Raw genomic sequence first — 57,671 nt, forward strand, 5'->3', positions numbered from 1 at the left:
ATCAATGGGAAGAATGGGATAAAGCCATATTAGCTTGGCAAGAAATACATCCCCATCTATGGCTAGAAAAATGGGCAGAATTAACCCCCAACCAATGGCAAGAAAAAGCCAACTACCTTGCCCAAAAACATCAATATACCCTAGCAGGAATCTGCTACCAAAAATGTCAAGACATAGAAGGATATATCCGTTGTCTCCAAGAAAATAGACAATGGGAAACCATCGCCGACATTTATAAAGAAAAAAACCTTTTAGAAAAAGCCCAACAAAACTATCTCCTCGCCGAAAAACACTACCTGCAACAAAAAAACCTTGCCCCCGCAGGAAGAATGTGGGAAAAACTGGGTATGTGGAAAAAAGCAGCCCTCATCTGGGAAAAACTAGGCGCATGGGAAACCGCCGCCGAAAATTGGCTAAAAGAAAACAACCCAGAAAAAACAGCCCAATGTTATGAAAAAAGTAACCATTGGGATAAAGCAGAAATCCATTGGCGAGAATTAAACAACCAAAGCGCCATCGCTATTGCCTGTGAGAAACAAGAAAAATGGGCAACCGCTGCCCAAATTTGGAAAGAATTACAAGAATGGCAAAAAGCCGCCCACTGTTTTACCCAAGCCCAAGAAATAGAATCCGCTGCCCATTGTTATCAAAACGCCATGGAGTGGGCAAAAGCAGAAATCTGTTGGTGCCAACTAAACCAACTTCCCCAAATCGCCATCGCCTGTGAATGTCAAAACAAATGGCAAAACGCCGCCAAAATTTGGGAAGAATTAGGAGAATGGTTAAGGGCTGGATTTGCTTGGGAAATGGAAACAGAAACTTACAAAGCTGCCCTTGCTTATGAAAAGTGTCAACAGTGGCAAAAAGCCGAAGTTTGTTGGCGACAATTAAACCAAGGGGAAAAAGTTGCCCTTGCCTGTGAAAATCAAGATAAGTGGTTAGAAGCAGGAAAAATTTGGGCAAAAGTGGGAGAAAAAGAAAAAGCCGCCCTTGCCTATGAAAAAATAGAAGCATGGCAACAAGCCTTGGAATTGTGGCAACAACTTCACAATCCCCAAAAAGTAGCTTTCACCTGTTATCAATTAGGAAAATATGAAACAGCCGCTCAAATTTGGCAAACCCTAGGGCAATGGCAACTAGCAGGGGAAGCATGGGAAAAATTAAAGGAGATAGATAAAGCTATTTTTGCCTATGAAAAAGGAAATTACTGGCAGGAAATTGAAAGAATTTATCGTCATCTACAAAAATGGGCAAAAGTAGCCGTCGCCTGTGAAAAACAAGGAAAATGGCTAGATGCAGGAGATATTTGGCAAAAATTAGCACAAATTCCCAATGCTTCCCGTTGTTATGAGTTAGCTAGAGATTGGGCAAAAGCTGAAAAAGGATGGCGACAATTAAAACAATGGGCTTGTGTAGCAGTGTGTTGTGAAAGACAGAGTAAATGGTTGGAAGCTGCCAAGGCGTGGGAGGAGGTAAATCCTTTCATAAAATCTGCCCTTTGTTATGAGAAGGTGGAAGATTGGGAAAAAGCAGAAGCCCTTTGGAGAAAGGAATCTAATTGGGTTAAGGTTGCTAAGGCTTGTGAAGCCCAAGAAAAATGGGCAGAAGCTGCTCAAATTTGGCAAGATTTGGAAGTATGGGAAAGATCTGCAAAAGTTTGGGCTAAAATTAATCAGCTAGAATTGGCTGCCCCCTGTTATGAAAAAGCGCAGTTGTGGCAGGAGGCAGAATATTGTTGGCAAGAGGTGGGCAATATCGAAAACCTAGCCCGTATGGCAGAGTCTCAGCAAGATTGGCAAAAAGCGGCCGAAATTTGGCAACAGGAAAATAGTTGGTTTAATGCGGGAGTGGCTTGGGAAAAAGCTGGGGAAATAAAAAAAGCGGCTTTTTGTTATCAGGAGGATAGTAGTTGGCAAGAGGCGAGGAATTGTTGGCAAACATTAAAGGATTTTCGTCAGGTAGCAATTTGTTGTGAAAAACAAAAGGCTTGGCAAAATGCTGGGGAGGCTTGGTTAAAAGTGGGGGAAGTAGAAAAAGCGGCTTTATGTTTTCAGCAGGGGGAATTTTGGCAGGATGCCCAAGGTTGTTGGTTAAGGTTACAAAGTTATAATAATGTGGCAATTTGTTGTGAAAAACAAAAGGCTTGGCAAAATGCTGGGGAGGCTTGGTTAAAAGCTGAGGAAATAGAAAAGGCTGCTTTATGTTTTCAACGGGGAAACCATTGGCAAGATGCCCAAGATTGTTGGTTAAGGTTACAAAGTTATCGTAATGTGGCAATTTGTTGTGAGAAGCAAAAGGCTTGGCAAAATGCCGGGGAGGCTTGGTTAAAAGCTGAGGAAATAGAAAAGGCTGCTTTATGTTTTCAGCAAGGAAGAAGTTGGCAAGATGCCCAAGATTGTTGGCAAAAGTTGGGTAATTATCATAAGGTAGCTATCTGTCTACAAAAGTTGGATATGTGGGTGCAAGGGGCGCAAACTTGGGAGTCTTTGCAAAATTGGCAAAATGCGGCTAAGGCTTGGTTACAGGCAGGGGAGATGGAAAAGGCGGCTATTTGTTACGAAAATGGCGGTTTTTGGGAAAGGGCGGAAAGTCTCTGGGAAAAGTTGGAAAAATGGGACAAATTAGCATACACCTGTGAAAAGCAGCAAAAATGGCAAAAAGTAGGGTTTGCTTATCAACAAACCCAAGAATGGATGAAAGCAGGGCAAATCTATGAACAAATTTCAGCTTATGCAGAGGCCGAAAAATGCTGGCGGGAGTTGAAGGATTGGCAACGGGTTGCTTATACTTGTGAGCAACAGTCGCAATGGATAAGGGCTGGAGAGGCTTGGAGTCTGGCTAAAAATTGGCAGTCTTCTGCTCAGGCTTATGAGAGGGGAAGCCATTGGCTAAAGGCTTTTGAGGCTTGGAAAAATGCGGGAAATTGGGTAAAAGGTGCGATCGCCCTTGAACAAGGTCAAATGTACTATGAGGCTGCGGAAATATGGTTAAAAACTGACATCAAAGAAAAAGAGGAAAAAGCAGGGCTTAATTATGAGTTAGCCCAAAAATGGGAGTTGGCAGAAGAATGTTGGCGGAGAATACCCCGTTGGGATAAAATCGCTCTTTGTTGTGAAAAACAGGGTGATCAAAAAGTAGATTTAGCCATTGAGGCATGGTTGAATGCGGGGAATAAACTCAAGGCGGCTAATTTACTACGTCGCACTGGTAGATGGAAACAAGCCGCAGGAGTCTTGACAGGAATTAAAGATAAATAGGGTAAGAGGCAGGAGGTTGTCGCTTAGTATTTACAGCTTTTGAGTTAGAAATGTTGTAACCTAGTGCTTAATTAGGAAAATTGTGCGATCGCACATCATCAGCAAATTGAGTGACTGAGTCAGAAATAATGCTTTTTAAATCGGCATAAGCCTTGGCAAAGGGAGGAGATTTTGCCGATAAACCCAACAAATCTGCCGTCACCAATACCTGCCCATCACAACCCTTTCCAGCCCCAATGCCAATGGTAGGAATAGAAAGACTATCGGTAATTTTTTGGGCTAATTCCATGGTCATATGTTCCAATACAATAGCAAAAGCCCCTGCTTTTTCAAGGGCTATCGCCTGATTAAAAATAGTCTCCTGTGCGATCGTACTTTTCCCCTGCTGCTTATAGCCTAGAACCCTTACAGACTGGGGAGTTAAGCCCACATGACCCATTACAGGAATACCAATTTCCGTTAATCTACTAACCGTTTCTACCATGGCAGGATAACCCCCCTCCAGTTTCACCGCATCTGCATTAGTTTCCTTAATAATTTTACCCGCCGACTCAATGGCATGAGTCACACTGGTTTGATAAGTAAGAAAAGGTAAATCGCACACCACAAATGAACGTTTTACCCCCCGACACACCGCTTTGGTATGGTGTATCATCTCCTCAAGGGTAATGGGCAATGTATTGTTATGCCCTAGTGCCACCATGGCAAGGGAATCCCCCACCAAAATTAAGTCAATCTCCGCATCATCAAGCAAAGATGCAATGGCATAATCCCAAGCGGTAAGACATACAATGGGTTTTTTTTCCTGTTTCCACTGACACAATTTTTGAATAGTAACTTTCATTCGTGAAATAATTAATAATTTATCATTACATAAAATGCCCAAATTTTTCTTTCAATTTGACTTATTGCTTCATATACTATGAGTTACATTCATAAGAAATAAAATAATATTAGTTGAATAGTAAAAAGTCTAATCTGAGTAAAATAATTAAGTTTAAAGTAAAGCAAAGAAAAAGGCAATGAGTAAGTGAGTAGGCATAATTAAACTAATTTAACCAAGGAATAAAAAAGCACTTAAGCACTTTAGTTGATAATAGTCTTAGTAAAATAATATCTCTAACTAATTTTAAAAACTTACCTTTTGAAAAATAAGAATATTCTGCAAATAAAAATATAATCAAATCCACTTTACAAGGTCTAAATAAGTATATTTAAGCATCTAATAATAGTATTTTTCTTGATAGATATATATTTGAAGTTACAAAAATATTACAGATACAACCCTAAAATATTAAAAAAACCTTATTACTGATTTTAAAATTCTCAAATTTTTCCCATTAACTCACTTTTTGATTCCGACAAAATTAGTGTTTGATAGTTCCCTCTAACTTTTTATTCATAAAAACATAATTAATTTCTGGTTCAATAATCTCATAAATTCTTGGTATTCTCACGATAGTTTTATAAGGAGAAATAGAATTATCCTCTATGGATGTAGAACAATTGATTATGCCGTGAATATCTTGATTTTCAAGGGCGTAATTTAACTGTTTCTCAGTGTCGTAGGTTAACAATTCCAACCTCAAATAATGTTGGGAAATAATCCCTTTTAACTTATCACTAATTTCCGTTAGTTCCGTAGAAGTTTCATTTTCTGTCAAAACACCTATTTTTACTATCATGGATGAACGAATAGCAATCACATAAAGAGCTATGGTTAATAAAGTACCCACCAACGCTTCTGTAAGAGCAACATCTGCACCGCCCAAGATAACATAAACCAATACAGCAACTGCCCCCAAAATTCCCCTAATCACAAGGGCATAATAAGGATTTGGTTGTAATATTAACAACAATGCGGAAATAGGCATTAAGGCGGTAATAATATATATGTATAAATTTTCCATAGTAGATAATTAATTTATGACTAAAAATTAACAAAAAATAGCATAAGATAATAGACATCTCCAATAACTTTTAGACAAGAGAAAAAGTAATTCCTCAGAGCATATATTAATATTTTTTTGAAGATGTCTAATGATTACAAAAAATCAACTTTAATTATCCCAATAATGCTTGGGCCGTGTCAGGGGAAGCTGCCATTTCCTCTAACCTTTCTTGTTGATCTTGGGCAATACAAGCCTGAATCACATCAACAATTTTACCTTCTAAAACAGAATTAAGATCAAAATTACGATTTAAACGGTGATCCGTTGCCCGATTATCTTTATAATTATAGGTGCGAATTTTCTCAGATCTTGCCCCTGTACCCACTTGGGATTTACGCATAGAACTTACAGAATCCTGCTGCTCCTTGAGTTTTATTTCGTAGAGTTTTGCCCGTAAAATCTGCATCGCCCTTTCACGGTTTTTAAGTTGCGATCGCTCTTCGGTACAGAAAATACGAATTCCCGTGGGTTTGTGCATTAAATCCACCGCCGTTTCTACCTTGTTGACGTTTTGTCCCCCAGCACCTCCAGAACGAGCTGTACTCATCTCAATATCTTTAGGGTCAATTTGCACTTCCACATCATCAACTTCGGGCATAATGGCGACAGTAGCGGTGGATGTGTGAACTCTTCCCCCCGCCTCGGTCAAAGGTACTCTTTGTACCCGATGTACCCCCGCCTCAAACTTGAGTTGACTATACACATTATCCCCAGTAATTTCCAAGATAGCTTCCTTAAACCCTCCCATTTCCGCAGGAGATTCGCTCAACAACTTCACATTCCAGTTAACCAATTCCGCATAGCGGGAATACATCCGTACCAAATCTCCCGCCCAAATACTAGCCTCATCGCCCCCTGTACCAGCCCTAATTTCTAACATAATATTTTTATCGTCGTTAGGATCTCGGGGCAATAACAATACCTTTAGCTTTCCTTCTAACCGCTCAATTTGTTCTTGTAATTCCTCAATTTCCATCCCTGCCATTTCCTTCATTTCAGGATCTGCATTTGATTCTTTATAAATCTCTTTTGCTCCCTTCAATTCGTCCTGGGCTTGTTTCCATTCCGTGTAAGTAATTACCGTTTCTTCTAAGGAAGAACGCATTTTGGCAATCTTCTGTAGTTCACTGGGATTCGTTGCTATATCTGGATCTCCTAGTCGTCTGGTCAACTCGTGAAAGGTTGTTTCAACGGAATTTAATTTATCTATTAAATACGATTCTGCCATCTTTTCTCTATAATAATTTAACTAACTATAATCTCGAAACCTACTAACACCAAGCAATTTTCTTTAGGTTGTAGAAATTAAGAATAACTTTTATATATCTTTAGTTTATCAGTTCCGAAGATATTGGTTTAGGCTTTTTCTTGCCACTCCCCATTATAAAATAACCTACCAAGGAAGCTAGTTACCAATTTAGAACACTTTAACAGGCATATTAACGGAGAATTTAACTCGAAGAAAGAACTGTTAATTTTTGATAGGATAAAATGAATAGCAATGAATGACTTTTGTTGTTTACTAAATCTAAAAAGCATTTATTACATTAAGTTTTTCTGTTTCATTGATACTTTGTAAAAAAGACTTTTATGACAATGTTTTGCTTGATAATTTTTGTTTAACTGCCAAAACAAAATCCCTGTGATAGAATAAAGCCGTCTTTAAATTTACAAAACTTAAGACTTTGTCAACGGTAATAATTTTGATTATCTAACTAGCTCAGAAATCCCATGGTAGTAAATAGATTTGGTAAACTGTGTACGATCGCCCTTTGTTGTGCATTTTTAGGGGGTTGTATCGCAGAGGAAACCATCCAAGCCCAAGAGGAAAGGGGGGGACAAGAAAGACCATCAGCCCCTTCCGTAGATGCGGTAAGGGTCAATAGAGAGAACCTTGAAGAAGCCCAAGAATATATTGGCACCACCCAGCCCGTAAGGGAAGTTATCGTGCGATCGCAAGTAGAAGGACAATTACTGAGTTTAGCGGTAGATGTTGGAGATACCCTCAGCACAGGACAAACCATTGCCAGATTGGATGACACCATTTTAAGTTCAGCCCTCACCAGAGCGCAAGGAGAACTATCAAGCCTCCGTGCCGAGAGATTAAGAGCCGTAGCCGAAATCAATGACGCTCAATCTCAGGTAGAATCAGCCCGTATCAGACTACAACAAGCCCAAGCCGACGTTAACCGATTTGAAGAATTAAATAGAGAAGGTGCGATCGCCCGTAGAGAATTAGAAGTCGCCCAAACCGAAGAAAGAACAGCCCTCCAAGAAGTATCATCCGCCCAATCCCAAGTCAGAGTAAGAGAATCCGCCGTAAGTGCGATCGACGGCAGAATCCAGAGCCAACAGGCCATCATTGCCGAAGCCAGACAAAGACTAAACTACACCCAAATCAGTGCCAGTAATGCAGGACGAGTCCTCGAAAGACTTACCCAACCAGGCAACCTCGTGCAACCGGGGGGCGAAATATTGCGTATTGGCGACTTTAGCCAAGTAAAAGTACAAATCTCCGTCTCCGAATTAGACTTAAGCGACTTTTCCATTGGTAGCCCCGTCAATGTCCGCCTAGACGCATATCCCAATCAAACCTTTAGTGGCGTAGTTTCCACCATTTCCCCCGCTGCCGATGCCAACGTTAGACAAATTCCCCTCGAAATAACCCTCGACACCAACAACCAATCCATTAACGGTGGTTTACTAGCCCGAGTCACCCTTGCCGATAATAGAACCCCCCCCATTATCATTCCCCAAAACGCCCTCACCGTTGGTAATAACGACAACTCCAACAATCAAACCGTTTTTGTTCTCAACGAAAATAATGATGAACCCTCCGTGATAGCTCGTTCTATAGTTGTAGGTAGCAACCGTAATGGTAGAATCGAAGTCACTCAAGGTTTAACAGAATCCGATCGCCTAGTGGTAAGAAGTAGTCAACCCCTCCAAGATGGGCAAAATGTCAGCTTGAGCATAATTTCTGATGACTAATCACCCTATAACGCCATGAAAATATTAAACGTACAAGATTTAGAAGTAACATTTTTTGACGATAACCATAACCCCTCCACCGCCGTCAACGGAATAAACTTTGAACTAGACGCAGGAAAAACCCTTGGCATAGTAGGGGAGTCAGGCTCAGGAAAATCCGTTACCTCCCTGGCTATCATGGGCTTAATGGCAGGTAACGGTAAAACCCAAGGACAAATCTGGTATCAAGATAATATCGAATCATCCCCCATCGACTTACAAAGCCTCAACGAAGAAGCCAGAAGAGAATATCGAGGGGGTAAAATAGCCATGATTTTCCAAGAACCCATGAGTTCTCTAAATCCCTTATATAACATTGGTTTTCAGATTACCGAAGCCATACTACAACATCAGAAAATATCAGAAAGTGAAGCCCGAAGACAAGCCATCAGCGTTTTACAAGAAGTAAAATTATTGCCTAATGATGACATCCTTACCCAAGATTTTTATAAAGAAACAAAAAGCCCTAATCCCAATGAGAAAGAAGTAACTAAATACATCAACGAGCGAAAAAGAGAAATTCTCAAACGCTACCCCCACGAAATGAGCGGAGGACAACTGCAAAGGGTAATGATTGCCATGGCAATTTCCTGTAATCCTCGTCTCCTCATTGCCGATGAGCCTACCACAGCCCTTGATGTCACCGTACAGGCCACCATTTTAGAACTTTTGAAAGAATTAGCGCGAAGCCGTCAGATGTCAGTCATTTTCATCACCCATGACTTATCAGTGGTGGCAAACATAGCTGATTTTTTGGCGGTGATGTACCATGGTAAGGTTTTGGAATATGGCGAAACCCAAGAGGTGTTATTAAATCCCCAAAGCTCCTACACAAAAGGTTTACTGGCCTGTCGCCCTCGATTGGATGACCATAGGGAGTATTTACCCACGGTGGCTTCTTTGATGGTCAATGATGGTCATATTTCCGAAGTCGATTTACCTCCAAAAAAGGTGAAATTGGATCAACCTTTGATTGCGGTGGAAAATTTAATAGTTGGTTTTCGTAAACCTGGTATTTTTTCTTGGGGCATTAAACCTGCGGATTATTTTTGGGCGGTGGATGATGTGAGTTTTCAAGTTTTTGCAGGAGAAACATTGGGTTTAGTCGGGGAATCTGGTTGTGGGAAGTCCACCTTGGCAAGAACTTTGTTACGGTTAATTAATCCTATTTCGGGCAAAATTGACTTTTTGGGGCAGGATTTAGCCAAATACAAGAAAAATGATCCTCTTTTACGCAAGTTACGCCGAGAATTACAAATTGTCTTCCAAAATCCCTATAATTCCCTTAACCCTCGCATGAGTATTGGTAAAACCATTATTGAACCCATGGAAATCCATAAAATGGGGGGCAATAGTCGTAAACGCAAGGAAAGGGTTTCTTATTTACTCGAAAGGGTTGGTTTATCCCCTGATTGGTTTAATCGTTATCCCCATGAGTTGTCGGGGGGGCAAAGGCAAAGGGTATGTATTGCTAAGGCGTTGGCGCTTAATCCTCAGTTAATTATCTGTGATGAGTCGGTGTCGGCTTTGGATGTTTCTATTCAGGCACAGGTGTTAAATTTGCTTAAGGAGTTGCAACGGGATTTTGGTCTAACCTATATTTTTATTTCCCATGATTTGAGTGTGGTTAAGTTTATGAGCGATCGCATCATGGTCATGAATAGGGGTAAGATTGAGGAAATTGCCACCACAGAACAAATTATTAATCATCCTCAACGGGATTACACTAAAAAGTTGATTGCCTCTATCCCTAAGTTTCCTACCTTAGCTTAATTAATGATGTTAGTATTATTAATTGTAAATTGCCCATTGCCCATTGCCCATTGCCCATTAATATAATATCCCATGTCAAATTTGGAAGAACTAATCAACGCCATTCAGACAGAAGCCCAAAGTGCTGATTTTCCCTTGGATGTACCCGTATATGAATCCGCAAAAAAAGACCCCACAAAACCCATTCTCTATTACGGAAATCTTAAAAGTAATGTTTGCTTTTTTGGACGGGATTTAGGGCGTGATGAAGTCATGGCAGGACAACCATTAATCGGGGCTTCTGGTACATTAGTTCGCCAAGGCTTTTATCGAGCCATATACAAAGAAAATACCAGTGATAGGGATAAATTAATGGCTGTGTGCGATCGCCTCTTATTGACTAATACAGTACCCTACAAACCCCCTGAAAACAAAGCCTACGGAGTGAGAGTCAAAAAAAGATTTCGTCCCTTTGTAGAACAACTACTAACTATCCATTGGCAAGGAAATCATATTATCACCCTCGGCACAGAAGCATTTAAATGGTTTGAACCCTACACCGATAAAGAAACATTTAATCAATTTTGGGCAGACAAAGACAATCGTTATCACCAGAGCATCGAAGTTAATTTAACATCCATAGATAACCAAGGAAATACTGTTCATAAAAAAACTCTCATTTCCCCTCTGCCCCATCCCTCCCCTCTTAATCAACGTTACTATCGATTATTTCCCGGAATGTTACAAGCAAGATTAGCCAGCCTAGAATTTTAATAAAATTATTGTAAATGTTTATTAATTTCCTAGAGACCACATAAATATTGTCACAATGTGAAAATAATAGCTCATAATAGTAACTGTAACAGTATTTATAAAAATGATTTAGTTAATGAATCAGAATTTATGTGAAATGAAAATCTCACCTATAATTTCTGAAAATAGTCAAAGTCATAACACTGTGACCTAATTCATTAACAATAACATTCCCCATTCTTATTAATCATCACAGAATTAATAAGCAAATATATCTATAAAAAATTCCAAGAGCAGAACAAGAGGCAGATTAAATGACTCAGATTACCCCTAAACCAACTCATACCCCCACAGATGACAACGTCCCCAACAGTCTAAGCAACGGTAATAACTCCCCAGAGACGAACCCATCGAAAACAGTAATCACCAAATCAGAGAATGGTTTAGCAAACTGGTGGTACAAGCAAAATCTCAAAAATAAAGCCACCATTACCGCAATTTTGATGGGAGTAATACCATCCATCGTAGTAGGTGCAGTGGGATATGTTTCTACCAACACTCAATTTAGAAATGAAATTGACACCCAAATCCAACAAAGCGCCCAAAGTGTCAGCAGAGAGATTCAAACATACTTAACCAATCGCTACGACAACATCAGAAGTATCAGTGAATCAGATGTACTTACCGTCGAAGAATTAAGAGGTGTACCCGTCACCGAAGCAGACAAACAAGCATTTTTAAATCGTTATCTGGAAATCTATCCTGACTACAGTTTTGTAAATGTAGTGGAAGTAAACGGCACATCCAGTTTGGGTGGTGGACAAGTGAACCTGCCCAACCAGTTTACAGAATCCTATTTTGAGCAAATAATTACAACCCAACAAGGGAATATTAGTCGTGTCAAAGAAATTGACGGTCAGAATTACATCTTAATAGGTTCCCCAATTTTTGACCAAACCAATGAAATGGTAGGGGTGGTAGTAGGGGGTATTTCTGTTGAAAATATCAAAGAAAAATTTAGCTATATCGCCGAAAGTGGACAAGAATTTTTTATCGTTGACGAAGAAAATAATATCGTATTTTCTGAAGACTCCACCACCCTAGGGCAATCCATTGGGGATGTGATACCCCAAGCCCAAACCGTCCTTACACAAACAGAAAACCCTGAGAATATTCCCGTCACAGACGGTGTGAGAAACGGGGAAGAAGTTTTGGTAGGTTTTCAAACTTGGCAACAACAAGATCAGATCTGGAAAACCCTTGTCACCCTCGATAGTAGAACAGCTTTCGCCCATAAAAGTGCCTTACTAGGTTGGTTATTCGCAGGGGTAGTAATCACAGGGGCAGGGGTAAGTATAGCCGCCCTATACCTAGCTAAAAAAGCCACAAGCCCCATCAAAGAAATTTCCGATGCAGTGAAACAAATTGGGGAAGGAGACTTAAATCAAGAAATACCCATACGTAGTGAAGATGAAATTGGTTTGTTAGCAGGAAATTTCAACGTAATGACCTCCCAATTGAGAGAATTAGTTCAAGATCAACAAATTTTTGCCAATCAATCTAACCTCCTCAAAAACATTACCTTTGAAATGACCAAAGCCTTCGAGGTTAATGAAGTATTCTCCATTGCCGTTAGTGAAATTCGTAAAGCCCTCTCTGCCGACAGGGTAATTGTTTATAGTTTTGATGAAACTTGGGCGGGAACCATTGTATCAGAATCCGTTGATCCTCAATATCCCACCGCCTTTGGAGCAAGAATCCATGACCCTTGTTTTGAAGAAAAATATATCGATAAATATCTTAATGGCAGGGTTCAAGCCACCAATGATATTTATAAAGCAGGACTTACCGATTGTCACCTTAAACAGTTAGAACCCTTTTCGGTTAAAGCCAACCTTGTGGCTCCCATTGTGGTTCAAGGAAAACTATTAGGACTACTCATTGCCCACCAATGTTCTGCCCCCAGAAATTGGCGCTCCTACGAAATTGACTTCCTTACCCAAACAGCAACCCAAGTCGGTCCTGCCCTTGAGAGGGTAATGCTACTGGAAAATCAACAGTTAGATAGTTACCTTTCCATGCAGCTAAAAGATATTAGTTTCAAAATTGCTGAGTCTTTGACCAAAGATAAAGTATTTGATGTAGCTACCACTGAAACTCGTGCGGCGTTGAGGGCGGACCGAGTTATCATTTATACTTTTGACCAAGACTGGAAGGGTACTATTATCGCTGAATCCGTTAATGCTGAATTTCCCAAGGCTCTCGGGGCGATGATCAAAGACCCTTGTTTTGCGGATAAATACGTTGATAAATATAAACAGGGCAGGGTTCAAGCGACCCCCAATATTTATACCGCAGGGTTAACAAAATGTCACATCGAACAGTTAGAACCCTTTGAGGTGAAAGCCAATCTTGTTACTCCCATCGTTGTGGAAGGGGAATTGTTAGGACTATTAATTGCTCACCAATGTTCTGCCCCTAGAAATTGGACAGAGTCAGAATCTAGCTTTATTTCTCAGTTAGCTACTCAAATTGGTCCTGCCCTTGAAAGGGTACAACTTTTAGATCGTCAGAAATTGGCAGAAAGTACCCAAAGACAGCAAAAAGAAACTATCCAACAACGGGCTTTAGAATTGTTGATGCAGGTAGATCCCGTTTCTCAGGGGGATTTGACTATTCGAGCTACGGTGACAGAGGATGAAATTGGCACCATTGCCGACTCGTACAACGCCACCATCGAAAGTTTGAGAAAACTGGTAACTCAGGTACAAGGAGGCTCCCATGCGGTAACGGAAATTGTAACCGAACAAGAAGAATTTATTGGTAACCTCGCCACGGAAATTGTCCGTCAGTCTGATGATATTAATACGGCCCTTGAGCGTATTCAGTCTTTCTCCATGTCTGCCCGTCTGGTACTAGATAGTGCAGAACAAGCAGAACAAGCGGTGCAACAGTCTAACCGTAGTGTGGAAGAAGGGGAAATGGCAATGAATCGTACGGTAGATGGTATCCTCGCCATCCGAGAAACCGTGGCGGAAACCGCTAAGAAGGTAAAACGATTAGGGGAATCAACTCAGAAAATTTCTAAGGTTGTTAACTTAATTAGTAGTTTTGCGGATCAAACTAACCTACTGGCCCTTAATGCTTCCATTGAGGCAGCCCATGCGGGGGAAGAAGGACGAGGTTTTGCGGTGGTAGCCGAAGAGGTACGTTCTTTGGCCCGTCAGTCGGCAGAAGCAACGGCGGACATTGAGAAGGTGGTGGCTGAAATTCAACAGGAAACCAATGAGGTGGTAAAAGCCATGGAAACTGGTACAGAGCAGGTGGTAGAGGGTACAAGGTTGGTGGAGGAAACTCGTTCTTCTTTGACTCAGATTACGGCGGCTTCTGCCCAGATTAACCAGTTGGTAACGGCTATTTCAGCGGCAGCGGCGGAACAGTCTCAGACTTCGGAGGAAATTACAGAAACCATGGCGGATGTGGCTTCCATTGCTTCGGAAACCTCCATGGCGGTGGATGATGTATCCCGTAAGTTCCGTAAACTTCTTAAGGTATCCGAAAACTTACAGATGAGTGTCAGTAAGTTCAAAGTTGACTAATGGCTTCCTGGGGGAAAGTTTTTCTCTTTCCCTTCCCTAATTCTCTTTTATTGATTTATCCCCTACTTTCTTATTAACCATGACTCAAACACCCCAAAGACCACAAATCAACATTGATAATTTTGCACCGAACCATAAAACTCGTTTGGTAATGAATGTTCCTCCTGAACCCCGTCAAGAGGCAAAAACCGTTAAAAAAGAATCTTCCCCTTTGGTGCAGTGGTTTTATGATCTTCCTTTGCGTCGCAAACAATTATTAGTATTGTTGAGCGCCCAAACCGTGGCGATCGCCTCTTTGGTGGGGGTTAGTGTAACCCAAGTTATTACGGGGGGACGGGCGCAATTAGTTAACCAATCCATCTCGGAGCTAGAAGCATCGAAAATTAACTACAACATTAAAGTTAATCAAATGGGTTTTGGTTTTCGGGGACAATCGGATAATACGGCGGTTATTCAAGGGGCGATCGCAGGGAGCAATATTAGCCCAGAAAATAAAGCCATCGTTCGACAAATTCTTGCCAACGAAATTACCGCCCGTAACATTGAGTATGCAACCCTAGTAGGGGTAGATCGGCGTATCATCGTCAATGCTAATAGCGATCGCACAGGGGAAATATTCGATCCCAATGGATTGGTCAGTAGAGTTATCGAAAACCCAGAACAAATTAAAATCAGTGAATTAGTATCATGGGAAGACCTTGAAAGGGAAAATCCTCCCAACCTAGGACTATTCGAGCCTAACAGCCCTGCGCTGATTCGTTATACCTTCACCCCCGTATTTGCCCTCAACAGCGATCAAGTGGTTGGTGTACTGGTGTCAGGGGATGTTATCAATGGTAAATATACCGTGGTAGAAGACACTGTAAACTTATTCAGTGGCGGTTATGCCAGTATTTATAAACTCCTTGGGGAAGGGGAATTTCGTGTGGCCAGTTCTCTATTGGGTAGAGAAGACACTAGGGAACAAGACGTTTCCATGGAGGATAATGCCGTTCTCCAACAAGCCCTCAGAGATCCAGATCAAATCGCATCCGGTCGTACTTCCATTGATGGGGAAATTCATACGGTTACCGCCGAAGTTCTCCGTAACAGTTTAGGAGATTCCATCGCTATTATCGTTCGTGGTACCCCAGAAAGAGAGCTAAACTCCATTTTAAGGAACAGCGTTACTTTCCAAATTCAGGTGGCCATTGGGGTAATTTTATTTAGTCTCTTATTAATCATCATTCTCGGCAAGACCATTGCCCAGAGAGTAGAAGCATTACAAGGCACCACCGAAAAATTTATGGCGGGGGATTACAACATCCAAGCCCAAATATTAGGGGATGATGAAATTGGCAAACTAGCCAGAACCTTTAACGAACTAGCCACCAACATTGTCCAAAACGAAGGGATGCTACTACTCGACAACGAAAAAGGCGGACTACTCCAAGAAATTACGGGTTCTCGTACCCTTGACGAAGATGATGTAAACCAAGTATTTGATAAAGCCCTCAGAAGAGCAAAAAGAATTCTTCGGGTAGATCGCCTCGTTATCTATCGCTTTAAATCCGATTGGAGTGGTTATATTTCCAACGAAGCAGGAGATCCGAGATTTCCTAGCGCCCTAGAAGAAGATATTAATGATCCCTGTATTCCCCTGGAACTAAGACAAGCCTATATAAATGGTCGAATAGTTCCCACCACTGATGTTTATAATGCAGGGTTTGCTCCTGAACATGAAGCCCTCATGTACCGCCTACAAATTAAATCTAACTTAGTAGTGCCCATTATCAGTCAAGGAAAATTATTTGCCCTTTTTATTGCCCACCATTGTGAAAATCAACATACTTGGGGAGAAAAAGAAATTAGCTTTATGGGTCAAATTGCCCTCCGTTTTGGGGTAATTTTGGACAGGGTAGGTTTGCTCAAAACCCAGATGATTGCTGCCCGTAGTGCAGAACAACTTAAGGAAATTACCCTCGCCATTGCTTCAAAAACTAGCCGACAAGAACTTTTAAATCAAGTGGTTTCTGATGTTCGTTATGCCCTACAGTGCGATCGCACCATCGTCTATGAATTTGATGAAAACTGGCAGGGAACCATCATCGCCGAATCCGTGGGGGAAGAATATCCCAAAGCCATAGGAGCGGTCATTGCTGACCCTTGTTTTGCAGATCGCTATGTGGAAAAATATCAACAGGGTAGAGTTCAAGCCACCCCCAATATTTATAAAGCGGGTTTAACAGACTGTCATCTGCAACAACTAAAACCCTTTGGAGTCATTGCCAACCTCGTCTCCCCCATCATCGTAGATCAAAAATTATTAGGACTATTAATCTGTCACCAGTGTTCTGGCCCCCGTGACTGGGAAGCAGGGGAAATTGAACTATTTAGCCAACTTTCCACCCAAGTGGGCTTAGGTTTAGAAAGAGTAAACCTTTTACAAGCTCAACAAATATCGGAACAAGAGCAAAGAGAGGCAAAAGAGTTATTACAAAAACGAGCCTTAGACCTCTTGATGCAGGTAGATCCAGTATCCGAAGGAGACTTGACCATTCGAGCCACGGTGACAGAAGACGAAATTGGTACCATTGCTGACTCTTACAATGCCACCATCGAAAGTTTACGGAAAATTGTATCTCAGGTACAAACCGCAGCCACCTCCGTAACCAAAACCACCACCGTGAACGAAAATGATGTTAACGTTTTACAAGCGGAAATCAAAGAGCAGGTATTGAACATCACTCAGGCTTTGCAAACCGTTCAGGCCATGAGTAATTCTAGTACTCTTGTGGCTGAAAATGCGGAACAAGCAGAAGAAGTGCTACAAAGGGCGCAAGAAAGCGTGGAAATGGGAGAAGTCGCCATGAACCGTACTGTTAAATCTATTATGGAAATTCGGACTACAGTACAACAAGCCACAAAACAGATGAAAAAATTAGGGGATACCACCCAAAATATTTCTACAGTGGTCGGTCTGATCGGTCGTTTTGCTGCTCAAACTCACCTTTTGGCTCTCAAAGCATCCATCGAGGCCGCCCGTGCAGGGGAACAAGGAACAGGGTTTGCGGTAATTGCTGAGGAGGTCAGAACTTTAGCTAGTCAATCGGCTTCGGCAACGGCGGACATTGATAAACTGGTTACAGAGATTCTTTCGGAAACGAAGGTGGTAGTAACGGCTATGGAACAGGGTAACGAGCAGGTGGTAGAGGGAAGTAAACTGGTGGAGGAAACCCGTCAAAGTTTAAACCAAATTACCGCAGCTACTTCTCAGATTAATGAGCTGGTAGAGGCGATCGCCGAAGCCGCCTTTGAACAGTCGGAAAACTCTGAAGATGTAGGGATAAAAATGACTGATGTGGCAAGGGTTGCTCAGAAAACCACGGTATCTGTAACTAAGCTCTCTGACTCTTTCCGTCAATTGCTACAGGTTGCCCAAGAGTTGGAGTCTAACGTGGCTCAGTTTAAGGTAGGGTAGTTAATTGATAATGGAGAATTGATAGTTGATGATGGACATAAATTTTTTATGAGTTCTTAACAAGGGGTTTAAACCCCTTGCCCCTCTGATAGCTGACATCAGTTACCCTAAATCTTTGGGAACGCACCATGGTGCGCCCCTATCATCTATGCTTGGGGTTGAACTAAATTTTCAGCGCCCTCTATCACTTCAGCAGAAATAATCTTATCTTCTGGGGTAAGTTTTTCCAACACTTCGGCGCCATCGGTGACGTAAGCAAACACGGCAAATCTGCCGTCCATAAGGTTATAACCGGGGGGGGTGACTTCCGTGTCAAACTTGAAGAAGAAAAATTGAGATGAACCACCGTTGGGATCACTACTAGGACGGGCTAAAGCCACGGCACCGTAAGCATTAAACGGCAGTACGGGTTCCGCTAGGTACATTCCCACATCCTCGGTGGTGAAGCCGTAAATAGGCTCAGATTCGCCCTTAACCAAAATTTCTAAGGGAATAGAGCGATATTTGTTGGTTTTAGGATCGATAAAGCCCACTTCTTCTCCTTCAGGATCTCCTGTTTGTATGACGTAGAAGTCTTCGGCACGAATAAAGGGAAGGTTATCGTAAAATTTTCTTTGTACCAAATCCACAAAGTTACCCCCCGTAACGGGAGCGCTATAGCCATCTACTTCCACCATTAAGTCTCCTTGGGTGCTGGTGATTTTTACTTTCGCTCTACCTTTGAGTTGGGGCAGGTTGGCATATTCTTGGGGTACTTCAAAGGGATATGCTCTCACCATGGCTTCTTCTATTTCGGTGACGTTTTCAAGGATTTTTTCCCTTGTGGCGAGAATATCATCTCTTTTTTGTCCTGCCACTAATTCTTGTAGGGCTTCTACATCTTCGATGATACTATCTACTAATTCTCTGCTTCTTGCAGAAAACCCAGCAGGTACGTCCTTGGCAATGTCATCTCCATGGAGTCGGAGGGCAAAAGCAGCGTTTCTAACTTCTTTTTCTACTCTTTTCCAACGTTTTGATCTTAAATCTCTTTCTATTTTTTCGATGTTACTTTGAACTTCTCTGATTTCTTTGTTATCAATGGGTAGGGCATATCTTAAAATCGCCTCTGGATCTGTAATTGCATCCCCTTGGGCTAAAAATGCGTGGGCATTTTGCATCTTTGTGGGGGTAAAGGCGATCGCCATGGTAAATATTAATATCGTTGCAACGATTAGCTTACTTGTACGTTGCCACCAATTAAGTTTCATAATTACTAATTTTTTTTAAAACTGTTTAATGCCATTATTTCATAAACAGTGAAGCTCAAACATTAACAATTGAAAATGAATCAGTTAGGGAACAAACACTTAAAATAGTTTTCTTGGTGGCTCAATGACTTACCTTACGGTCTTTTTTAAAAAAGAATGTAACAAAATGTTGCCAAGTTTGAAAATGTATGTTAAATTAATTATCAAGTAGTTGACTAAGACTGCAATTATAGATATATAGGAGATACATCATGGAAGATAAAGGAAAATTAGGTTTCACCGCATTTGCTGAAAACTGGAATGGTCGTTTAGCAATGTTAGGTTTCGTAATCGGTATTTTAACCGAGTTATTGACTGGTCAAGGTATTCTCTCTCAGTTAGGCTTAATGTAGTTCTAACTTTCGTTTCATTAATCGTTTAAACAAATTGCCCATAAGATTAGAAGGAGAGTGTGTACTCTCCTTTTTTTTATCTTAACTTTTTTGACGTTGTATAGTGGGGAATCGGCAATGGTGGTTATATCTTGAAGATTAAATGTCTTTCATGGTTCAATAATACTTCATTGGATCATTAAGTAATGGTCTTATGGAAATACCATGGTAAGGAAAAATTAATTATCAATTATCAATTATCAATTCTCAATTGTTATTATGGTATGATCTGACAATTCATAATTGTGAATTGTTAAAGATTGTTTCATAATTATAAAAACACTTAATAATCAGGTTGATTCGATATACATGGGATACGTTAGATACTCTAGTTTCGTCAGTCTTCTTCAAGAGCGTGCAGTCTTGCACCCAAATCAAGTTATCTTCACCTTCTTAGGGGATGGTGAGAACGAGTCTGATTATCTAACCTATCATCAATTAGATCAACAAGCAAGGGCGATCGCCCATAAACTCCAAAGCAGAAAAGCAAAAGGAGAAAGAGCATTATTACTATATCAACCGGGGCTAGAATTCGTCACCGCCTTCCTCGGTTGTCTCTATGCAGGAGTCATCGCTACCCCCGCCTATCCTCCCCGTGCCAATCGTTCCTATACCCGCTTATCCGCTATTATCAAAGATGCTGGCGCATTATTTGCCCTGACAACTCAAGCACTCAAAGAAAAAATTGAGCAAAAATTAACCAAAAACGATGATATAACTTGTATTACCACCGATGACATCCCCCTAAGTGTAGCCCAAAACTGGCAACCACACCCCATCAAACCAGAAGAAACCGCTTTTTTGCAATATACCAGCGGCTCTACAGGCACACCCAAAGGAGTTATCGTAAGTCATGGTAACCTAGTCCACAACTCTCAGCTAATCAAAGATTATTTTCATAACGACGAACATTGTGTAGGCTCATTTTGGCTTCCCCCTTACCACGATATGGGCTTAATTGGAGGTATTTTACAACCAATTTACTCTCGTTTTCACTCCATCATGTTGCCCCCCGTTACCTTCCTACAGCGCCCCATTCGCTGGTTACGGGCTATTAGTAAGTATAAAGCAACCACCGCAGGAGGCCCAAATTTTGCTTATGAAATGTGTGTCAACTCCGTCACACCACAGCAGAAACAGGATTTAGATTTGAGCCATTGGAAACTGGCGTTTAGTGGTGCTGAGCCTGTGAGGGCAGAAACTATTGCCAAATTTAGCCAATATTTCGGTGATTGTGGCTTTCAAAAAGAAAGTTTCTACCCCTGTTATGGTATGGCAGAAACCACTCTCATTGTGTCGGGGGCAAATCCCTATGAGTCTCCCACTGTCAAAAATATCTCTGCTACTAAACTACAAGAAAATCAAATTGTTTTTAATCCTGAAGATGAAGGCGATATACAAAAAGTTGTCAGCAGTGGCACCATATCTCCCCAATTAGAGGTAAATATTGTCAATCCTGATACCCTCGTACAATGCCCTGATAATAACGTAGGGGAAATATGGGTAAAAGGGGAAAGTGTAACTCAGGGTTATTGGTTGAAAGAAGAATTAACCGAGAAAACCTTTAATGGCACTACTAAAAACGGAAAAAAAAAGGGTTTTCTACGCACTGGGGATTTAGGTTTTCTCAGTGATGGAGAGTTATTTGTTACAGGAAGATTAAAGGATTTAATTATTATTAGGGGTAGAAATCATTACCCCCAAGATATAGAAGAAAGTGTGGGGAATATTCACGAGGCAATTAACTCTGAAAGTGGTGCTGCTTTTGCCATTGAGAAGGATAATGATGAGCAACTGATCATAGTTTTTGAACTGAAAAGAACTTTTTTACAGAAGGTAAGGCAAAGTGAGAATTTAAAGCAAGAAATATTTGATGCAATTCGTAAAGTAGTTGCTGAAAATCACGAATTACAAGCTCATTCTATAGTTTTAATTCGCACCGGTAGTATTCCTAAAACCTCTAGTGGTAAGATTGCTCGTTATGCCTCTCGGAAAGAATTTTTAGAGGGAAATTTACCTATAGTCGCCCAGTGGGATTTACACTCTACTACATCTTTGAAAAGTAATGATATAACAACTATAAATAGATTAAAAAACAATAATATTTTTGATAATAAAAATATTAATAAAAAAAATTTAAAGATACGACAATGGCTAGCAAATAACGTTGCTAATCGCTTACAAGTAAATCCTAATTCCATCGATATAGAACAACCTTTTATCAATTATGGACTAGATTCCGTCCAAGCTGTGCAACTCACCGCCGATCTTGAAGATTATTTAGGTTGTAAATTGTCTCCCACTTTGGCTTATGATTATCCTAATATAAGAAGTTTATCTTTTTATTTGTCTGAATTAAAAAATGATAATATTCTAGGCTTAGAAGTTGAAGAAAAAAACGAGCAAAAAGTAGAACAAATTGCCATTGTCGCCATGGCTTGTCGTTTTCCAGAGGCGGATAGCCCTAAGCATTATTGGGAATTGTTATCGAATAACAAGAATAGCATTAGCAAAACTTATCTGCGGCCGAACATCGATAGTTTTGGGGGTTATATAAAAGATTATGACCAATTTGACCCACAATTTTTTGGAATTTCCACCCGTGAGGCGATAAATATTGACCCACAACAGCGTATTTTATTAGAGGTAACCTATGAAGCGCTGGAAAATGCCCATTTGACGACAGAAAAAATTTCGGGTAGTGCCACGGGAGTGTTTATGGGTATTAGTAGCCAAGATTATGCCCAGTTACAGATGAAACATGGGTGGGATGTTAATGTTTATTCTGGTACGGGAAATTCCAGTGCGATCGCCTCTAACCGTATATCCTATAATTTTAATTTAACTGGCCCTTCCTTGAGTGTGGATACCGCCTGTTCATCTTCTTTGGTTGCGGTACACTTAGCAGTAAATAGCCTTAAAAATGGTGAGTGTGACTGTGCCATTGTAGGGGGAGTAAACTTGATTCTTGCCCCCGAATTGACAGAAACTTTCCAAAAAGCAGGGATGATGGCAGAGGATGGCAAGTGTAAAACTTTCTCTGAAGATGCCGATGGTTATGGGCGCGGGGAAGGTTGCGGGGTAATTATCCTCAAACCTTTAACTAAAGCCTTAGCTGATCGTGACAAGGTGTTGGCGGTAATTCATGGTAGCGCCATTAATCAGGATGGGCGTAGTAACGGGTTAACGGCGCCTTCAGGTAAAGCGCAACAGAGGGTAATTCAATCGGCGTGGAAAAATGCGTCTATTACTCCTGATAAAATTAATTATATCGAAGCTCATGGAACTGGAACACCTTTAGGAGATCCTATCGAGGTTAATTCGTTGGCTGGTTTATTACCTTTGGTGGATGGGCAACGGACTGTTAATTCTTCTTCTGTTATGGATGACAATGAGGGAAAGACTTCCTTTGACAGTGTAGTTAATAGCAAAGAGGAAAAGACTTCCCCTCAGAGTGTAGCTAATGGAAAAGGAAAAGAGTCTTCTGTTACTGTCGATGATTCCTCTGCACAGAAGATAAAAGAAACAAGAGAAAAAGACTACCCTATTTGTTGGTTAGGTAGTGCGAAAACAAACATCGGGCATTTAGAAGCTGCCGCAGGTATTGCAGGGTTAATAAAAACTGTGTTGATGTTAAATCATGAAGAGATACCCTCCATCGTTAACTTTACAAAATTAAATCCCTATATCAATTTAGAAAAAAGTCGCTTACAAATTGCCACTAAATCAGTGGAGTGGAAAAAATCTAATCAACCTCGTTTTGCCGGGGTAAGTTCCTTTGGTTTTGGAGGAACAAATGCCCATGTTATAGTGGGAGATATGATTGATTCTCCTGTAACTATAGAAGAAAAAGAAGTTAAGACAGAAAAAGTCAAACGTCCTTATCATCTTTTAACCCTTAGTGCGACAACAGAAAAAGCCCTTCAAGAGTTAGTTAATCGTTATCAAGGTTATCTTACCAAGACACAGGGAGATGATATTAGTCATATTTGTTATAGCACAAACCAAGGGCGATCGCACTTTAACCATCGTTTAGCCATTAGTGCAAAAAACAAGACAGAATTAACAGAAAAACTGTCTTCGGTGACAATTTTCCCAGAAAACCAGATTAACAATAATCAAATAGCCTTCTTATTTACAGGGCAAGGCTCACAGTATAATAATATGGGCAAAGAGTTATATCAAACTGCCCCCCTTTTCAAAGACACCATTGATTACTGTGGTGAGATTCTTCGTCAATATTTAGAGAAACCCCTTACCGAGATAATCTTTAACCCCGAAGAAAAAGAAACCCTTAACCAAACCATCTATACCCAACCCGCCATCTTCGTAGTAGAATATGCCCTTGCGCAACTGTGGCTATCATGGGGAGTAAAACCATCTATGATGATGGGGCATAGTGTGGGCGAATACGTTGCCGCTACCCTTGCAGGAGTTTTTAGTTTAGAAGATGCCCTCAAATTAGTCGCCCACCGTGGTAAACTCATGCAACAACTTCCCCTCGATGGGGGCATGGTGTGTCTATTTACCAACCTTGACACCGTCAAAAAGTTAATTACAAAAACAGGATTACCCCTCGACATTGCCGCCATCAACGGTAATAGTAATATTGTTGTCTCAGGGAAAAAAGAAGACTTACTGCAATTACAAACTACCGCCAAAGAAAGTAAAGTAAAATGTCGTCCACTAAGAGTTTCCCACGGCTTTCATTCCCGATTGATGCAACCTATCTTAGTAGATTTTGAAAAAATTGCCCAAGAAATTACCTATAATTCACCTCAAGGGGAAATAGTCTCTAATCTCACAGGAAAAACCATCGGCGAAGAAATTGCCTCCCCAGACTATTGGGTAAAACATATTATCAATCCCGTTAACTTTGCCCAAAGTGTGGAGTATTTACAACAACAAAACTATCAAATTTTTTTGGAAATTGGCAGTAAACCAACCCTCCTTGGCATGGCAAGGATGATAGTAGAAAACAAAACTAATCCCGATGATTGTCTTTGGTTGCCTAGTTTACGCAAAGAAGAATCCGACTGGCAAAATTTACTTTCTAGTCTAGGTATTCTTTACCAGCAAGGATTAAAAATTGACTGGTATGGTTTTAATCAAGATTATCCCTATTTAGAAAGGGTTTCTTTACCTAACTATCCTTGGCAACATCAAAGATACTGGCATGGAGATAGTGTAAGTAATAGCGTTGATGATAGTCAACAGTGGTTATATGAAGTGGTATGGGAAAAAGACTCTTCTATTTCTGTGGTAAATCTTGCCTCTAATGTTATGGAGGAAAAAACTACGACAGTTATTACCTCCAATGAGTTAGTTATTGAAGGGGTATCGGTAAAAAATCATCCCTTAACTAAGGTATCTACAGAAAATAATCCCCATGGTATCTCTATCCATATCGAGAGTGAGGAAGACTCTTTTCCTACAAATCTCCCTAGTAGTTATTTAATCTTTGTGGATGATGAAAAATTAGGGGAGACATGGGCAGAGGAATTAACCTCCCAAGGTAGTCGAGTTTATTTAGTCTATCAAGGAGAAAGTTATCGTCAGGAAGAAAACACCTATTATATTAATCCTCAACAGAAAAAAGACTACCAATTATTGTTAGATAGTCTTGGTGATAAGGTAGAAAAAATTATCTATGGTTGGGCAATCACTCAAGATGATGATTTAGAGAATATTAATCAATTGACTGCTAATAATTATTTAGACTGTTTACCCGTTATCTATCTAATTCAAAATTTAGTTAACAGTAAGCATCAAGTAAAAATATGGTTAATTAGCCAAAACAGTCAATCTATTACCCAACAAGAAAAAATTAATCCCTACGGTGGCAGTATCTGGGGATTAGGAAAAGTGATTGCCCTCGAACATAGTGAATACTGGGGGGGTATGATTGATATAGATAATAGTAACCTTGCCCTTCCTCTTCTTGGTTACCTCGTTAACCATAAGCCAGAAGAAACTATGACGGCAATCAGGGATAATGCTGTTTTCTATTGTCGTTTACAAAATAAAACTCTTGATACCCCCAAGGAAGCCAAAAAAGTTAGTGTCAAATCCTCTGGTAGTTATCTCATTACAGGGGGATTAGGGGCATTAGGTTTAGAAACTGCTAATTATTTAATTAGTCAGGGGGCAAAAAATCTTATTCTTGTTTCCCGTAGTCAACCTTCTTCTTCGGCTTCTCAAAAAATTAGTCAATGGCAAGAAGAGGGTATTAATGTAGTTGTCAAACAAGGGGATGTAACTAAAAAAGAATCCTTGAGAAAAATTATTGATGATATTAATAAGTCTTTTCCTCCCCTCAAAGGGATTATTCATACCGCAGGGGTATTGGATGATGCTATCTTGGCAACTCTTTCCCCTGAAAAATTGGCTAAGGTAATGGAAGCTAAGGTGGTGGGAGTAAATAATTTACATCTACTCACCCTCGATAACAGTCTTGACTTTTTTATCTTGTATTCTTCTGTGGCTTCTATGTTAGGCTCTATAGGACAGGGTAATTATGCCATGGCGAATAGTTACCTCGATACTTTTGCGGCTTATCGTCAATCCCTTAGTTTACCCTGTTTGAGTATTAACTGGGGTGCTTTTTCTGTGGGTATGGCGAAGGCAACCCAAGAGGGTTTAAAGGCGGTGGGTATTGAAACCATCTCTCCTGATAAGGGTATCTCCATGGTAGGGGATTTGATGAATTATCCTAACTCTGGGCTAGGGGTAATCAAGTTTAACTGGGATAATGTTGCCCGTAAGTTTCCTCAATTGTCTCAATCTCCTTATCTACAAAATATAATTTCTTCTTCTGACAAGGAAGAGAATAAAAAAGATGATAGTCAAACTCAATTATTTAACCAATTACTAAAAGCCGATGATACTGCCAGAATAAAGCTATTAATAGATTATCTCATAAGTGCGATCGCCCTTATCCTTCATATAGACAAGGAAAAAATTACCCCCGAAGATAGCCTCATAGATTTAGGTATGGATTCATTAATGGTGATGGAAGCCATTAATCACCTGAAAAACGACCTACAATTAATGTTATACCCTAGGGAAATTTATGAGCGCCCCCAAATTTCCACCCTAGCGCAGTATTTAGCCCAAGAATTTACCACCAGCCATGATAGTAATAGTAGTAAAATCACCTCCTCCAGCCAAAAAGGGATGATAGTTTCTCCATCCCCCGAAGAAGAGGAAGAAAAGCCCACCTTTAATCCCACCAATCACCAACCTATTGCCTTTATCTTATCAAGTCCGCGCTCAGGTTCAACCCTCCTGCGGGTAATGTTGGCTGGGCATCCCGCCTTGGTTTCTCCCCCCGAATTGCACCTATTACCCTTTGCCACCATGGAGGAAAGACAACGGGAATTGGAATCTTCTCACCTTGGGGAAGGGTTGATTCGCACCGTCATGGATTTAAAACAAATTAGTGCCGAAGAAAGTGAAGCATTAATTAATCAATGGGTTGAGGAAAACTTAACCATCGCCCAAGTGTATGAAATCTTGCAGTCTTTCGGCAAAAATCGTCTTTTAATCGACAAATCGCCCACTTATGCAAGTAGTAAACAAACTCTCTATAATGCAGAAAATATCTTTTCTCAAGCAAAATATATTCATTTAGTTCGTCACCCTTATTCTGTCATAGAATCATTTGCACGGATGAGAATGGATAAATTATTAGATATAAAAGAGGCAAACCCTTATGAAATTGGGGAAAACATCTGGTATCAAAGTAATCAAAATGTTATTAATTTTAGTAAGCAAATAGATAGTAATAAAATTTTAACTATTTATTATGAAAATTTAGTGACATCTCCACAAAAAGAGATGGAAAAAATAAGTAATTTTCTAGGAATTGAGTTTAGTAAATCTCTACTAAATCCCTATGAAGGGGAAAGAATGACCGCAGGGTTATATAAACAATCCATGTCCGTAGGAGATCCAAATTTTAATAGTCGTAAAAAAATCGATCCAAATTTAGCAAATCACTGGAAAAAAGTTCAATTACCAATACTATTAAACCCTATCACTAGACAATTATCTGAAACATTTAACTATGAATTACCCCATGAATCAAACACCGTAGAAACCAAAGAAAAATATCTTGATATTAGAGGTTTAAATATATGTGTTTCTACTTGGGGAGATGAAAACAATCCTCCTCTATTTATTGTCCATGGAATATTAGATCAAGGTTTTGCCTGGGAAAAAGTAGCTCAAAACTTAGTTCAAAAAGGATACTATGTGATTGCCCCTGATATGAGAGGACATGGTAAATCTGACCATAACAGCCTAGGGTGTGCTTATAATTTACTTGATTTTGTAGCAGATTTAGACTGTTTAATTGATGAGTTAAATAATGGGCAAACAATCACTTTAGTTGGTCATTCTTTTGGCTCTATGATTACAGGAATATATGCTGGTATGCGTCCTGAAAAAGTAGAAAAATTATATTTGATTGAACCTATTTTACCAGCAGAAAATAAAGGTAATAAGAATGTAGAAAATATTAGTAGTCAATTGAATAACCTGCTGAATGTGCCTCCTCTCCCTGTATTTGATACGGTGGAAATAGTTGCCCAACGACTACAAAAAACAGCCCCTCAATTAGAGGATGGCTTTGCCCTCACACTTGCTAAAAGGATGACAAAACCTGTAGAAGGTGGGGTAACTTTCACTTATTCTCCTTTATTAGCCACTAGGATTGGGGTAGGTTTTAACAGTATTCCCCGTAATCAATACCTAAAGCTATTATCTGGCATTGAAGCGTCCATTACTCTAGTATATGGTGATAATAGTTCTTTTAATCGTCCTCAAGATTTGGAGGCACAAAAAACAGCCATGGCAAATACTCGAATTTTTACCATGGTTGGGGGGCATAATTTACACTTAGAAAACCCTTTGAGTTTAGCTGATGTTATTATTTAGGATGTATTTTATGTGCTTAAAATCTTGGTCATGTAAAGCTCTTAAAGATTTATCACCCTGAAATAAAACCTGTATGGACGTAGGATGATACGTCCTGTTTTTTCCTTTTTATCCAAACTGGGTTAAGGAGATTCAAAATCTGTTCCCATCATAGCAGGATCGATCAAAGTAATGTCAAAAGGATCATCGGGGGGAAGGGGGGGAAATACATCCCGACTAGATTGGTGATAAATGGCGAAAACTTGGGGCCCAAATACTACTTTATCTCCAGTTTTTAGCTGGGTATTGTTTATTTTTTTACCATTGATGATAATGCCATTAGCGCTCAATTCTTCTCCATTACCATCAACGATGTGGTAGTGAGCAAACCCTTCCTCATCAAAAATACGCATGATAGTGGCATGATGACGGGATACAAAGGGGGATTGGATGACAATATCGCAGTTTCTTCCTCTACCGATGGAGTATTTATTTTTTTTGAGCAATATTTCTCTTCTACCTTTATCGTCTTCTACAACTAATATATGTGCTGTATGGGGTTGGGCTGTCATTTCTAATTTTTTAGTGATTATTGTGCTAATGATATTCAATCATTGATTTGAGTGTGATTTAACGCCAATGGGCATACAATAAAATGCTTTGTGGGAAGGATAAACATTAACCTATTGAGAAAAAGTGTTGTGTAATTCATGACCACTTATATTATCCTTTATTTGCTATCAACTGTCCATTTTTTGAGCTGTAGGGAGTTGGTGACGACAATAATGGAACTTAAGGCCATAAATGCCCCTGCGGTGGCTGGATTGAGTAATACTTTATAGGTTGGTAAAAGTACCCCCGCGGCAATGGGTATGGTAATTAAATTATAACTTAATGCCCAAAAAAGATTTTGTTTGATTTTACTGAGGGTTTTTTTACTCAGTTTGATGGCGGTGATAATATCGGTGAGTTTGTTTCTGGTTAAGACTACGGAGGCTGTTTTGATGGCTATTTCTGAGCCTTGGGGCATGGCGATCGCAAAATCGGCTTCTGTCATGGCGGGGGCATCGTTAACCCCATCTCCTACCATGGCGATGGTTTTGTGGGGATATTTTTCTTTTAATTCCCTAATTAATTGTCCTTTTTCTTGGGGACGTACTCCACCATAATAAGTATTTATGCTTAGGCTAGAGGCGATCGCCCTGACCACATTTTTTTGGTCGCCACTGAGTAAAATTACATCTAAACCCATGGCTTGAATTTGAGCGATGGTTTGTTGGGCGAGGGGGCGTAGGGCATCCGCAAGGGCAAAAAGGGCAAGGGGGGCGTTTTCCTGTGCCAAGTAAATGACGGTTTTACCCTCATCTTGTAGTTGGATAGACTGCTGTTTGACGGTGTCATCTAAATAAATACCTTCCTCCTCTAACCATGATTCACTGCCACAATAAAATTCTTTTTGTCCATCAACCCTTCCCCGAATGCCCCGACTGGGATAATTATGAATGTTGTTAGTGGTCAAAAATTCTAAATCTTGTTTTTTTGCTTCCCGTAAAAGTGCTTGGGCGAGGGGGTGATTGGAGGCAATTTCTAAACTAGAAGCCATTTGTAACAGTTGGGATTCAGAAAATTTTCCTTCACTAAAATTGATGATGTCCGTAAGCTGTAGATGCCCTTCAGTGAGGGTGCCTGTTTTGTCAAAGACAATCATATCAAGGTTTTGGGCTTGTTCTAGCACATCTCCTCCCTTAATCAATAACCCCTGCTGGGCCCCTACCCCAGTACCCACCAAAATCGCCGTGGGGGTGGCTAAACCAAGGGCGCAAGGACAGGCTATCACCAGCACATCAATGGCTAATTTGAGGCTGAGAATGAGGGCGGAGGTGTCTAAATCTTCTAGGAGATAAGACCAATTTTTTGTACCCCAGCCATACCAAAAACTAAAAGTTATAAGGGCGATCGCCATGATACCATAGGCAAAGTACCCTGACACCGTATCCGCCAATTTTTGTACAGGGGCTTTTCTGGTTTGGGCTTCCTCCACCATAGAAATAATTTGGCTAAGAATGGTTTTCGAGCCTGATTGGGTAGTTTCCACCACCACCATACCCCCCAAATTAATTGTCCCTGCACAGATACCATCTCCCTGAGACTTATACACAGGCATGGATTCTCCCGTTAACATAGACTCATCCACGGTGGTTTCACCCCTTACCATGTAACCATCCACAGGAAATTGTTCCCCTTCCAATACCCTTACCCACTCTTGGCGCTTCACCTGACTCGAGGGAATCTTTAACCCCTCATCTTGACTATCCTTTGTTTTACCGATAATCCTTGCCCATAGAGGACGTAAACTGAGTAATCCCGAAAGGGCTTCCGAGGCTTTATTTCTGGCCCTACTTTCCAACACCCGCCCCAAGAATATAAAACCGAGTAACATCACAGGCTCATCAAAAAAGCACTCCCAGCCTAGATTGGGAAAAACCAAAGCCACACAACTAGCCAAATAAGCCGACACCGTGCCGATACCGATTAAACTATTCATGTTGGGTTGACGATGCCACAACCCTTGCCAACCGTTTAAAATAATTTCCCTGCCTGGAATCATTAATGCGAGGGTGGCTAAACCCCAGTGAAACCAAATATTAGTCAGGGGGTGTAGATAACTGATACCAAAATGGTGTAAATGTCCGATGGTAGAAAAAATTAACAGAATTACCGCACTAGCCAACTGAAATATCTGTAATCTTTCTTCTGTTTGCTGTTGTTTTTCCTTTATCTGTTGCCAATCTTGCTCATCAATGGATGTCCTCACCTCACTGGGAAAACCCCCTAAAGTAAGTTTTTGGGCCAGATTATTTGGCTCAATTTGCCCTTGGTTATACTCCACGAGGGCAACGGCAGTAATTAAATTTACCGTGGCAGAAATTACTCCTGGATATTGGTTAATTTGTCTTTCCACTGCCTTGACACAACCAGCGCACTTCATACCTTGTACATCAAGGGTAAGGGTATCCCTAGGGGTTTTATATTCTTCGGTGGTTTGGGGAGAGGCAACGGTTATCATTAATTATGATTCGTAATTGGGTGCTTGGGATTGTAATAATTTTGTAACTTGCTCAAATACATTATTAGATTGAGAGCCTTTGTTGAGGGCTTGTCTTTCGGGATGGAAGTTGGGCCGCTCTAGGTATAATGAGATTGCTTGTTCTACTTGATTATTGATAATAGCTGTTAGTTCTGTTTTTGCTCTGTCCCGTTGAAAACTGGCGCCCTCTTCGGTGGTGGCATAAAGGGGAGGAAGACGGTTGAGGGCATAGGCGGCAATGTCTCCCACATCTAGGAGGCGGTTACTGGTGGTTTCTATTTCGGCTACCCTCGAAATTACCTCACTTACTACCAACTCTTCCATGACGTTAATAAATTGTTTTCTAGGCATTGCTACTACTTCCCCTGTCAATAATGCCCCCATGAGTTTATCTAGGGCTAAATATTCATCGTTGGATAATTCCGCAGAGGTTTCGCACAATCTTCCGACTTCTGCTTCCATGGTGGGGGTTAGATAGCCGCTTTCGAGGGCTTGTTCAACAATTTTATTAATATTCATCGAGATTTTAATTTTATGAAAGCAAATATTTTAACAATTCCCTTGGCACCGATGCTAAGGATTTTTTTTCACGGAGGGAAAACTTTTCCAAAGTAAACTTTTTACTAGGTTTAATTTCTCTGTGACACTGTGGAGGAAATACCCTACCACCTAACACCATAGACTTATCTTTGAATTTGGCTTAGTTTTCGCCATTTTTTGCCTAGGGTTACATTGCTTAAGAGCTATACTAAAATTTTAACTTAAACTCGTCTTCATGGGGCAAAATATTTGATTGTCACGGGTTATCTTCTTTTCCTTTATGGCTCTTTAGTTGGTATTGCTTTGGGGTAACGAATTGATAATTTTTTGTGATAGGAAATTGTTGCTTATTGAGGACACCATGTAGAATAGAGAGTATAACAAAGAGCTAAGGGATCAAGAGTTTATGGCAACATCAACTATTTCTAATCAAGGTATCCAATTGAGCCACAAGGCTCTCGAACACGTCTTAAAACTGAAACAGCAACAGGGTAATGAGGATTTATGTTTGAGGGTAGGAGTTAGACAGGGTGGCTGTTCTGGGATGTCCTACATGATGGATTTTGAAAATATTAATAATGTTACTGAACATGATGATATGTTTGATTATGAAGGTTTTAAAATAGTGTGCGATCGCAAAAGTCTTTTATACCTTTATGGAATGATGTTAGATTATAGCGATGCGATGATTGGAGGCGGTTTCCAATTTACCAACCCCAATGCTAACCAAACTTGTGGTTGTGGTAAGTCTTTTTCTACCTAATTTCTGTTATTGCTAAGGGATAAATAAATTAAATAATCAGTTAAATTTCCCTTGGCATACTCAAAAGATTTGATCTGTTTTATAAGTTGAGTTCTTATACTGAATCATAATCTAAAAATCCCCTGCTCTCTATGCTGAGCAAGGGATCTTTTTTTGTGACATTTTTCTATTTTTACTAATAAATTTTATTGGCCTAATAGGGGTTGTAAAAAAGCTCTAACAAAGCATTGCTTAATTACGGATTTAAAGTCTTTTGCGGTGTTGTCAATTTCTTCTGCTAAGTCTTCTGCAAAATGATCAATTTTATCTTCTTTGAGGGATATATTCTCTAAATCTTCTTCCCATTTTTCCATAATTTGGGGGTGAATTTTTTCTATTTTTTCTTCTTCTTTGAGGGGGCTATAGATACTTCCATCGTTATTAATGGTTACTTCTCCTCTAATTACTTTGGTTAATAACTCTCCTACGGACATTCCATTTTCTAGGGCTTTACCTTCAATTTCTTCTAATATTGATAATGGTAATTTTAAAGTTCCTTTTTCAGGATTATTATCTCCATAAATTATTTTTTTGATTTTGTTTGCAGTAATATTATGGAATGGGTAAGTGTCTAAAACTTCCTGCCATTTTTCGTATAATTCTTCCTCTGTTAATTTTACTAAAGGACGTGCTTGGGCTTCATTTTGTGGTATGATTCTGAATCCATATTTAATTAGCTGAATGGCAACTTTGGAGGCTTTGATAATTTTATTAGCTCTCCACACAGGATAATGAATTTCTTGCTCACAGTATTGTTTGAAGGATTGATAGGCTTCTTTATATAGGTGATAATATTTGACCTGATATAGTTGAACTCCTAATTTAATATAGTTTAATTTGTCATATTTAATATTGTTAGTAATTTGATTCAATTTTGTGAATTTTCTATCTTCTGCTACCAAGTAACAATCTTCTAAAATTGATCGATAAGGCTCTGATATATTTTCCCAAAATAATTCATTTTTATCTTCTTCTCCACAACTATAAAGCAGGGCGATCGCAGATTCTTGTATATAATTTAGATTGTTTTTTTTGCATAAGTAATTTGGACGACTTCCTTTAGGTTTGCTCACTATGGCAGAACCTATCGGGATCGCCTTTTGGTCGGTGATCTGATTCATTGGTGAATTGATTAGTGAATTTGTATTAACGGTAAGCCCCTAATACATTTTAGAGCTGGGCATTACATTATACATCTTTTTTAATCCTTGACAATCTAGTACAAAAATATCTAATTTAATTTTTTATAGGCTAATTTATATTAGTAAATAGCTATTTTATTTTAGTTATTTAATTGCAAAATATCTAGCCAAAAATACATCATGTATATATATTTTGTATTTTCTATCTTACAATTTAGGATTACATATTACAGTAAGATTGATTAACGAATCATTAATGGTAACATAAAATTTTTTAAGGTTTATTTTTGAAAAAGAGATCTTTTTCCATAGTCTGTAATTGATAAAACAAGGTGAAAAAATAGCAAGTTTAGAGAGTAACAGGGGAATCGACATAAATGGTAGGCTCTTGCATGGCGAAATTTATACCATGGGTAGTAAGTTGTTGAGAGATATTATCGTTGGCTAATTCTAATAATCTTTTTCTGAGTTTAATGGAACTTTCATTGGAACCGAGAATAAAAAATGTTACCCTAGCTCTAGTTTGTTGTTGATTTTCTGGAATAAATAACGATACTCTGGTACTATCAGGATCGATTCCAAATAAAGCATTAGTACATTTTTTGACCACATCTTGTACTAGGGCTTCTTCACTATCTTCGAGGGTTTTTACAAAGTCGAGATAGAGTAACACCATTACTTTTTTACCCCTTGTGACATTTTCAATTTCAATATTCGCCATCATAGAATTGGGTAGTATCATTAGGGTACCTTTACCCGGTAGCCTAATTTTTGTTGACCTTAAACCAATGGATTCTACTCTGCCATATAATCCACTATTAAGCCTGATATACTCTCCGACGATAAAGGGACGGTCTAAATATATTACACAAGTACCCAAAAGTTGTTCAAGGGTTTTTTGGGCGGCAAATGCGATCGCAACACCCCCCAAACCCACACTGGCTAACAAACCCACAAGATTAATGTCCAATCTTCGGGCAAAGGCAAGGGCGGCGATAAAACCGATTAAGACGTTAACAATGGTTTCCATTACTAACAATAACTCATCAACTTCTTTACCCAATTTTTGAATTAGGTTGATGCCATAGATAATGATTATTTGCCGAAATAAACGGGATGCTAACCAAGCGATAATTATAATTAAACTTAAATCAATGATAAATTCTAGTAAATTATATAATCCTTCGTAATTACGAATAAAATTGAGAGATAATGACCATAAAATTAATGTTCCTGCTAAGCGAAAAATATTTTGCAGAGGATCGATGATACCCTGATAAAATTCGTTTAATGGTTTTTGAGAAAATTTAGAAATAATTAGCTTTACATAAAATGGGGTGTATCTACCCACAAAAAAGGATATTAATAAGAAAAAAAGAAAAAAACCAAATTCGTAAATAAAGTTTGCAAAAATTTGATAACCTTCTTGTTGTTGTAAAAATTCGATAGTGTTAATAATATTTTCCATTCTTAAAATTATGACTAAATAGTAATGGGAGAATCTACATTGATGGTTTCGTCTTCGATGGTAAAGTCAATACCATAATTTTTTAGTTGTATGGTAATATTTTCTTTGGCAATATCTAATAATTGACTGCGTAAATCCATAGAAACTCTTTCTGAGCCAAGCAGGAAAAAACTCACCTGGGCTTGGGTCAAAAATTTATTTTTGCTTTGATTTACTTCTTCAAATTTAACTCCTGTATTTCTAGGATCGATGCCGAAAACATCCTTTGTACTCTCAATAATTATCTGTCTAATTAATGCCCTTTCATCTTCGTCTAAAGATGTATTAAATGTGAAATAAACTAGAGAAATAATTTTCTTTGCCCCTGTATAATTTTCTATATTTGCTTGGGTTAATGAACTATTGGGAATAATCATTAATGTTCCTTTTCCTGATAGTCTTATTTTAGTAGATCTTAGTCCTATGGACTCTACTTTACCAAATACCCCGTCAGGTAATCCGATATAATCGTCGATGCTAAATGGTCTATCTAAGTAGATTACGATGCCTCCTAATACTTGCTCTAGGGTTTTTTGTGCCGCAAAGGCGATCGCCAATCCCCCAATACCTAAACTAGCTAAAAGACCAAATAAATTAATACTATGAACTTGAGAAAAAATAAAAATAATTAGTAAAATAATGACAGCATTAGCAACAAATTTACCAACTATTAAAAATTCACTATTAATTTTTTTGTCACTTTTAAGGGCAGCAGTAAGGAGATATTTATCAAATAAAATTCTAAACCATCTAGTGATTAAGCCAATGGTTAAAAAAGATATTGCTAAACTAAGGAAAATTTCACTAACTTCAATTATTTTAGGATCTTCATTTACCAATATATATATATCTAATAATCCTAAAAACCATAGCAGTATAACTAAATTTAAATCTGGTTTAATGACATCTGCGTAAAAACTATGACCATCAGAACTAATAAATTTGCTACTAATGAAGTTGCCTAATTTTTGTAAATAAATAGTAATAGCAAATATTGCTACGATAACTGTAACTATTACTCCTATTTGTAGGGCTGGATCTGCTTTTAAAAAAGTTTCTACCATGTTATTTTAAGTTGTCCTTCAATCAAAGGTAAGATTAATATTAACTATTATCACAATTCACAATAACAGTCTATCTAGGATATGAGTAGATTGAAAAATAACTAACATATATTTGACAATAAATAAATTAAGAAAAGATTAACAAAAAAATGTATTGCGTTTGAAGTAAAAAAGACAGTTAGTCAAAGGAAAATAATGATTAGAATGAAAAGGAATTTAATTCCTCCTTATTTTTTATCATGGATTTTCTTTCAGACACCCTAGTTTTATCAAGAATGCAATTTGCATTTACGGCAATATTTCATATGTTATGGCCTGTATTAACCACGGGCATGGCTATTTATCTGGTAATTGTAGAAGGATTATGGCTCAAAACCAAAAATCCCGACTACTACTATCACGCTCGTTTTTGGGCAAAGTTATATGTGCTAAACTTCGGTATTGGCGTAGCTTCTGGCTCACCCATGGCTTTTCAATTTGGCACTAACTGGGCGCCTTTTTCGGAGTCGGTGGGAGATTTTTTTGGCAGTATTCTCGGTTTTGAAGCCACCATGGCATTTATGTTGGAGGCTGGTTTCTTGGGCATTATGTTATTCGGCTGGGAAAGGGTAAATCCTGTTATCCACTATATGGCTACTATTTTGGTGGCTTTTGGGGCAAACCTTTCTACCTTTTGGATTTTGATTGCCAATTCTTGGATGCAAACCCCCGCAGGAGGGGAATTTGTGGAGGGGAAATTTGTGGTAAGCAATTATTTTGAGGGGATGTTGAATCCTTTTATGGTAAAAAGTGTCTCCCATATGTTTTTGGCTACTCTCGAAACTTCTTTGTTTGTCATTGGCGGTATTAGTGCTTGGTATTTACTCAAAAAACGTCATCAGGCTTTTTTTACTCGCTCCCTTAAAATTGTGCTAATAATGGCGATCGCCATTACCCCTTTACAAGTCTATGTAGGACATCTAAGCGCCGAGCAAGTGTATCACTACCAACCCACCAAATTAGCCGCCATGGAGGCGTTGTGGGATACCGTACCCGCAGGGGAAAAAGCGGATTGGAGTCTATTGGCTTCCCCAAATAATAAAATGGAGAGCAATAACTGGGAAATCAAAGTGCCTAACGCCCTGAGTTATATCCTTGAATTTAAACCCCGTCTCAGTGAGCCTGTATTGGGCTTAAAAGAATGGAAACCAGAAGATCGTCCCTCCATGATAGGTTTAGTATATTATGCCTTTCGTCTCATGAGCGGTATTGCCTTTGTGTTTGTGGGCATCATGGGAATATCCGTTATTCAATGGCTGAGGGGCAAATTTACCCCCGAAAATTTGGCAAACCAAAAACTACTCCTGTGGGCATGGATATTCAGCGCCCCTACGGGTTATCTGGCGGTAGAGTCAGGGTGGATAGTGCGCTGTGTGGGTAGGCAACCTTGGGTTGTTTATGGACAAATTCGCACGGCGGATGCGGTTTCTAATATACCATCGAGTAATGTTTTAACTTCCCTAAGCATTTTCCTCGTTATCTATACCTTACTTTTCTTTTCTGCCCTCTATTTCGGCAGTCGCATCATTAGAAAAGGACCTAATTTTGATTTACCATTACCCGGGAAAAAAGAAGAAAAAACTCCTTTGGAAGTTAATCCTGCTACCCATATTCCCAACAGTCGCCCCATTAACTAAGTGGTAGAGAGGTACTATATTACGTCCGTAAAGGTTTTAGGTGTTAGGTAATTAATTATTCATTGTCAATTGATTAAGAGGAAGTTTTGTAATGGAATCATTAGATTATTTATTGCCCCTAGTGTGGTTTGCTATTTTGGCGTTATTTCTATTCATGTATGTGATGTTAGATGGCTTTGATTTAGGGGTGGGTATCCTTTCCCTGACTTCTTCTACGGAGGAAAGGAGGGGTATATTAATGACGAGTTTAAGTAACGTATGGGATGCTAATGCCACTTGGTTGATTTTGATGGGGGGTAGTTTATTTGGAGCTTTTCCCCTTGCCTATGCGACAATTTTAAGCTCTCTTTATATCCCGATTATGATTATGGTAATCGGGTTAGTTTTTCGCACGGTGGCGTTTGAATTTAGGGAAAATTCAGAGCAAAAGTTATTCTGGAATTTAGCTTTTGGTATTGGTAGTTTGATGGCGACAGTGGGCCAAGGTTTTGCCCTTGCAGGGGTAATTGAAGGGATTCATGTGGACGAAACGGGGCATTTTATTGGCTCAACTTGGGATTGGTTTAATTGGCGTAGTATTATAATTGCCTTAACTTTGATTCAGGGTTATGTTTTAATTGGCTCTTGTTATCTTATTATGAAAACTTCTGATACTCTACAAGAAACCCATTATAAAACCGCTAAACTTGCTTCTATTACTACGTTACTCGGTGCGATCGCCATTACCACAGTCACTCCCATTTTCTCTATTTTTGCACGAAATAGACTATTTGAAGAACCATTTATTTACATCTTTAGTGCTATCCCTATTATCGGATTAGGTTTAGTAATTCTCTTGTTTATCAGCCTGAATAAAAAACAGGAAAGAACACCTTTTATTCTCACTATTTTAATCTTTTTATTAACTTTTGTAGGTTTAGCATTAGTAGTGTTTCCCTATATTATCCCTCCAAGTATTACCATATATCAAGCAGCGGCTTCCCCTAGCTCATTGGTATTTATGCTAATATTTATCGGCTTTTTAATACCAATTATGTTGTTTTATAATGTTTATAATTACTTTGTTTTCCGTGGCAAAGTTACCGCAGAATAAATATTTGAGGTATTAGGTGTTAGGTAGGTAACTGGCTGTGGAAGATAATCGAGTTGGTTACAAAACCCAACAATAACCACAACTATTGCCTATTCACCATTTTCGATTCCCCGCCCTAACCAGAAAATTGAATAATGAATCAACTCTGCCATTGACAGAGGGTAAACAATCGATATATTGTACTACGATACAGTTGGTTAATGTTTTTGTGTGCAAAACTATAATTAACCGTTGTTATTTATCTTGTCTCATATAACCAGAGGTTTTTTAACCCATGGATTATCAAAAATTTTCGCCAAAAAAAGATTAATAATTTTAATTAACTAACTGAATTAAAGTATAAAAGTATAGGAGAAAAAGTGCGTAGAATTATTATTGCTGGTAACTGGAAAATGCACAAAACTCAGAGAGAATCTTTAGAGTTTTTACAAGGTTTTTTACCTCACTTAGAAGATACCCCCGAAAAAAGAGAGGTAGTTTTATGTGTACCTTTCACCAGTTTAAATTTTATGTCAAAAAATTTACATGGTAGCCGAGTTAAACTAGGGGCGCAAAATATCCACTGGGCAGAAGAAGGGGCTTTCACAGGGGAAATTTCCGGAGCTATGTTAACAGAAATTGGTCTAAATTACGTTATTGTAGGTCATAGTGAGCGTCGCCAATATTTTGGAGAAACTGATGACACTGTCAATAAAAGATTGTTGGCGGCACAAAGTCACGGTTTAACTCCCATTTTGTGTGTGGGTGAAAGTAAAGCCCAGAGAGATGCGGGGGAAACTGAGCAAGTAATTTTTGACCAACTTAAAAAAGGTTTGGTAGATGTTGATCAGGATAACTTAGTTATAGCATATGAACCCATATGGGCGATTGGTACTGGAGATACTTGCGAGGCAACGGAAGCCAATCGGGTTATCAGTTTGATTCGTGGGCAGTTAACCAATAAGGATGTCACTATTCAGTATGGTGGCTCCGTAAATCCTGGAAATGTTGATGAAATTATGGCACAATCTGACATTGATGGGGCTTTAGTAGGTGGCGCTAGTCTTCAGGCGGATAGTTTTGCAAGATTGGTAAATTATCAATAAGTCGTTGCTGATTTTAGGTATGATTTGTCATTAGGGTGGGCAATAGGCAGTGGTTTAATTTGATTAACGATCATTTTAAACAATTGTCCATTGTCTATATCTATTTTTTACTAATCATCCTTGGGGTGTTTAGCGATGCCTAGTTTGACAAGGTTTTTTTCTAAAATTTGAATAAAGTTAGCGTCTTTGAGGTATATTTGGCGATCGCCACTAGGATATAATAAATAAGGGTTAGTGCTATCTTTATCAATAAAAGTAAAAGCCTTTTTAAACTCAAGAGAATTAGACTTTATGGGCGCGTCAAAGTGCGCTGGAATAATCTGCTCAAAATTCCATAAAGATACCAAATTTGCCCAATTTAAAACCTTTTTCGAGGCTTGGGGTAAGATTAAACTTTCAAGGATAGGGGCAACAAGGAGACGATTCCGAATGGCAAGGAAAGAAATTTGCCACCCCGATAACCAACGGAAAGGAAATATACCAAAATAATTGCGACGACTACGATTAGGCGCATTTATAGCATTGATAATTAACTCCTTTAAACCCACCGTATCAATCATGCTAGGGCGAAAATAAAGGGCAAATAAACATACCCTTTGCCACCCCTTAAGACGGTTAAATTCATTGTCAGGCAAATCATCAAGGGCTGTTTCACGGGCATGAAAAAGTAAAGGGAAGGGGTTTAATTGGACAATTTCGGGAGGTTTTTCGGGAATAGATATAACCGTATCCGTCACCAATAAAGTGCGGGATGATTTATGATACATGGCAACCTCAGAAAAAGAGCCTTGGGTTAAATCAATATCGAGGATATGATATTCAAACTCCTTTGCAAAGGGAGATTCTCGCCAATCAAGGGGTAAAAATTTGGTTCTATTGATAGGGAAACCCACCCAAGATAATGGTAAACGAAAAGGGAAAGTCCATTGACTTGGCACACAATAAATATCGGCGTAGAGGAAGCGACGGGCAAAGGGTGGTACAAATACTTTATGCTCTAATCCTGAACTCGTAGAGTGGATAATATATTTAATATTGCCATGGATAGATTCTAATTCTTTGATCAATTTTACACATTCTTGGGTAGGGGCGATGGGGCAATATACTAATAATCCTCCCTCCTCCAACTTAACTACTGTCATGCGAATAGGCACCACCGCATACAATAACCCATGGGGTTGCTCAAATATCCAAATTTTATCCTTTAATACTTCCTTTCTGATGGTTGCCCTGCGATTATAAGGATAGAGAGGCAAAAGAAACCACCAGCCCCATTTTTGCTCTTTATTACTATTAATACTCACGTTAATGGACAATTAAATATTTATTTTTTATTTGTCTATGGTATTCGTACTTTCGAGACAAGGGGTTTAAACCCCTTGTTAAATAAATAAGTATAGTTACTTAATTAATTCCTAATAATTCCACATCAAAAATAAGAGTAGCATTAGGGGGAATGACACCACCAGCGCCCCTAGCACCATAACCTAAATCTGGGGGAATAATGAGAGTAGTTTTGTCACCAATTTTCATATTAGCAACTCCTTCATCCCATCCTTTAATTACTTGCCCTACTCCTATGGTAAAGGTAAAAGGTTGGTTTCTATCTTTTGAGCTATCAAATTTTTTGCCTCTTGTGTATCCTTCCTCTGATAGATAACCAGTGTAATGGACGGTTACTTTTTGCCCCCTAGTGGGAGATTCTCCTTCCCCTGCCTCGGTTTGTACGGAGATTAAACCCGTAGAAGAAGTTTGTGCGTTAGATAAATCGATTTCCATATTTCCTGTTTTCATAAGTTTACTTGCATCGGCCACCAAAGTGGGTGACTCTGCCTGAATTTCTTGGGTGGTAGTTGATGCCACTGCACTGGGGTTATTGTTAAAAATCACGGAGAAAATTAACATTCCAGCACATACGAAAATAATGCCTAAGCTAATGACAATCGGTTTCATTTTTTATTAAATGTCTTTGAAGTCATTTTCAATTGTCTATGATTAACGAGCAAATGTCTATGGAATAACTTTAATTGCGGCGATAAAAGTGCAATCGTCCGATGCCCAAACTTAACCCTATGGCATCATTACCCACAGGGAAGGCATGGGTTCTAAATTGGAATATTCCCGTAAAACTAGGATTTCGGTAGGGTTTTAGGGCGATAGTTACTTGATTGTTTGCTCTTATGGGAGATTCAAACTGAATTTCGATTAAATTGGAATTTTCTTCTTTGAACACTTTAACGGGTACAAACTCTTGGCGATCGCCCCTACTACCTAAGAATACCTCAGTTTTTGCTAAATCAAAATTAATATTTTCCACTCCCTGCTGTTGCTCGATGGTTACTTTACCCAAAGGAGGGGAAGACTGCTCAGGAATATCCAAAGTGACATAGTAGGTGGGACTAGGATGGCGGATAGTGTTATGGGGGGTACTAAAATCTATTAAACTAGGGGGAGATTGTGTAAAACGATTACTTGTCGCCCTTAAAGTCTGAATCTGAGTAGAAAAATCATTTTCTGGGGGTAAACTTCCATCTCGACTTTGGCTATTTTGACTTTCTACCCGATTATTGACTGTCGAAAGGTTATTGGTTGTTGCCACAGTAGAAACATTACCATTATTATCATTCAAGTAAAAATCACCCACCACAGAGGAAGTAGTCCAAGGTATTTGACGGCTATTTGTTTCTTGAGAAACTTCCAATCTTACCTGACTAAACATGGTGTCTAAATTTTGATTCTCATTATCCAAGTTATTGAGAACTGCGGCGGTAAAAGTGCCATTACGCCCAACGCCATCCTCCGCTACATTTCCAGGGCCTGTGGCAAAAGCAATAAAAAGTCCAGCGGGGCTGATTTGGATGGGTGCCAAACCACGGGGAATAATAGAGCGAAAATTACGGGCAAAAGGGTTATCACGACAAGCATCTAAAATTACTATATTTACATCACTACCCGCCTCTTGCATCGTTCCTAAAACCCTTCCTAGGGCAAGGGTTTCATAGTCAATTTCACTGGTTCTAGTCAGCTGGGCATTTACAGGAATGAGGTAATTTTCCCCATTATATTGGATGCCATGACCTGCAAAATAAAATAATGCTGTGGCGCCTTCACTTAGCTGATTATAAAACCTTTCCAGAGCTTCATTCATAGCCCTAAGACTACTATCAGTTACTAAAATCACCTCAAAACCTAAATCTTCCAACTTCTGTGCCATGTCATGGGCATCATTAAGAGGGTTACGCAATACTGCAGCGTGTTCATATTGCGCATTGCCAATGATTAAGGCTACTTTTTTTTGTCTCTCTTGTCTTTGAGCTATTAAATTATCGTTAGATTTTCCTACTTCTAAATATTCCTGACTAACTACTTGAGCTTCATGTTCTACATTTGCTTTTACAGGAAAAAAAGGGAGTAAAAAGGCGATCGTTAATAATGTTCTTATGGGATGGGGGTGATACTTAGATTTAACCATAACTTTTATCCCACTTCATTTGTGGCGATAAGTTTATATAAACTAGCTCACTTTTCATAATAATAGCTAATAAATAAAAATAACAATTTATTTCTTAATTATGTAGTATAAATTAACATTCCAAAAAATAGAAAATATCTCTATACTTCTAAATTCTCTGACACAAAGGACTTAAATGAGTTTAAGTAGGAGCAAATTGATTCAGAAATAACATCAGGAGCAAAATCTCCTGAATAAATCCAAACCTCTCTATAACTAAACAATTACAGACAAAGACGTCAAATTAATAATTTTTTATTACTCAACAAGGGGTTTCCACCCCTTGCCTCTAAAATTTTAGAAGTTAAAAATGGGATGTTCCTACAAAATGATAAAGAAAATATCAATTCAAATTTTATTATCACTCTTCCATTACTTAATGTTATTTAGCGCCAAGATTTATTTTCTAAATCTCGAATTTGACGCTCAAGACGATCAATTCTTCCCCTTAACTCATCCATTTCAGACTGTCTAGGTACTCCTAAATCTTGTAACATATTACGCAATTGACGCTCCATTTGAGCTTGAAAATTACCAGATTCGGACTGCATTTGTTGCATCATATCATCCACAATGCCCTTAGCCTGATCTGGGTTTATCTTACCATCCTTGACCCATTGATCGCTTACTTCCTTAATTTTTTCTGCAGCCAGAGAAGTGGTGCCGACACCAATCATTAATAATTGTTTTAGCCAATCGTTATTATCCATAATTTATTTACAGTAAAATTTAATTTTGTTATCCTTCAATTATTACATTTAGCCACAGGAGAATTAAAACTTTAATTAATTCATCTAAATTTCTCCATGGAAAATCGAAAATAATCTCTAAAAATAGCAGTTTGTCATTTGCGGTGGAAATTTTATTTTCCCTTGCTCATTCACCAAACTTTAAATAGATTATTTGTTAACACTACAAAATGCGTTATCTTTTTCTCTGATTACTTTTGCGAGGTTAGGGCGCCCAGATAACTGCAAACGATATTTTGCCCAAATGCCGTAAATTTGATCAGCTAACCAACCGATAACTGGTATTTTGGTAATGGCGTATATCCACCCCATGCCCAATATTTCATAAACTCTGCGAAATACTTCTACATTGGTGATAATGGTGCCATCGGCTAGGATGGCGTGAATTTTGCCCATGGCGGTAGCGTAGTCAATATTTTGATTTGCTTCGGGGGAATAGTCAGGGGAGGAAATATCGACAAAAGCAACTTTTCCTCTACCGTTATCTTTTTTCTTGAGAAAGTTTACTTCTTTGACGCAAAAAGGGCATTCTCCATCGTAGAGGAGTTTGATTTCGTAGGAAGGATTATTATTTGACATGGCTAGATAATCTTATTAAGATTTGTAAATTGGTAGTAAAATCATGGTAACTAAAAAAAATTCAGATTATCAATGCAAACATTCGGTACTCGTCAAACTATTCAATTTAAACCCCAACCTCTAAAAGTCATTGCCATTGGTGATAGTTTGATTTATGGTTATGGTGATAGGGAAGGGGGAGGATGGGTTGAGCGTTTAAAGCGTCGTTGGATGTATGGTGAAAAGGAACACGTATTGTATAATTTAGGTATTAGGGGCGATCGCACTTCCCAAGTAAAAGAAAGATTAGCCCTAGAATATAAATATCGTGGAGAATTAAGAAACCGTTATCCCGATAGAATAATCATCTCCGTAGGTGTCAACGACTCACCAAGACTAGGACGCAAAGCAGGAAGAAACCTCACCGATTACGATAAATTCTGCCAAGACATCGAAGAATTGTTAAACCAAGCCCAACAACTTTGCCCAGTTTTTTTCATTGGCATGATACCCGTTAACGAAGAAAAAATGCCCTTCCTAGACTGCTTTTATTATAATCGTCGAGATCAATATCGCTACAAAGAAGCCACCAAACAAGCCTGTGAAGCCCTTAATATTCCATATCTCGATACCTTTGATTTATGGACAAGTAGAGGAGAAAACTGGATAAAAAATCATCTTTGTGAAGACGGATTACATCCCAATGTACAAGGCTATCAATCAATATATCAAGACATCATCCAATGGCAACCCTTACAATTAATGATAGAAAAATACCCGAGTTAAAAGCCTACACTTTAGCCTTCATCAAAAAAATATTCCGAAAAACAAAGGTAACTGTGATAGTATCTGAGGTAAATTTAAAAAGAAATAAAGTAAAAAAATCTGGTGTTGAGGAGTAACAAAATGAAATATCAAAGACTAGAAAATATTCCTAGCCCTCGCCAACATAACAATCCCTTAAGAATTGGCGTAATTGGGGTAGGTAATATGGGGCAACATCATACCCGTGTCTTAAGTCTCCTCAAAGATGTAGAATTAGTCGGCATTGCTGATGTCAACGTAGAAAGAGGTTTAGATATTGCCAGTAAATATCGAGCCCGTTTTTTTGACAACTACCTCGAAATGTTACCCCATGTAGATGCAGTATGTATCGCTGCCCCCACCAGATTACATCACCAAGTAGGTTTAGACTGCTTTAGGGCAGGAGTTCATGTATTGATGGAAAAACCCATCGCTGCTAGTATCGAAGAAGCAGAATCCCTTGTTAATGCCGCCGCTGAAGCTAACTGTATCCTCCAAGTAGGACACATTGAACGTTTTAATCCCGCTTTTCAGGAATTGAGTAAAATTCTTAAAACAGAAAATCTCCTCGCCCTCGAAGCCCACCGCATGAGTCCTTATTCCGATAGGGCAAATGATGTTTCTGTAGTACTTGACTTGATGATTCATGACTTAGATTTATTTCTCGAATTAGCAGGGGCGCCAGTCACCAAATTAAGCGCCACAGGTAGCCGCGCCGCCGAATCCCAATATTTAGACTATGTCACCGCTACCCTAAACTTTGCTAATGGCATTGTTGCCACCGTCACCGCTAGTAAAGTAACCCACCGTAAAATTCGCCGTATCACCGCCCACTGTCGTAAAAGTTTAACGGAGGCTGATTTTCTTAATAATGAAATTTTGATTCATCGTCAAACCACCGCCAACTACACCACCGATTATGGACAAATTCTTTATCGCCAAGATGGTTTAATCGAAAAAGTTTATACTAGCAATATTGAGCCTCTCCATGCCGAATTAGAACATTTTGCCAGTTGTGTTAGGGGGGGTAATCAACCCTCTGTCGGAGGGGAACAAGCCCTAAAGGCGTTGCGTTTAGCTAGTTATATTGAGCAGTTAGCCCTCGATGGCAAAGTTTGGCAAGATTTCTCTGTTAACTTAGAAGATATTAATGGGGGAGTTGTAGTTAGCCCCCACTAATTATGGTGCGCTTTTATTATCTAACGGCTTCTAACAGACGAGAATAATAAAAACTGGTGCTAGTCATTTCTTGGCGTTTGATGTTAAAACCATTATCATTAAGAATTTTAATAATATCTTCCTCTTTATGTTGATAAGCCCTAGTGGTTTTACTTGGCCCCGGAAAAAACTCACCAATTTTCTTTAAAATAGTTAAAAAGGGAGTTTTGGGTGCAAAACTTAAAATCAATCGAGACTTTGCCAAGGAAGCAAGATGGCTAATCATTGCGGCGGCATCTTCGGTGGGATAGTGAATAAGTACATCTAAACAAATAACGGTGTCATACTCTCCCCGAATAGACTCTAAGTCTTGCACCGCTAACCTAACGTTACGGGGATTTGTCATTACCTGTTTAATTTTTTCGGCGGCTTCTCCTACCATTTTGGCAGATATATCACTGGCGAAAACCGTTGCCTCATCTTGGGCGAGGGGAATGGTTAAACTACCAACTCCACAACCTGCATCGCAGATAGATAGTTGGGAAAGATTACCGTCATCTTGTAACCACTTTACTACTTTATCGATGGTTTGTTGATGTCCTTGCCTAATATCTAGCTGTACTTTGTTTACTGTACCATTGCCATAAATATTACGCCAACGTTCAAACCCTGTGGCATTAAAATATTCTTTGACGACTTTTTTATCATCAACTTTGTTTTTTAGTGTAGTTGTCATGGTAATTTTTGCGGTTTTTAATTATTTCTCTGGGGATGTGATAATTGCGGATACAATCCTTTAATTTACCAGAATTTCTCTGGGATTGTCACGGGTTGTGATACTTCTATTATTTCAGTATATTCAAACTGGTTATCACTTTTTTTGACGAGGGGATATTGCTTTCCATACAAAGTGATATAGTCTTCTTGACAGTCTTGTTTTGGTGAGCGATAAACTAAGACATATTGACGATGAATATAGTTATCCATTTCTTTTTCTACTTCCATCCTCCATTGGGTTTTGGTAACTAACACTACCAGTTGATTAGCTAATTGAGGAATGGCTTTGGCTACTTGGGTGCGGTAAATTTCGTCGAGACTGCCGAAGGGGGAATCCATGATGATGGGGAATTGATGGGCGGAGGGTTTGACAATACTATCTTCTGTTGACCATTGTTTTACCATGTCGATGATAGCACCGATAAAGGAAAGGCTAAGAATTTGATTTTCTCCTGTGGAGGCGGCAACGTCGAGGGGGATTCCAGAGGTGTTTTCAATGAGGTTTAATTCATAGTTTTCGTTGAGTTGTGGTTGATAGGGGGTGAAGGAAATTGTGCTAAATATTTCTTGTAGTCTTTTTTCGAGGGCGAGACGAAATTGGTTTTCTAGTCTTATTTTTACTTCTTGGAGACATTTTATTGATTCTTCGGTGGCGTTTATTCTTTTTTGGGTTAGTTGATATTTTTCGGCTTTTATTTCTTGTTTTTTGATGGTTTTTTCAAGGGTTTTTATATTTTCAGTAATGGTTTCTATTTGTAGGTTTGTTTCTCCTTGATTGAGGGTTAATTTGCGGATATGTTGTTCAATATTATCTAATTCTTTTTGAGCAGATTGAATATTTTTGTCGGGATATACTCTAAGTTGATCATTTATTTTATCGATTTCATTTTCTATTTGGCTTAGTTTTTCTCGATATTCACCAATTTGGTATTGATATTGGTCAATTTCTTGATATATATTTTCAGGATAGGATTCAATAGTTTTTACTTGCACATCCAAACGTATAGCTTCTTCTTCCATTTTGGCAACCCCTGCTTTATTCATCCACTGTTTTACTTCTTCGTAGGGTTGATTTCCTTCTCTTAATTCTGTACCACAAATACAGCGATTTTGTTCTAGTAAATGGTTAACAAATTCTTTTTTTATACCGCTGGGAAGTTGTCCTTTTTCTCTCAGTTTATCTACTATAATATGGAACTGGGCGATCGCCCCTACAAGATAAATTAAATAACCTTGACGGGAGACTATTTGCTTAATTTTTTGACGATGATTACCTAATTGAATCCGATAATGTTTAGCATCTTGTAATAACTTATTTCGTAAAGTTTCTAAATTTTTAACTCCACTCATTTCTAATAGTTGACTGGAAATGTTTTGTTTATCTTCTGCCAATTTATGTAACCGAGAAATAATTAATTTGTTTTGCTCTTCTTTCTCTTCTTTTTCTTGCTCTAAATCTCTTTTTTGTCTAATAGTTTGTTTAACCTCTATATCGCCTAATACTGACAACTCATCTTGTAACGTTTTTTTAGCATTTTTTAGATGAATTACAGCTCTTTCAATAAATTTCACTCCTATTAACTCTTTAGTATCTTCCGCTATTTTTTTCCTTTCTCCAGAACGAAAAATCTGCTCAATTTGTTCTCCATCAAAAAAGAAGTATTGGTGTAAACTACTAGGTAAAATTCTCTCAATAATGTCCTCTGGTTTTTCATGGGGATATTTGGTAGTGCCATCATCGGCCGTCACCATCATAGTTAAAGTAGATTGACTATTTTCTAGTTTATTCTGAGCATTTCGACTGACAAAAAACCTTCTTTTTACCTGATAACGAAAGTAATTATGATCAAATACTACCATTACTGAACATTCAATATTTACCCCTATTTCAGCTTCATTAATCGCCTTTTTATTGATTAACAAATGGGGAGACGAAAAAGCAGGAGTAAACTTTTCATACAATACCCAAGTAAAAGCATTTAATAAAGTAGTTTTTCCCGCACCATTATTACCATGAATAATAGTAGTGTGTTTTTCCCCTCCACTAAAAGAAATAACAGGAGTCTCCCCATAAAACTGCCTAAAATTATTAGCTTGTAAAGAGATTAGTTTCATTGAATATTTTGTTTAATTATTTTTAAGACATCATCATTAATATGACGAAGGTTATTATTGTATAGTCGTTCTTTTTCTAATGTTAAAACCTGTTCAATAATGCTTTTAACTTCTGGTTTTACATTTTGAATTGGTTCATTGATTTCATCTAAGTTGATAAGGCTAGTATTGACCATCTTATTAGGTTTATAATACTTTTTTTTACATTATATAGCAGTCTTAAATAGTTGATAAAAAAGTTTTTGCTTAACTAATAATAGTTAGTTTCTTGATGATTCGTTAGAATAATACAGATTTTTTATCTTTCGATGTCCGCTAAACTTTAGTAATTTTTATGAAAAAATATCTGCCTTTTTTTATTTTAGGACTAAGTGCGATCGCCTTTCCCCTGTTATTATATGGATTATCAGGAATAAAAGGTTTTATTTTAGGAATACTATTGGTAATAGCAGGGGCATACCTGTATAAATATCCCCAAACTAGCTTGTATATGTTACTCATATATCTATGTTTTGGTGGTACGATTACTTATCTAATTCCCGGTACTTATACTATTAATGGACCATACATCAGCTTTACTTCTCAATACGCTATCCTGCAAATCATCATAGATGTATTTTATATTCCCCCAGTAATTGCCATCATCCTAAGCTACAAAAAACAAGACTATCAAGAAAATTATCAAAAATATCGAGCAATAATTTGGAGTACAATAGCTTTTTTTGTCATTGCATTACTACACTTCCTGTTTGTTAACATACCCAATTATTTTGACGGTGAGCAAGGAAATCAAATATTGGTAGGTATTATAGGTCTAAAAATATGGTTAGGATATATCCCGTTAATTTTATGTGGATATTATCTTACTAAAAGCAAAAAACATCTTAATAGAATAATCCAACTACAAATAGTCCTCATCCTAATCTGTTGTGTGTTAACCCTATTCCAATATTATGCCCTCAAAGCAGGACTATGTATCGGTAGTGTTGACTTACCAGCCCCTGCCTTTAATCGTACAACTCTACAAGCTAGATGTTTAATCGGAGGCTCATTACTATACTATCCTGACTGGGATTTAATTCGTTTACCAGGAACATTTGTTGCCCCTTGGCAGTGGGGATGGTTCTTGATTTCTAGCATCTTTTTCGCAGTTATTGGGACTATTCTTTTAGAAGAAAAAATATGGAACTATCTTAGTTGGTTATCTTGTTTTTTATTGGTAATTTGTAGTATTATTTCAGGTCAAAGAATAGCACTATTATTAGTACCACTATTTTTGATAATTCTTGAATTAATTACTGAGAATAAAATCAAAAAGATAGCCTTTAAAATAGGTGGAATAGTTTTCATTACAATAATTAGTCTAAATCTTGGTTTCGTACAAAGTGCCATTAACAATTTTTTAGGGCGTTGGAATGTGTCACCCCCTACGGAATTTTTTATTAATACCCTTTCCACAGTGTTAGATAATCAAAGCAGTATTTTTGGTAATGGAATAGGAGTAACCCTTAGTGCCGCCAGAAGATTTGGGAATGTTCGTTTAATCGAAATTTTTCCTGCTCAATTAATTTATGAAATGGGATTCATTGGGCTAATTTCTTTTTATACCTTTGCCACAATTTTAGTGATATTCGGTTACAAGGCTTATAAAAAAGTAAAAGATAAAGCCATCAAAAAAGTTGCTCTATGTTTATGGATTTTTGTTGTTTTTATTAGTTATAATCCATACTATTATCCCCTGATAGTAGATCCTGTAAATGTTTATTATTGGTTGACTTTCGGTATTTTACTCAAACTACCAAGTGTGGAAAAAAACCAAGAATCAGCTATGATTATTAATGAAGATCCTAATTGATGTGTGAGGTGGAAAATCATGGATGGTGGTAACAACGACAAAATTGTAGGCTACTTCATTGAAGAAGCTAAAGAGCATTTAGAAACCATTGAAAAAGGGATTTTAGACTTATCCTCTGTTATCGAAGATGAGGAAAGTGTTAACGAATTATTTAGGGCAGCCCACTCCATCAAAGGAGGCGCTGCTATGCTAGGTTTTACCAGCATTCAAACCACAGCACACCGTCTTGAGGATGCTTTTAAGGTAATAAAAGATCAGACCATCGAACCTGATCAAACCCTAGAAAGTCTTTTCCTTAAAGCCTACGACATTTTACAAGATTTATTGGAACGTTTACAAGGTCCTTTTGGTTTAAAAGAAGAAGAGGGGGAAGGAATACTTCAAGCGGCTGAGCCTCATTTTACGGAATTACAAAACTATTTGTTGCAATTGGTGGATGGAGATATTCCCAAAGCACCAAAAGTTACTTCCGAATCTGTCAGGGCTTCTTCTCCTTCACTAATAGCAGTGCCGAAAGATGATGTGGTGGCAGAAGTTAGACAGTTGTTACAAAGAATGTTGGTTATTTTTAAGCAGGATTCAACCCCTGAGAATCGTCAACAGTTAGAGGGAATTTGTGATAAGTTAATTCAACTTGCCCCCGATGAAAATGGTTGGAAAAACCTGTTGAAGTCTGCTCAAAAAGCCGTTGCGAATCCAAAACATTCCTATCGTTTACTGGCCCCTGTAGTCATTAAGGAAATCAAGTTGGCGGGAGATTGTCTGGAAGTAGGTAAGGGTTCAGAAATTGCTCCTTCTCAAGGTTTAGAGCAGTTAGCACAATCAAAAATGCCTCAAATTTTGTTAACATTAGATCCTGAAACCGCTGCTGATACTCTATCTCAAGTATTTAATAGGGAACAAATTTCCCGTCTGGTTAATTTATTACAAACAACTACCTAGAGTTTGATAAAAAAGTGTTTTCCATTACAAACAGTAATTTAAATAATTAGAGTAAGCTAGAAAAACAATTAAAAATAATATTTATTTGATTGTTAATCTTTTTCATTCCTAGTTGAGCTTATGTTACCAATTATTACTCGTTTCTTGGAAGATTATTATGTTTATCTAAAGCCCCTTTATTTTGTAGGGGCTTGGTTACTGTTATTTTTATTGGTAGCTAGTATTTTGCGAGGTGTTAGGGATGCGGTGAAGCGTAGTCAGGCCATGCACGAAATTCCCTGTACTAATTGCCAATATTTTACTAATGATTATCGTCTCAAGTGTACTATCCAACCCAATATTGCGAATACAGAATTGGCAAAGGATTGTCCTGATTTTATGGTCGAAGAAAGCTGGTAAGATTAGAATATGTTACATAAATTAATCATCACTGACTAAAAATAATGAGCGATCGCACCTCAGTCTTCGCCGATAATGGTAAGAAGTGGATAATCATCTCTGCCATCCTGGGGCTAATCACCCTTATCGGTAGTGCCATCTATGTCATCCAAAGGACAAATACCCAGAGTCAAACCGAGGAATCTAACACCCCTAGTGTAGCCACCATTGAGGCCGTAAGTGCATTAGGACGCATCGAACCTGAAGGGGATGTGGTGGTGGTGGCAGCCTCTCCTGCCATGGCTGGGGCAAAGGTTAGAAGCCTATTGGTATCCCAAGGAGATTTTGTGGCAAGGGGAGAAATTATCGCCATCACCACCGACTATGAAACCAAACAAGCAGAATTGGAAAGGGCAAGAAGAGATTTAGAAGTAGCCCAAGCTAATCTCGCCATCGTTAGGGCAGGGGCAAAAGAAGGACAAATCGACGCCCAACAGGCTACCGTAGAGAGGTTACAAGCTCAAATTGCTACCCAAAGGGAAGTTGATAACGCCCGACTCAGTCGTTTGAGGGCGCAAATTACCTCCGAGACAATAGAAAGACAAGCCACCGTAGACAGATTACAGGCAGAATTAGACAACGCCCAAAATGAATTACGCCGTTATCAAGACTTGGTTAGGGATGGGGTAGTATCTCAATCGGAATTTGAAACGAGGGAGTTAACTTTTCAAGCCGCCCAAAAACGTTTTCAAGAATCAGAAGCTACCTACCAAAAAACCATTAATACCCTCAATGCCGAAATCGCTGAAGTAGAAGCCATTACCCAACAAAATGTCCGCACCCTCACTCAACAAATAAATGAAGCCCAAGGAAGGTTAGAGGAAATAAGAGAGGTTAGGGGGGTAGATGTCGATGCCTCCGAAGCAGAAGTAAGTCGTGCCATGGCAGGGGTAAATCAAGCCCAAGTGGAGTTGGAGTTAACCCAAATAAAAGCCCCCATCAATGGACAGATTATTGAGGTAATAGCCCGTGAGGGGGAAAATATTGATAATGCCCAAGGGGTGGTAGAAATGGCCAATATTGACCAAATGTTGGTGGTGGCAGAAGTTTATGAAACTGACATTGGTAGGGTACAAATAGGACAAGAAGCTACCATTGAAAGTGAGAATAATACTTTTAGTGAGCAAATTCGGGGAAATGTTATTCAAATTAGTAGTAAAATTGGCAAAAAAGATGTCTTAGAAACTGACCCCGCCGCCAGTATTGATGCTAGGGTTGTAGAAGTAAAAATTGCCGTTAATCCTGAATATAATGATGTCATAAATAGCCTTATTTATTCACAAGTATTTGTACAAATTTTATTATGAAAATACCTCTAGCCTGGTTACAATTAAGTAGAGAAAAAATTAAATTATTAGTGGCGATCGCAGGTATTGGTTTTGCTGATCTTTTGATGTTTATGCAACTAGGATTTAAAAGTGCATTACTCCAAAGTGCCGTTACAGTCCACGAACAAATAGAAGGGGATGTGTTCTTATTAAGCCCTCAATCAGATGCTCTTATTTCTATGAAAAGTTTTTCCTCCCGTAGGCTACAACAGAGTTTAGGAGTAAAAGGAGTTGAATCTATTAACTATATAAATATTGGTTTTGCTATCTGGAAAAATCCCGAAAATCAATCTACTAGACAAATAATGGTCATTGGTTTCAATCCTAAAGAACAACTTTTTAAACTACCAGAAGTACAAGAAAATTTAGCCCAACTAAGATTATCTGATGTGGTATTATTTGATGATAAATCAAGACCAGAATTCGGACCGATTCCTGAGTGGTTTAATAGTGGTAAAACTGTTCAGGCAGAAATAAATGAAAGGGAAGTTTCTGTAAGGGGATTATTTTCCATTGGCTCTAGTTTTGGGGCGGATGGTAACTTAATAACCAGTGACTTAAACTTTCTGAGAATTTTTCCTAATCGGGATAGCAATTTGATTGATATGGGGATAATTCGCCTAGAAGAAGGGGTAAATTATCAGGCAGTTATTAATGCCCTAAGACAAAGATTTGACCAAGGAGATGTGGTAGTTTTATCCCGTGAAGAATTTGTTGCCTATGAAAGGGAATATTGGGAAAATAGCACCGCCATTGGCTTTATTTTTAACCTAGGGGCGCTCATGGGTTTGATTGTGGGGGTGGTCATTGTCTATCAAATTTTATATACTGATGTGGCAGATCACCTTCCTGAATATGCTACCCTCAAAGCCATGGGTTATACCAATAATTATTTATTGCGTTTAGTGTTTCAACAGGCTTTTATCCTTGCCTGTGTAGGTTTTATTCCTGGAATGGGCGTTTCTATGCTTCTCTATGATGCGGCCGCCGGGGCTACAGGATTACCCATTCAGATGACGATTTCCCTTGCTTCCCAAGTGTATATTTTAACATTGGGAATGTGTTTTGTTTCAGGGGCGATCGCTGTTAATAAGTTAAAATCAGCAGATCCTGCGGATATATTTTAAGATAAAAAAGGGTAAAGATTTATTTTTAATGGTGAGTAAAAGGGAAAATATGTTAACTTCCAAGACAGAATTAGACATACAAAAAAAAGAAAATAACCAAGAAGATAATAAAGTTGTTGAGATAGAAAATTTAGACTTTTATTATACCAACAATAAACTAACAAAACAGATTCTCTTTGACATTAATTTAACCCTAGAAAAAGGAGAAGTTGTCATCATGAAAGGGCCTTCTGGCTCAGGAAAAACAACCCTTCTAACCTTAATGGGGGCTTTACGTAGTGCAACCCATGGCAGTCTAAAAGTATTTGGAAAACAATTAGTAAATGCAGATAATAATCTCTTAATTCAAACAAGAACAAATATTGGTTATATTTTCCAAGCTCATAATCTACTCAAATCCTTAACGGCTAGGCAAAATGTTCAAATGTCTATGGATTTGCACCCACAATTTTCCTCAGAAGAAGGCAAGAAAAAATCTATCGAAATGTTAGAGGCTGTAGGTTTAGGTACTCACATCGATTATTATCCAGAAAACCTATCTGGGGGACAAAAACAAAGGGTTGCCATCGCTAGGGCATTGGTATCTCACCCGAAAATGGTATTAGCCGACGAACCTACCGCAGCCCTTGACAGTAAATCAGGCCGTGATGTAGTGGAAATAATGCAAAAATTAGCCAAAGAACAGGGTTGTACTATTCTTATTGTAACCCATGACGATCGCATCTTAGACGTAGCCGAAAGAATTATCGAACTAGAAGACGGAGTGTTAGGTGTTAGGTAGTATAAGACATTGTGACTAAATCCATTGCCTTTTGCTAGGCAATTAAATCTTGATAACTTTTAACCTCATTCATTTCATTCTTAACCTAATCCCTAAAACCTTTTCATTAACGTCTTCCTTTAATGCCCTTATGGGAAAGAAAATCAGGAACATTTTGGGGTAACAACCATGAAGGGAGGGGTTGATGTACCAGAGTTTGGTAACGATAAAAATTGAGGGCTTCAAATAAAAATCCTACTACCGCACAGGTTGCACCAATGGTGATAATGCCCATACTACCAGAGCCGTCGCCAAAAACAGTAAAAAAGTTCCAAGTATGTTCATATCCTTTTTCTGCCAAAAATCCGAGGGCAGGTACATAAGCCATTAAGTAAAAGGACACTAAAATTAGTACGCACACAATGATAGGGGTTGCAAAACTCACTAAACTGGTTAATATTAGGGAGAAAAAGAAAGATAACCACATATTCATAATTTGTTACTCCTCATGGAGTCAGTGAATGGTTAATTGATAATTTACAATAGTAAAATTATTGCTGTTTAAATTACTATTTTTAGGTTACGTCCTTAAACTAGAAATTTCACTAATTTGACAAGAATCTTAAAATAAGATTAAATATCTTGACATAAAAATAGTTTTAGTGTAAAGACATATAAACTTGTTTAACAATCACCATCTTAATACTTAACAAATCGATAAGAAACTATTGACTATGGGGAAAACTCGGAGCAAAGAAACCGCTACCTTACTTGTATCTTGCCCAGATCAACAGGGTTTAGTGGCAAAGATAGCTAACTTTATCTATTCTAATGGAGGTAACATCATTCATGCCGATCATCATACCGACTTAGAAGCAGGTTTATTTCTTTCTCGTATTGAATGGCAGTTAGAAGGGTTTAATTTACCTAAAGATTTGATTGATGCGGCTTTCGGTGCGATCGCCCTCCCTCTCAAAGCCACATGGCAACTACACTTTTCTGACATTATTCCTCGCCTTGCCATCTGGGTAAGTAAACAAGATCATTGTCTTTATGACCTATTATGGCGTATCCGTGCCAAAGAACTAAAAGCTGAAGCAGTTTTAATTATTAGTAATCATCAAGACTTAGCCCCCGTAGCCCAACAAT

Annotated in this window: 40 protein-coding genes (2 of these 40 running past the window's edge); 21 read left to right on the forward strand and 19 right to left on the reverse strand. The window is 38.6% G+C overall.

The window, feature by feature from the left end; genetic code table 11:
* Positions 1-3,257 carry the 3' portion of a hypothetical protein gene (locus AA637_RS03680; protein ID WP_446683941.1) on the forward strand. 1,999 nt of this gene lie to the left of the window's left edge, so only the last 3,257 of its 5,256 coding nucleotides appear in the window; its start codon lies off the left edge, out of view; it ends in the stop codon at positions 3,255-3,257.
* Positions 3,258-3,324: 67 nt separating this feature from the next.
* Here AA637_RS03680 and panB read toward each other — a convergent pair whose 3' ends face one another.
* From panB to prfA, 3 genes are all read right to left on the reverse strand, one after another.
* Complete coding sequence (panB, locus tag AA637_RS03685) at positions 3,325-4,101, reverse strand: 3-methyl-2-oxobutanoate hydroxymethyltransferase (RefSeq protein WP_446683942.1); 777 nt, start codon at positions 4,099-4,101, stop codon at positions 3,325-3,327.
* Between the two features lie 523 nt (positions 4,102-4,624).
* Positions 4,625-5,167 carry a hydrogenase subunit MbhD domain-containing protein gene (locus tag AA637_RS03690; protein WP_446683943.1) on the reverse strand — a complete coding sequence of 181 codons (543 nt, stop codon included), beginning with the start codon at positions 5,165-5,167 and terminating at the stop codon, positions 4,625-4,627.
* Positions 5,168-5,321: 154 nt separating this feature from the next.
* A complete protein-coding gene (gene prfA / locus AA637_RS03695) occupies positions 5,322-6,437 on the reverse strand; it encodes a peptide chain release factor 1 (protein ID WP_446683944.1) in 1,116 nt (371 codons plus the stop codon).
* Between the two features lie 503 nt (positions 6,438-6,940).
* Here prfA and AA637_RS03700 point away from each other — a divergent pair.
* From AA637_RS03700 to AA637_RS03720, 5 genes are all read left to right on the forward strand, one after another.
* The gene (locus tag AA637_RS03700) at positions 6,941-8,200 is read left to right on the forward strand and encodes an efflux RND transporter periplasmic adaptor subunit (protein ID WP_446683945.1); all 1,260 of its coding nucleotides are present in this window, start codon (positions 6,941-6,943) and stop codon (positions 8,198-8,200) included.
* A 15-nt stretch (positions 8,201-8,215) separates the two neighbouring features.
* Positions 8,216-10,012, forward strand: coding sequence for an ABC transporter ATP-binding protein (locus tag AA637_RS03705; RefSeq protein WP_446683946.1), 1,797 nt, complete (start codon positions 8,216-8,218; stop codon positions 10,010-10,012).
* Between the two features lie 72 nt (positions 10,013-10,084).
* Positions 10,085-10,765: a uracil-DNA glycosylase family protein gene (locus AA637_RS03710; RefSeq protein WP_446683947.1), complete on the forward strand. Its 681-nt coding sequence runs from the start codon at positions 10,085-10,087 to the stop codon at positions 10,763-10,765.
* Between the two features lie 293 nt (positions 10,766-11,058).
* Entirely contained in the window at positions 11,059-14,343 is a 3,285-nt protein-coding gene (locus tag AA637_RS03715; RefSeq protein WP_446683948.1) for a methyl-accepting chemotaxis protein, read from the forward strand.
* A 79-nt stretch (positions 14,344-14,422) separates the two neighbouring features.
* Positions 14,423-17,803, forward strand: coding sequence for a methyl-accepting chemotaxis protein (locus tag AA637_RS03720; protein ID WP_446683949.1), 3,381 nt, complete (start codon positions 14,423-14,425; stop codon positions 17,801-17,803).
* Between the two features lie 146 nt (positions 17,804-17,949).
* Here AA637_RS03720 and AA637_RS03725 read toward each other — a convergent pair whose 3' ends face one another.
* A complete protein-coding gene (locus tag AA637_RS03725) occupies positions 17,950-19,053 on the reverse strand; it encodes a peptidylprolyl isomerase (protein WP_446683950.1) in 1,104 nt (367 codons plus the stop codon).
* Positions 19,054-19,304: 251 nt separating this feature from the next.
* Between AA637_RS03725 and AA637_RS03730 the strand changes: the two genes are divergently transcribed.
* Both AA637_RS03730 and AA637_RS03735 read left to right on the forward strand, forming a co-directional pair.
* Positions 19,305-19,445, forward strand: coding sequence for a high light inducible protein (locus AA637_RS03730; protein WP_069791612.1), 141 nt, complete (start codon positions 19,305-19,307; stop codon positions 19,443-19,445).
* A gap of 348 nt (positions 19,446-19,793) precedes the next feature.
* Positions 19,794-28,424: an alpha/beta fold hydrolase gene (locus AA637_RS03735; protein ID WP_446683951.1), complete on the forward strand. Its 8,631-nt coding sequence runs from the start codon at positions 19,794-19,796 to the stop codon at positions 28,422-28,424.
* Positions 28,425-28,546: 122 nt separating this feature from the next.
* Here AA637_RS03735 and AA637_RS03740 read toward each other — a convergent pair whose 3' ends face one another.
* The 3 genes from AA637_RS03740 to AA637_RS03750 form a co-directional block, all read right to left on the reverse strand.
* Positions 28,547-28,975 (reverse strand): FHA domain-containing protein, encoded by a 429-nt coding sequence (locus AA637_RS03740; RefSeq protein ID WP_069791611.1) that lies wholly within the window; start codon positions 28,973-28,975, stop codon positions 28,547-28,549.
* Between the two features lie 158 nt (positions 28,976-29,133).
* Positions 29,134-31,470 (reverse strand): heavy metal translocating P-type ATPase, encoded by a 2,337-nt coding sequence (locus AA637_RS03745; RefSeq protein WP_446683952.1) that lies wholly within the window; start codon positions 31,468-31,470, stop codon positions 29,134-29,136.
* A gap of 3 nt (positions 31,471-31,473) precedes the next feature.
* Complete coding sequence (locus AA637_RS03750) at positions 31,474-32,010, reverse strand: late competence development ComFB family protein (protein WP_069791609.1); 537 nt, start codon at positions 32,008-32,010, stop codon at positions 31,474-31,476.
* Between the two features lie 427 nt (positions 32,011-32,437).
* On the opposite strand from AA637_RS03750, the gene AA637_RS03755 reads away from it, so the two are divergent.
* Positions 32,438-32,794 carry an iron-sulfur cluster assembly accessory protein gene (locus AA637_RS03755; protein WP_446683953.1) on the forward strand — a complete coding sequence of 119 codons (357 nt, stop codon included), beginning with the start codon at positions 32,438-32,440 and terminating at the stop codon, positions 32,792-32,794.
* 185 nt (positions 32,795-32,979) lie between these two features.
* Here the strand turns inward: AA637_RS03755 and AA637_RS03760 are convergent, their stop codons facing one another.
* The 3 genes from AA637_RS03760 to AA637_RS03770 form a co-directional block, all read right to left on the reverse strand.
* The gene (locus AA637_RS03760; RefSeq protein WP_446683954.1) at positions 32,980-33,954 is read right to left on the reverse strand and encodes a hypothetical protein; all 975 of its coding nucleotides are present in this window, start codon (positions 33,952-33,954) and stop codon (positions 32,980-32,982) included.
* 370 nt (positions 33,955-34,324) lie between these two features.
* The gene (locus AA637_RS03765; RefSeq protein WP_069791608.1) at positions 34,325-35,443 is read right to left on the reverse strand and encodes a mechanosensitive ion channel family protein; all 1,119 of its coding nucleotides are present in this window, start codon (positions 35,441-35,443) and stop codon (positions 34,325-34,327) included.
* 14 nt (positions 35,444-35,457) lie between these two features.
* On the reverse strand, positions 35,458-36,546 hold the full coding sequence (locus tag AA637_RS03770; RefSeq protein WP_446683955.1) for a mechanosensitive ion channel family protein: 1,089 nt from the start codon (positions 36,544-36,546) through the stop codon (positions 35,458-35,460).
* 239 nt (positions 36,547-36,785) lie between these two features.
* Here AA637_RS03770 and AA637_RS03775 point away from each other — a divergent pair, with 239 nt between their 5' ends.
* The 3 genes from AA637_RS03775 to tpiA all read left to right on the forward strand — a co-directional run bounded on the left by AA637_RS03775 (position 36,786) and on the right by tpiA (position 40,400).
* Positions 36,786-38,222: a cytochrome ubiquinol oxidase subunit I gene (locus AA637_RS03775; RefSeq protein WP_446683956.1), complete on the forward strand. Its 1,437-nt coding sequence runs from the start codon at positions 36,786-36,788 to the stop codon at positions 38,220-38,222.
* A 91-nt stretch (positions 38,223-38,313) separates the two neighbouring features.
* A complete protein-coding gene (cydB, locus tag AA637_RS03780) occupies positions 38,314-39,315 on the forward strand; it encodes a cytochrome d ubiquinol oxidase subunit II (RefSeq protein ID WP_446683957.1) in 1,002 nt (333 codons plus the stop codon).
* Between the two features lie 359 nt (positions 39,316-39,674).
* Positions 39,675-40,400: a triose-phosphate isomerase gene (tpiA, locus tag AA637_RS03785; RefSeq protein ID WP_446683958.1), complete on the forward strand. Its 726-nt coding sequence runs from the start codon at positions 39,675-39,677 to the stop codon at positions 40,398-40,400.
* 110 nt (positions 40,401-40,510) lie between these two features.
* Here the strand turns inward: tpiA and AA637_RS03790 are convergent, their stop codons facing one another.
* The 5 genes from AA637_RS03790 to AA637_RS03810 form a co-directional block, all read right to left on the reverse strand.
* On the reverse strand, positions 40,511-41,716 hold the full coding sequence (locus AA637_RS03790; RefSeq protein WP_446683959.1) for a DUF4336 domain-containing protein: 1,206 nt from the start codon (positions 41,714-41,716) through the stop codon (positions 40,511-40,513).
* Between the two features lie 88 nt (positions 41,717-41,804).
* Positions 41,805-42,353 (reverse strand): FKBP-type peptidyl-prolyl cis-trans isomerase, encoded by a 549-nt coding sequence (locus AA637_RS03795; RefSeq protein ID WP_446683960.1) that lies wholly within the window; start codon positions 42,351-42,353, stop codon positions 41,805-41,807.
* A 70-nt stretch (positions 42,354-42,423) separates the two neighbouring features.
* Complete coding sequence (locus tag AA637_RS03800) at positions 42,424-43,872, reverse strand: DUF2808 domain-containing protein (protein WP_446683961.1); 1,449 nt, start codon at positions 43,870-43,872, stop codon at positions 42,424-42,426.
* A gap of 425 nt (positions 43,873-44,297) precedes the next feature.
* Positions 44,298-44,621, reverse strand: coding sequence for a phasin family protein (locus AA637_RS03805; RefSeq protein WP_446683962.1), 324 nt, complete (start codon positions 44,619-44,621; stop codon positions 44,298-44,300).
* A gap of 189 nt (positions 44,622-44,810) precedes the next feature.
* Entirely contained in the window at positions 44,811-45,239 is a 429-nt protein-coding gene (locus AA637_RS03810) for a thiol-disulfide oxidoreductase DCC family protein (protein WP_446683963.1), read from the reverse strand.
* A gap of 72 nt (positions 45,240-45,311) precedes the next feature.
* On the opposite strand from AA637_RS03810, the gene AA637_RS03815 reads away from it, so the two are divergent.
* Both AA637_RS03815 and AA637_RS03820 read left to right on the forward strand, forming a co-directional pair.
* On the forward strand, positions 45,312-46,004 hold the full coding sequence (locus tag AA637_RS03815) for a GDSL-type esterase/lipase family protein (protein ID WP_446683964.1): 693 nt from the start codon (positions 45,312-45,314) through the stop codon (positions 46,002-46,004).
* 120 nt (positions 46,005-46,124) lie between these two features.
* Positions 46,125-47,201: a Gfo/Idh/MocA family protein gene (locus tag AA637_RS03820; protein WP_069791597.1), complete on the forward strand. Its 1,077-nt coding sequence runs from the start codon at positions 46,125-46,127 to the stop codon at positions 47,199-47,201.
* A gap of 16 nt (positions 47,202-47,217) precedes the next feature.
* Here the strand turns inward: AA637_RS03820 and bchM are convergent, their stop codons facing one another.
* From bchM to AA637_RS03835, 3 genes are all read right to left on the reverse strand, one after another.
* Complete coding sequence (bchM, locus tag AA637_RS03825) at positions 47,218-47,916, reverse strand: magnesium protoporphyrin IX methyltransferase (protein WP_446683965.1); 699 nt, start codon at positions 47,914-47,916, stop codon at positions 47,218-47,220.
* A gap of 65 nt (positions 47,917-47,981) precedes the next feature.
* A complete protein-coding gene (locus tag AA637_RS03830; protein ID WP_446683966.1) occupies positions 47,982-50,072 on the reverse strand; it encodes an AAA family ATPase in 2,091 nt (696 codons plus the stop codon).
* Complete coding sequence (locus AA637_RS03835; RefSeq protein ID WP_446683967.1) at positions 50,069-50,248, reverse strand: hypothetical protein; 180 nt, start codon at positions 50,246-50,248, stop codon at positions 50,069-50,071. Before AA637_RS03835 ends, AA637_RS03830 begins: the two co-directional genes overlap by 4 nt.
* 158 nt (positions 50,249-50,406) lie before the next feature.
* Here AA637_RS03835 and AA637_RS03840 point away from each other — a divergent pair, with 158 nt between their 5' ends.
* The 6 genes from AA637_RS03840 to AA637_RS03865 all read left to right on the forward strand — a co-directional run bounded on the left by AA637_RS03840 (position 50,407) and on the right by AA637_RS03865 (position 56,543).
* Positions 50,407-51,927, forward strand: a complete 1,521-nt coding sequence (locus AA637_RS03840) for a hypothetical protein (RefSeq protein WP_446683968.1) — start codon at positions 50,407-50,409, stop codon at positions 51,925-51,927.
* 18 nt (positions 51,928-51,945) lie between these two features.
* Positions 51,946-52,869 carry an Hpt domain-containing protein gene (locus tag AA637_RS03845; protein WP_446683969.1) on the forward strand — a complete coding sequence of 308 codons (924 nt, stop codon included), beginning with the start codon at positions 51,946-51,948 and terminating at the stop codon, positions 52,867-52,869.
* Between the two features lie 120 nt (positions 52,870-52,989).
* Positions 52,990-53,268 (forward strand): hypothetical protein, encoded by a 279-nt coding sequence (locus tag AA637_RS03850; RefSeq protein WP_446683970.1) that lies wholly within the window; start codon positions 52,990-52,992, stop codon positions 53,266-53,268.
* Between the two features lie 44 nt (positions 53,269-53,312).
* On the forward strand, positions 53,313-54,614 hold the full coding sequence (locus AA637_RS03855) for an HlyD family efflux transporter periplasmic adaptor subunit (protein WP_446683971.1): 1,302 nt from the start codon (positions 53,313-53,315) through the stop codon (positions 54,612-54,614).
* Positions 54,611-55,762 (forward strand): ABC transporter permease DevC, encoded by a 1,152-nt coding sequence (devC, locus tag AA637_RS03860; protein ID WP_446683972.1) that lies wholly within the window; start codon positions 54,611-54,613, stop codon positions 55,760-55,762. Before AA637_RS03855 ends, devC begins: the two co-directional genes overlap by 4 nt.
* 49 nt (positions 55,763-55,811) lie before the next feature.
* The gene (locus AA637_RS03865; RefSeq protein ID WP_446683973.1) at positions 55,812-56,543 is read left to right on the forward strand and encodes a DevA family ABC transporter ATP-binding protein; all 732 of its coding nucleotides are present in this window, start codon (positions 55,812-55,814) and stop codon (positions 56,541-56,543) included.
* Between the two features lie 106 nt (positions 56,544-56,649).
* Here AA637_RS03865 and AA637_RS03870 read toward each other — a convergent pair whose 3' ends face one another.
* Positions 56,650-57,015, reverse strand: a complete 366-nt coding sequence (locus tag AA637_RS03870; protein WP_446683974.1) for a hypothetical protein — start codon at positions 57,013-57,015, stop codon at positions 56,650-56,652.
* A 241-nt stretch (positions 57,016-57,256) separates the two neighbouring features.
* Between AA637_RS03870 and purU the strand changes: the two genes are divergently transcribed.
* On the forward strand, positions 57,257-57,671 hold the beginning of the coding sequence (gene purU, locus AA637_RS03875; RefSeq protein WP_446683975.1) for a formyltetrahydrofolate deformylase. The gene runs 452 nt beyond the window's last position; 415 of the gene's 867 nt are visible here — the first part of the coding sequence; the start codon lies at positions 57,257-57,259; its stop codon lies beyond the right edge, outside the window.

The sequence above is a fragment of the Cyanobacterium sp. HL-69 genome, assembly GCA_002813895.1.
Lineage (GTDB): Bacteria > Cyanobacteriota > Cyanobacteriia > Cyanobacteriales > Cyanobacteriaceae > Cyanobacterium.

What these genes read in the sequence shown, in the direction of transcription:
- panB (WP_446683942.1), bottom strand. Translation starts at nt 4,101, where the DNA reads ATGAAAGTTACTATTCAAAAATTGTGTCAGTGGAAACAGGAAAAAAAA.
- devC (WP_446683972.1), top strand. Translation starts at nt 54,611, where the DNA reads ATGAAAATACCTCTAGCCTGGTTACAATTAAGTAGAGAAAAAATTAAA.
- AA637_RS03725 (WP_446683950.1), bottom strand. Translation starts at nt 19,053, where the DNA reads ATGAAACTTAATTGGTGGCAACGTACAAGTAAGCTAATCGTTGCAACG.
- AA637_RS03735 (WP_446683951.1), top strand. Translation starts at nt 19,794, where the DNA reads ATGGGATACGTTAGATACTCTAGTTTCGTCAGTCTTCTTCAAGAGCGT.
- AA637_RS03855 (WP_446683971.1), top strand. Translation starts at nt 53,313, where the DNA reads ATGAGCGATCGCACCTCAGTCTTCGCCGATAATGGTAAGAAGTGGATA.
- AA637_RS03765 (WP_069791608.1), bottom strand. Translation starts at nt 35,443, where the DNA reads ATGGAAAATATTATTAACACTATCGAATTTTTACAACAACAAGAAGGT.
- AA637_RS03720 (WP_446683949.1), top strand. Translation starts at nt 14,423, where the DNA reads ATGACTCAAACACCCCAAAGACCACAAATCAACATTGATAATTTTGCA.
- AA637_RS03820 (WP_069791597.1), top strand. Translation starts at nt 46,125, where the DNA reads ATGAAATATCAAAGACTAGAAAATATTCCTAGCCCTCGCCAACATAAC.
- prfA (WP_446683944.1), bottom strand. Translation starts at nt 6,437, where the DNA reads ATGGCAGAATCGTATTTAATAGATAAATTAAATTCCGTTGAAACAACC.
- AA637_RS03750 (WP_069791609.1), bottom strand. Translation starts at nt 32,010, where the DNA reads ATGAATATTAATAAAATTGTTGAACAAGCCCTCGAAAGCGGCTATCTA.
- AA637_RS03870 (WP_446683974.1), bottom strand. Translation starts at nt 57,015, where the DNA reads ATGAATATGTGGTTATCTTTCTTTTTCTCCCTAATATTAACCAGTTTA.
- AA637_RS03830 (WP_446683966.1), bottom strand. Translation starts at nt 50,072, where the DNA reads ATGAAACTAATCTCTTTACAAGCTAATAATTTTAGGCAGTTTTATGGG.
- AA637_RS03760 (WP_446683954.1), bottom strand. Translation starts at nt 33,954, where the DNA reads ATGAATCAGATCACCGACCAAAAGGCGATCCCGATAGGTTCTGCCATA.
- AA637_RS03745 (WP_446683952.1), bottom strand. Translation starts at nt 31,470, where the DNA reads ATGATAACCGTTGCCTCTCCCCAAACCACCGAAGAATATAAAACCCCT.
- AA637_RS03815 (WP_446683964.1), top strand. Translation starts at nt 45,312, where the DNA reads ATGCAAACATTCGGTACTCGTCAAACTATTCAATTTAAACCCCAACCT.
- AA637_RS03850 (WP_446683970.1), top strand. Translation starts at nt 52,990, where the DNA reads ATGTTACCAATTATTACTCGTTTCTTGGAAGATTATTATGTTTATCTA.
- AA637_RS03705 (WP_446683946.1), top strand. Translation starts at nt 8,216, where the DNA reads ATGAAAATATTAAACGTACAAGATTTAGAAGTAACATTTTTTGACGAT.
- AA637_RS03690 (WP_446683943.1), bottom strand. Translation starts at nt 5,167, where the DNA reads ATGGAAAATTTATACATATATATTATTACCGCCTTAATGCCTATTTCC.
- AA637_RS03810 (WP_446683963.1), bottom strand. Translation starts at nt 45,239, where the DNA reads ATGTCAAATAATAATCCTTCCTACGAAATCAAACTCCTCTACGATGGA.
- AA637_RS03730 (WP_069791612.1), top strand. Translation starts at nt 19,305, where the DNA reads ATGGAAGATAAAGGAAAATTAGGTTTCACCGCATTTGCTGAAAACTGG.
- AA637_RS03710 (WP_446683947.1), top strand. Translation starts at nt 10,085, where the DNA reads ATGTCAAATTTGGAAGAACTAATCAACGCCATTCAGACAGAAGCCCAA.
- AA637_RS03865 (WP_446683973.1), top strand. Translation starts at nt 55,812, where the DNA reads ATGTTAACTTCCAAGACAGAATTAGACATACAAAAAAAAGAAAATAAC.
- AA637_RS03845 (WP_446683969.1), top strand. Translation starts at nt 51,946, where the DNA reads ATGGATGGTGGTAACAACGACAAAATTGTAGGCTACTTCATTGAAGAA.
- AA637_RS03805 (WP_446683962.1), bottom strand. Translation starts at nt 44,621, where the DNA reads ATGGATAATAACGATTGGCTAAAACAATTATTAATGATTGGTGTCGGC.
- AA637_RS03800 (WP_446683961.1), bottom strand. Translation starts at nt 43,872, where the DNA reads ATGGTTAAATCTAAGTATCACCCCCATCCCATAAGAACATTATTAACG.
- AA637_RS03770 (WP_446683955.1), bottom strand. Translation starts at nt 36,546, where the DNA reads ATGGTAGAAACTTTTTTAAAAGCAGATCCAGCCCTACAAATAGGAGTA.
- AA637_RS03775 (WP_446683956.1), top strand. Translation starts at nt 36,786, where the DNA reads ATGGATTTTCTTTCAGACACCCTAGTTTTATCAAGAATGCAATTTGCA.
- AA637_RS03700 (WP_446683945.1), top strand. Translation starts at nt 6,941, where the DNA reads ATGGTAGTAAATAGATTTGGTAAACTGTGTACGATCGCCCTTTGTTGT.
- AA637_RS03715 (WP_446683948.1), top strand. Translation starts at nt 11,059, where the DNA reads ATGACTCAGATTACCCCTAAACCAACTCATACCCCCACAGATGACAAC.
- AA637_RS03840 (WP_446683968.1), top strand. Translation starts at nt 50,407, where the DNA reads ATGAAAAAATATCTGCCTTTTTTTATTTTAGGACTAAGTGCGATCGCC.
- AA637_RS03795 (WP_446683960.1), bottom strand. Translation starts at nt 42,353, where the DNA reads ATGAAACCGATTGTCATTAGCTTAGGCATTATTTTCGTATGTGCTGGA.
- AA637_RS03740 (WP_069791611.1), bottom strand. Translation starts at nt 28,975, where the DNA reads ATGACAGCCCAACCCCATACAGCACATATATTAGTTGTAGAAGACGAT.
- bchM (WP_446683965.1), bottom strand. Translation starts at nt 47,916, where the DNA reads ATGACAACTACACTAAAAAACAAAGTTGATGATAAAAAAGTCGTCAAA.
- AA637_RS03755 (WP_446683953.1), top strand. Translation starts at nt 32,438, where the DNA reads ATGGCAACATCAACTATTTCTAATCAAGGTATCCAATTGAGCCACAAG.
- cydB (WP_446683957.1), top strand. Translation starts at nt 38,314, where the DNA reads ATGGAATCATTAGATTATTTATTGCCCCTAGTGTGGTTTGCTATTTTG.
- AA637_RS03835 (WP_446683967.1), bottom strand. Translation starts at nt 50,248, where the DNA reads ATGGTCAATACTAGCCTTATCAACTTAGATGAAATCAATGAACCAATT.